Genomic DNA, 57,671 nt, shown 5'->3' with positions numbered 1-57,671 from the left:
AACGGATGTAGTCGTCGTTGGGTTTGATGCAACAGAAGATGCTGTAAAAGCGGTTAAAGATGGGCATATGGCTGCAACAGTTGCTCAAAAACCGGAATTAATCGGGGAGAAGGCGATGCAAACAGCAAAAGAGATCACGCAAGGTAAAAAAGTGGACAAATCTATTCCGATTGAATTAGAGCTTATTAAGAAAAACAAATAAATATAAAATGAAAATCAGGAAGGAAGAATAACAAATGAAATTCTTTATTGATACAGCAAACATTAACGAAATTAAAGAGGCAAATGCATTAGGCGTAGTAGCTGGAGTAACGACAAACCCATCACTTGTAGCAAAAGAAGGCGTAGATTTCCATGAGCGTATTCGTGAAATTTGCAGCTTTATAGAAGGACCTGTAAGCGCAGAAGTAATTAGCTTAGAAGCTGATAAAATGATTGAAGAAGGAAAAGAATTAGCGAAGATTGCTCCAAACGTTGTTGTAAAAGTACCAATGACAACAGAAGGTTTAAAAGCAGTAAAAGCATTCTCTGATTTAGGAATTCGTACAAACGTTACATTAGTATTCTCAGCAGTTCAAGCATTACTTGCAGCTCGTGCTGGTGCAACATATGTATCACCATTCTTAGGTCGTTTAGACGATATCGGTCATAACGGTATGGACTTAATCCGCCAAATCGCAGAAATCTTTGCAATTCACGGCATTGAAACAGAAATCATTGCAGCATCTGTACGTCACAGTGTTCACGTAACAGAAGCAGCATTAAACGGTTCACATATTGCAACAATCCCAGCAAACGTAATTGCTTCATTAGTGAAGCACCCATTAACAGATCAAGGAATTGAGAAATTCTTAGCTGATTGGGAAAAAACACAAGAGAAATAATAGAAAATCAAGAATCCTAGTTTAATTGACTAGGATTCTTTTTTTTATTTAAAAGAATTTTCATGCAATTTTGCATATTGTCTTTTAAATTTGTTATATAAACTATTTAATATATACAAATCACTCTTTATTTTTCATATTTTGATATAAGAAGATAGAGGGTCTGACCAGAAAACTGGAGGGCATGATTCTATAACAGAAAGTTTAACGTTTATAGAATTATGCCTTTTTGTCCCGCATTAACGGTCAGTAAGATTCCCACCTCAAAATTCAGCTAGAGCAAAGAAGTTAGGTGGAAAATCAACTGCCCGTAAATGCCCGATTGGTGTGGGCTAATAATCAGTGGGGATGGACAAACTCCCCACTGATTAAAGTTTCACTGTATATAGGGAGGGCAGAAAGGAGAGCTTTTGATTTAAATGCACTTATTTATCTGAATTTTAAGTTTTATAAAAGGAGAGAAATAAAATGAGAAGAAAAGCGCCATTTAAAGTGTTATCATCATTAGCAATTGCGGCAATTATCGGATGCACATCTGTAATGAGTGCTCCGCTAGCATACGCAGAAACGCCAGCAAAAGAGAAAGACAATGTATCTACAACACCAATTGATTACAATTTAATTCAAGAAGATCGTTTAGCGGAAGCACTGAAGGAAAGAGGAACAATAAATCCAGCATCTTCTAAAGAAGAAACGAAAAAAGCTGTAGAAAAGTATATTGAAAAGAAACAAGGCGATCAGGCAAATAAAGAAATTCTTCCAGCGGATACTGCTAAAGAGGCATCTGATTTCGTGAAAAAAGTAAAAGAGAAGAAAATGGAGGAAAAGGAGAATGTAAAGAAACCTGAAAAAAATGTTAGCCCTGAGCAAAAGCCTGAACCAAATAAGAAACAATTGAATGGGCAAGTTCCAACATCTAAAGCAAAGCAAGCGCCGTATAAGGGATCTGTTCGAAATGATAAAGTATTAGTATTACTCGTTGAATTTAGTGATTATAAACATAATAATATTGATCAAACGCCAGGGTATATGTATTCGAATGACTTTAGTAGAGAGCATTATCAAAAAATGTTATTTGGTAATGAGCCGTACACATTATTTGATGGTTCAAAAGTAAAGACGTTTAAACAATATTATGAAGAGCAGTCTGGCGGTAGTTATACGACTGATGGATATGTAACAGAATGGCTAACTGTCCCAGGAAAAGCGTCTGACTACGGTGCTGATGGTAGCAGTGGTCATGATAATAAAGGACCAAAAGGTGCACGTGATTTAGTGAAAGAAGCTTTACATGCAGCTGCTGAGAAAGGATTAGATTTATCTCAATTTGATCAATTCGATAGATATGATACAAATGGTGACGGAAATCAAAATGAACCTGATGGTGTAATTGATCATTTAATGGTAATCCATGCTGGCGTTGGTCAAGAAGCTGGTGGTGGTAAATTAGGTGATGATGCAATTTGGTCACATCGTTCAAAATTAGCAATAGATCCAGTAGCGGTTGAAGGTACAAAATCAAAGGTAGATTACTTTGGTGGAAAAGTAGCGGCGCATGATTATACAATTGAACCAGAAGATGGAGCAGTAGGTGTATTTGCGCATGAATTTGGACATGATCTTGGCTTACCAGATGAATATGACACGAAATATACTGGAACTGGTTCACCTGTCGAAGCGTGGTCATTAATGAGTGGAGGTAGTTGGACAGGGAAAATTGCAGGAACAGAGCCAACTAGTTTCTCACCACAAAATAAAGATTTCTTACAAAAGAATATGGGTGGCAACTGGGCAAAAATTTTAGAAGTGGATTACGATAAAATTAAGCGCGGTGTAGGAGTTCCTACATATATTGATCAAAGTGTTACGAAATCTAATCGTCCAGGCGTTGTACGTGTTAACTTACCAGGTAAAAGTGTTGAAACGATTAAACCAGAGTTTGGAAAGCATGCATATTATAGTACAAGAGGAGATGATATGCATACAACACTAGAGACACCATTCTTTGATTTAACAAAAGGAACAAATGCAAAATTCGATTATAAAGCAAATTATGAGTTAGAAGCAGAGTGCGATTTTGTCGAAGTGCATGCAGTAACAGAAGATGGAACGAAAACATTAATTGATAGACTTGGAGAAAAAGTAGTCCAAGAAGATAAAGATACAACAGATGGAAAATGGATGGATAAATCATATGATTTAAGTCAATTTAAAGGGAAAAAAGTGAAACTGCAATTCGATTATATTACAGATCCAGCTGTAACATATAAAGGTTTCGCGATGGATAATGTAAATGTAACTGTTGATGGACAAGTTGTATTTTCTGATGATACAGAAGGACAGGCTAAAATGAATTTAAATGGTTTTGTTGTTTCTGATGGGACAGAAAAGAAAGCTCATTATTACTACTTAGAGTGGAGAAACTATGCGGGATCAGATAATGGATTAAAAGCAGGAAAAGGTCCAGTGTATAATACAGGTCTTGTCGTTTGGTATGCAGATGATAGCTTCAAAGATAACTGGGTTGGGGTGCATCCAGGTGAAGGATTCCTTGGTGTTGTGGATTCGCATCCAGAGGCATTTGTTGGCAATTTAAACGGAAGACCAACTTACGGTAATACAGGTATGCAAATTGCAGATGCTGCATTTTCATTTGATCAAACACCAGCATGGAGTGCAAATTCATTAACACGTGGACAGTTTAACTATTCTGGATTACAAGGTGTTACAACATTTGATGATTCAAAAGTATATAGTAACAAACAAATTGCAGATGCAGGAAGAAAAGTTCCAAACCTTGGACTTAAATTCCAAGTTGTTGGACAAGCGGATGATAAGTCTGCAGGTGCTGTTTGGATTAAGCGTTAATAAAATGGAACTTTAATCAGTCGGAGGTGTTCATCCCCAATGATTATTAGCACACACTTCCTCGTATTCGTCGAATTTCGAGGCGGGATTCTTACTTTCCGCAAATAGCGAGATAAAATAAAAGCACATTCTTCATTCGAAGGATGTGCTTTTTCTTTGTACATTAAGGTATTAATTTATCTATGTGTAGTGTATCAAATTATGTGGGGAAAAGAAGTATTTCCGAGGAAATTGTCGAAAGGATTTATTTGTTTTTTATGAGAATTGACTCGAAGAACTTTCAGTATATCAGATGAGAATTAATTATTTTAATATGGTAAATGTTCTAATTGAAAAAAAAGTAAATACATATTTTTCAAGGTTTTACTAATTTAAGGTGTCGAAATTTAATTATTTTTAAAAAATAAAATTATATATTGCTTTTAGTTTTTGTTTTAAGTAAAATTCATAGGGAATTAATAAGATAATAGTTTAGTAGTTTAATGTAATATTCTTTCGGAAAAAGAAAAGTAGCACGTAGTAAACTTTTAATTTGTAAGTAAAGGGAGAGTAAAGTAATTGAAAGCATGGAAAAATGTATCGTTTGTTATGAAAAGTAGTATCTTTTTATTATGTTTAACTTGTATGTTTTTTATTGTGCCAAGTACAAATGCGAGTGCAGAAACAGTTAAAATTTATCTAGATCCAGGGCATGGGGGAACAGATACAGGTGCTATTGGAAATGGTTTGAAAGAGAAGGATTTAACATTAGATATTGCTTTGCGAATTCGTAATATTTTAAATTCTGAGTATACAGGTCATGAGATTAGAATGAGCCGTACAAGTGATGTGTATCCTACATTAGCACAAAGAACGAATGATGCTAATCAGTGGGGAGCAAACTTCTTCTTATCTGTGCATATCAATAGTGGTGGAGGAACAGGCTATGAGGATTACAGTTATCCGAATGCAGGTGCTCCTACTACAACGTATCACCAATTGATTCATCAAGAAATTATGAAAACAACTGATTTTGTTGATCGAGGAATGAAAACAAGTAATTTTCATGTGTTAAGAGAGACAAATATGCCTGCAATATTGACTGAAAATGGATTTATTGATCGAGCTGAGGATGCTGCAAAGCTTGCCAATGCGGATTTCAGAGAGCAGCTTGCAAGAGGACATGTAAATGGATTAGTAAAATCATTTAATTTACAAAAGAAAACATTCTTACTTCGTGTAAAGGCACCTGAATTATACTATTATAACCAACCTGATTGGAATGCAAAAGCAGGGACTGTGAAACAGGGAGATGTGTTTACTGTTGTAGAAACATTAACTGTGAATGGTTCGAAAATGTATAAATTAAAATCTGGAAATTATATAACTGCGAATCCAGCATATGTTGAAATTATAAATTAAAAGGCTATACATAGAAAGACAATGATGGAATTAACCCATCATTGTCTTTTTTACTTTGCTTTTTTCTTTACTTTTTATTTTGCTTCTTACATAAATCATTCCAGCGAATGTTAATAAGAATGCTGTTCCGATAACGAAGCTGACGCTAGGGGATGCCCCGATTGCACCAACCGTAAAGGATCCAGCAACAACTCCTAATGAGAAGAAAGCATAAAACAATCCGAATGCTTTTCCGCGCTTATCATCTGTCGTATTCTCAACAAGTAATGCATTTATCGATGGGAAAAGGATAGCGAATCCAATGCCATAAATCATCATAACGATAAAGAGCATACCTTTTGTTGCGAATAATCCAAGTAAAGATAACGCGAATGCCATTACTGCAATACCAATTAGCATAAGTTTTGAACGATTAAATCGATCATAAATACGGTTTGTTGGCAGCAAGAAGAAGAGGATAGCGGTAATGCCGAATACACTTAACATCATGCCTGTTGTAGATGCTTTAAGTGCTAATGCCTCAACTTTCATTGGTAGCATATAAGTGACAATTCCTTGTGAAAACATTAGCGTGAAAGCACCAATATATGCTTGCAATAACGGTTCTGATTTTAATAGTTCAATCATATCCTCTTTGTTCATCATTTGTGTTCTTGAAGTATCTTTTCTTGATACGTTATTTGGTAAGAAGAATAGAGATACGATTGTACCAAGGACCATTAAAATAGAAATGGTAATGAACACCCACTCTATACCAGCAGTTGCTTTCATAATTCCACTGAAAGCCGGTCCTACAATTGCCGCTGTTCCAACAGCAGCACCAGATAGAGCCATTGCCTTACCTTGTCTTGCTGAATTTGTTTGTTTTGATAAAAACGTAAAGGCAGCAGGAATTAAAAATCCGTCACTAAAGCCGTGCATAAAGCGCACAACTAATAGTTGTTCACCACTTTGAACAACGGTGTATAACAAGACTATGAAACTCGTAAGTCCCATGCTTATATAAAGTATTTTTTTTGCACCAAATTTATCGACAGCAGCGCCAGCAATAATATTACCGATCATATTAGCGAATGAGTACATACCGACAACTAGCCCAATAATAAGAGGAGATCCTCCAAGACTTTGAGCGAACGTACTCATAATAGGTAATTGTGAAAATGTATCTAGAAACGCTACGATAACAATAAAGTAAATAAAATATTTCAAGCGATATTCACCTCTCCTCTGCTATTATGGCATAATGCTAATTTCAACCGCAATGAAATTAGCATTAACAGATGTGGAAAAAAGTACAAAGTGACAAAATATTGAACGTTATTTGTTAAAATTTAGTGGAAATGAGATTGTTTTTTTGAAATATATGGATAGAAGTATTATAATAGATTTGTAAACTTCACCAGGTTAAGTATATACGTAGAGAGGGATGTATAAAATGAAAGCATTACTTTGGCATAATCAACGCGATGTACGAGTAGAAGAAGTACCAGAACCAACTGTAAGACCAGGAGCAGTTAAGATTAAAGTGAAATGGTGTGGTATCTGCGGAACAGACTTGCATGAATATTTAGCAGGACCTATTTTTATTCCAACAGAAGAGCACCCATTAACACACGTAAAAGCACCGGTTATTTTAGGTCATGAGTTTAGTGGTGAGGTAGTTGAAATCGGTGAAGGCGTTACTTCTCATAAAGTGGGAGATCGCGTCGTTGTAGAACCAATTTATTCTTGTGGTAAATGTGAAGCTTGTAAACATGGACATTACAATGTTTGTGAACAACTTGTTTTCCACGGTCTTGGCGGAGACGGCGGCGGTTTCTCTGAATATACAGTAGTACCAGAAGATATGGTCCACCATATTCCTGATGAAATGACGTATGAACAAGGTGCACTTGTAGAACCAGCAGCGGTAGCAGTTCATGCAGTACGTCAAAGTAAATTAAAAGAAGGGGAAGCTGTAGCAGTGTTTGGTTGTGGTCCAATTGGACTTCTTGTCATTCAAGCAGCTAAAGCAGCAGGAGCAACTCCTGTGATTGCAGTAGAACTTTCTAAAGAACGTCAAGAGTTAGCAAAATTAGCAGGTGCGGATTATGTATTAAATCCAGCTACTCAAGATGTACTAGCAGAAATTCGTAACTTAACAAATGGTTTAGGTGTAAATGTGAGCTTTGAAGTAACAGGTGTCGAAGTAGTACTTCGTCAAGCGATTGAAAGTACAAGCTTTGAAGGACAAACTGTAATTGTTAGTGTGTGGGAAAAAGATGCGACAATTACGCCAAACAACCTTGTACTAAAAGAAAAAGAAGTTATCGGTATTCTTGGATACCGTCATATCTTCCCAGCTGTTATTAAATTAATTAGCTCTGGCCAAATTCAAGCAGAGAAATTAATTACGAAAAAAATCACAGTAGATCAAGTTGTTGAAGAAGGATTTGAAGCACTTGTAACAGATAAAACACAAGTGAAAATTCTTGTTTCACCTAAATAATAGAGAATAGTAAAAAGTAGCCCTTTTCTAGAAATAGAAGAGGGCTACTTTTTTTCTATACAGAAAGGTGATAGACTTTCCTTTAACTACAGGTATTTTGTTTGGAAGGGGAAGTCTAATGCTTTCATTTATGTTGACATTGAAACGAATGCTAAAAGCTTGTTTACGAGCGTGGAAAGATAAAGAATTTCAAGTATTATTCGTATTAACATTTTTAACATTAACATCTGGTACGATTTTTTATAGTACAGTTGAAGGATTACGTCCTCTTGACGCTTTATATTTTAGTGTGGTCACGTTGACGACTGTCGGTGATGGGAATTTTAGTCCGCAAACTGATTTCGGAAAGGTATTTACAATCTTATATATCTTTATTGGGATTGGATTAGTGTTTGGATTTATTCATAAGTTGGCCGTTAATGTACAACTGCCAAGTATATTATCGAATAGAAAAAAAGAGTAAAGCATGTGTATGCTTTACTCTTTTTTTACATTAGTTTAGACAATCATTTGTAGTAGCTTAACAATACTTTATTACAATATAAGTGCATTCATTCATTATATTCACTATGTATAAAGTTATAATGATATGAACATTTGCATATTTTAATTTATTGATAGAAATTTCATGAAAGGTGGGATATTCTAGTCATAGGTTAACCGGACGACATCATAGGATCCTAACAAAAAGTTTACAATAATTCAATTATAAAATGGAGGATTTCAGATGAAAAAGAAAGTACTTGCTTTAGCAGCAGCTATTACATTAGTAGCCCCTTTACAAAGCGTTGCATTTGCTCATGAAAATGATGGGGGAAGTAAAATAAAAATAGTTCACCGTTGGTCTGCTGAAGATAAACATAAAGAAGGTGTAAACTCTCATTTATGGATTGTAAACCGTGCGATTGATATTATGTCTCGCAATACAACACTTGTAAAACAAGATCGAGTTGCACAAGTAAACGAATGGCGTACGGAATTAGAAAATGGTATTTATGCTGCTGACTATGAAAATCCTTATTATGATAATAGCACATTTGCTTCACATTTCTATGATCCAGACAATGGAAAAACATATATTCCATTTGCAAAGCAAGCAAAAGAAACTGGCGCTAAATATTTTAAATTAGCTGGTGAATCATATAAAAATAAAGACATGAAACAAGCATTCTTCTATTTAGGATTATCTCTTCATTATTTAGGAGATGTAAACCAACCGATGCATGCGGCAAACTTTACAAATCTTTCGTACCCACAAGGATTCCATTCTAAATATGAAAACTTTGTAGATACGATAAAAGATAATTATAAAGTAACGGATGGAAATGGATATTGGAACTGGAAAGGTACAAATCCAGAAGAGTGGATTCACGGAGCGGCAGTAGCAGCGAAACAAGATTACGCTGGCATTGTAAATGATAATACGAAAGATTGGTTCGTAAAAGCAGCTGTATCACAAGAATATGCAGATAAATGGCGCGCTGAAGTTACACCAATGACAGGTAAGCGATTAATGGATGCACAACGTGTTACTGCCGGATACATTCAGCTTTGGTTTGATACGTACGGAGATCGTTAAGTATTAAAAAAGGTCAAATCTCACAATAGAGTATTTGGCCTTTTTATAACTAATACATGGAGGTATGAAACGTGAAAGGAAAATTGCTAAAAGGTGTACTTAGCTTTGGGATTGGTTTAGGAGTTTTATACGGAGGATCTTCAGCTCAAGCAGAAACGTCTACAAATCAAAATAATACTTTGAAAGTGATGACACATAATGTGTACATGCTATCAACAAATTTATATCCGAACTGGGGACAAAGTGAGCGTGCTGATTTAATTGGGGCGGCAGATTATATAAAGAATCAAGACGTTGTTATATTAAATGAAGTGTTTGATAATAGCGCATCAGATCGTTTGTTAGGGAATTTGAAGAAAGAATATCCAAATCAAACAGCGGTATTAGGTCGTAGTAACGGAAATGAATGGGATAAAACGTTAGGTAGCTATTCATCTTCAACTCCTGAAGATGGGGGCGTTGCAATCGTGAGTAAATGGCCGATTGTTGAAAAGATTCAATATGTATTTGCAAAAGGATGCGGGCCAGATAATTTATCGAATAAAGGATTTGTATACACGAAAATTAAGAAAAATGATCGTTTCGTTCATGTAATCGGGACACATTTGCAGGCTGAAGATAGTATGTGCGGAAAAACTTCACCTGCATCTGTACGTACAAATCAGTTAAAAGAAATTCAAGACTTTATTAAAAATAAGAATATACCAAATGACGAGTACGTCCTATTTGGTGGTGATATGAACGTGAATAAAATAAATGCAGAGAACAATAGTGACTCAGAGTACGCATCCATGTTCAAAACATTGCACGCTTCTATTCCATCTTATACAGGACATACAGCAACTTGGGATGCGACGACAAACAGTATAGCAAAATATAATTTCCCTGATAGCCCTGCCGAGTATTTAGATTATATTATCGCAAGTAAAGACCATGCGAATCCGTCATTTATAGAGAATAAAGTATTACAACCGAAATCTCCACAGTGGACTGTTACATCATGGCTTAAAAAATATACATATAATGATTACTCTGATCATTATCCAGTAGAGGCAACTATTTCTATGAAATAGTCCTAAAAAAGTTTCTTCTTAATAGGAAGAAACTTTTTTATTTTGTAGAGGAAATTTCAACTTTCTTTCCAATATGTATAAGACATATTGAAAAGAGGAGAGAAAAATGTGGATCGAGGAATTTTTAAAGAGGTTCCATTACCGTGTGCATTTTTGGATGAAGTGGCTTTAGATAGAAATATTCAATCGATTATAAAATTAAGTGGGAATAAGAAGATTCGTATAGCGAGTAAATCGTTACGTTCTGTTCCAGTTATGCAAAAGATTTTAGCTACAAATGATCGATTTCAAGGTATTATGTGTTTTTCACCTAGAGAGGCTTTGTTTTTAATTGAACAAGGATTCAATGATTTATTGCTTGGGTATCCTGCTTATGATAAAAGAGCTTTACATGAAATTAGTTTGCTAACAAAGCAAGGCCTCATTATAACTTGTATGGTGGATTGTGAAGACCATATTGTTTATCTAGAAAAAATTGCTGAGGAGTCTAAAGGGTGTTTTCGTGTTTGTTTGGATATTGATATGAGTAGTCATTTTTTTCAATTTCATTTTGGGGTAAACAGATCACCGGTAAAAGATGTGCAAGGTGCTTTGAAAATAGTAAAAAGGGTAAAAGAATCATCATTTTTAATACTAGATGGTGTAATGGGATATGAAGCTCAAATTGCTGGGGTAGGAGATCACATACCGAATCAAAGAGTGAAAAGTAAAGTAATTTCGTATTTAAAGAAGAAGTCAGTGTTAGAAGTTAAAGAAAGAAGAGGACATATCGTAAAAGAAATACAAAACCTAGGTATTGAACTAAGGTTTGTAAATGGGGGAGGTACAGGAAGTATAAAAACAACTGAGCAAGATAATTCAGTTTCAGAGATTACAATAGGTTCTGCTTTTTATGCCCCGAAGCTGTTCGATTATTATAAAGAGGTGCAATTTCATCCAGCTGTCGGATTTGCTTTACCAGTTGTGCGTAAACCAGCCCTGTTTATTTACACTTGTTTAGGTGGTGGATATATTGCCTCAGGTGCAATCGGGAAAGATAAAGAACCTGAGATTTGGAGACCAAATGGTGCAAAATTATTAGCTTTAGAAGGCGCTGGCGAAGTGCAAACACCGATTTTTTATAACGGTGAGGAACGAGTAGAGATAGGAGATTCTATCTTGTTTCGCCATAGTAAAGCTGGAGAGTTATGTGAGCGTTTTCCTTTTTTATATCGTGTGAAAGAAGGAGAGATTGTTGGGGAGTATTCAACATATCGGGGGGATGGCCAATGCTTTCTATAAAGGGACAAAAATGGAGAAATTGGACAGGGAATGTAGAAGGAACGCCGCATTATACGATGTATCCAGAAAGTATACAAGATGTAGTAGAAGTTGTAGGGCTTGCTCGAAAAAAAGGGAAGAAAATTCGTGTTGTCGGTTCAGGACACTCGTTTACACCTCTTGTGCAAACGGAAGAAATTTTAGTTTCTTTAGATGAATTGAAAGGTATTTTGGATATGGATGCAGAGAAGATGGTTGCCGAAGTATGGGCAGGAACAAAGTTACATGATTTAGGGAAGTTACTTGAAGAAAAAGGTTATGCACAAGAAAATTTAGGGGATATTGATTTGCAATCGATTGCAGGAGCGATTAGTACAGGGACTCATGGAACGGGTATTACCTTTGGAAGTTTATCAACACAAGTTATAGAGATTACCGCAGTTTTATCTACAGGCGAGAGTATAGTTTGTTCGGAAACTGAGAATGTGGAATATTGGAGAGCCTTTCAGTTGTCGCTTGGAATGTTAGGTATCATTGTAAAAATAAAATTGAAGGTTATTCCAGCCTATTCACTCGTCTATAAAAGTGAAAAACAGTCATTATCTACTGTAATGAACAAGCTAGAAGAATATAAGAAGAATCGCCATTTTGAATTTTTTGTTTTTCCTTATTCAGATGAAGTACAAGTGAAATTTACAAATGAAACAACGGGTAAAAAAAGTGACTTGAAATGGCATAAACTAAAGGTAGAGTTGCTGGAAAATAAGATGTTCTCTTTGTTATCTAAAGGATGTAAATGGTTTCCCTCTATAAGTAAAGGAGTAAGTCGATTATCGGCTAAAGCTGTACCGAATACAAAGATAGTTGGTCCGAGTTATGAAGTATTTGCTACGTCGCGTGCGGTTCCATTTTATGAAATGGAGTATAGTGTTCCTTCAAATTATATGCGGGCCGTTGTAGAAGAAATTTCAAACCTTATTGAAAAGAAAAAGTATAAAGTGCACTTCCCAATTGAATGTCGTTATGTGAAAAGTGATGATATATGGCTCAGTCCAGCGTACGGAAGGGATTCAGCGTATATTGCCGTTCATATGTATAAAGGTATGAAGTATGCTGCTTATTTTGGTGAGGTGGAGAAAATTTTTCTAAAGTATGAAGGGCGCCCGCATTGGGGGAAAATGCATACGTTAACGTACGAAAAATTACAAAATATATATCCAGAAATGCATTCGTTTCTAAAGGCGAGGAAGTTTCTAGATGAAGCAGAAATGTTTTCAAACCCTTACACAGAAAAATTATTTACGATTATGAAAAAAAGCTGACAAAGTATTACTTGTCAGCTTTTTTTAGTATGATCGCATTTCTTGTTTGACTAATACGCTCGTAAAATAGTAATTTATCACGACTAAATACATGCAATAAAACATGAATAATAAATAGACCGTTAATTACAAATTGGAATAATAGTATAACTAGTAATACTAAAGGCTCTGTATGATTTAAGATAGAGCTACTCGAAAGAATATAATTGATTCCGCCTAAAATGAAATAGAATATCCCGTAACGAATGAATAATTCTTTTAGTGTAATACGCTCAGCTTGTCCTTTAATATAAATTCGAAGCAACGCTTTTCCTATTGTTCTTCCATTCGTAAAGTATGGAATGATAATAAAGTAAATAAAGATCGAACACGTTATGAAAATGAGTTCGTATATGTTCGTGTAAGATTGAATATTAGAAACAAAGAAGGAATTTCCTTTGTTTTTAATGACAGGTACAACGATAGATAAGAAAATCCAATCAATTTGCATCGCGATAAAACGACGAACGAATCCGACTGGTTTTGTTTCTAAATCAATATGAATATCTAATTCACTTGTTTTCGGAAGGAAGTACGTAAATATTGGTGCAATGATAAAACCAATTACGCCGCCTAGCGTGTTTAAAAACAAATCGTCAATATCAAATAAGCGATAGGCACAATTATAAATACCATATAATCCAGTTACTTGTGTTAACTCAAAGAACAGTGAAAGGCAAAAAGAAATGCACACTGTTTGTAAGAAACTACGTCGGAAATAATAACGTAAGTAAATACCAAATGGAACGGTTAATAGAACGTTAAATGTTACTTGTAAAAACGCAGATTCTTTTAATAGGTAGAAATAAGTAGCTGGTTTCGTTAAAATTGCCGAGGTATGATTACTAATTTCTTGTATGAAATAAAATGGTGATAGTTGCATATGTTGCGTATTAGCCGGTTGTAGGCTACAAGTATCATATGTTTGTGGTAACGGCAAAATCACAAGAAAATAGGCATTTAATAAGTAAAGTAATAATGAGTATAAAATAAATGAACGCCATTTATTTAAATAACCATACTTTCGGTAGTTAAATATTAAAAAAGGTATTAAGAGAAACATTGCTAAAATAGGAAATAAAATAAATGCTGTTTTTACTGGAAATAAATATGCAGTCAAAATGAAGCTCCTTTCATTGAAAATTCGTTTATCATTATAACGTTAAAAGAGCCTGAAAACAAAATTAAAATATTTCGAAATAGAAAAAATTTCAAATTTAAACGGGATTAAGTTATACTAAATTTAATATAAGGATATTGTGATTATTATAAGTTGAGAGAGGGTACAAGATATGCGATATGAGCTTTTTTCTGTAAGTGGGGATCATATTACAACTTTTGAAAGTGCATGGCGTTTTCAGGAGGGAGAACAGATTTTTGTTCATGATGATCAAACAAAACGAAATTTTATTATTATCCGCCTAACGCATGATGTATTTCAACAAAATAAACATGTTATTCGTTTGTATTGTCAAGAAAAGAAAGTATACGCATAAAAGAGGGCCCCTCTTACTGTACAGAAAGATAAGAGGGATTTTATCATTATAAAGATATAAAAAAGCGAGTCATCCTAGTTTAATAGAATGACTCGTTTTTCGATTTGTAAGTTGAACTTTATAAGAAAATAAGAGTAAGTACACCTACGATAATGCAATAGAAAGAGAAATATTTTAAATTTCCTTTTGCCATAATGTTCATAAACCATTTTAAAGAAATATACGTCATGATAAATGTTGCGATAAATGCAACGACATATGGCACGAATAATGTGTCTAGATTTGGATCTTTTGCAATGTCTGTAATACTTAGTAATAAACCACCTAAGCTAACAGGGATATATAGTAAGAATGAGAAACGAAGAGCTGTTTCTTGCTTCATACCAAGTAACATCGCTGCGACGATTGTTGCACCTGATCGGCTTATTCCAGGAATTAGTGCGCAAGCTTGTGCTAATCCGACGATGATTGCATCTTTCATAGAAAGGTCGCCATCATTTTTACGCCCACGCAAGTTTCTAATAATCCAAAGGCCGACAGCAGTAATAAGGAGGGAAATCCCAACCATCTTCACACCTTTTAAGTACTGATCGATGTAATCTTTAAATAAAACACCAATAACACCTGCTGGAATGGTCGCAATAACAAGGTAAATAATAAAGAAGAAATCTGATTTTGCGCCTTCCGCTCTTGTAAATATATAAGATAGACCATTCTTCGTTAGACGAATTAAATCGTTTCTATAAATAAGTAATACAGCTAATAATGAAGCTGAATTAACAAGTAGTTCGAAGCTAAATCCTTCTATTTTTAGTCCTAGCAAATGTTGTGCTAAAACGAGGTGACCACTTGAAGAAATCGGAATGGGTTCTGTTAGTCCTTGGAACAGACCAAGAATTAAATATTTTAAAATGTAATGAAATTGTTCCATAATAACCTCCTTGTTTATTAGTCGAAAGAAACAACTTTTCCATTATAACAAAGATATGGATGAATATTGAAAAGAAATAAAAATTCGAAATATAATAAAACCCCCTTATAGCGCTAAAGGGGGTTTTATTATTAATGAGAAGCCGCTGTTTCTTGAAGACCTTTAGTCAATTGAACGTCGACTTTTTCGGCATCATGAATATGGTTCATAATAGTAGTATTTAATTTTTGGAACATTTGTTGTGTATTAGAGAATTCACGTAATATATCATCATTACAAGATTTTTGGTTTTCGATAGCTTTAATAACATTTGTAGCACCGCTTTGTAACGTTTGAATCATAATTAAAATATTTTCAATTCTAGCGTTTGTATCAGCACTCATTTCGACACCTTCATCAACTAAATGCAAATTATCTTTTGTGTTATCGTATGCTTTTTCAATTTCTTCTTGAATTTTTTTCGTTAAGTTACCGATGTTTTTTGTACTTTCGGCTGTACTTTCCGCTAGTTTTCTTACTTCATTGGCAACGACAGCGAATCCTTTACCGTGCTCTCCAGCACGCGCAGCTTCAATACTCGCATTTAAAGCAAGTAAATTTGTTTGTGCTGCAATGTTTTGGATGACTTCTACAATTTGCTCGATTTCTTTTGAGCGCTCACTTAAATGATTCATACTATTAGACGTGCGCTGAGATTGTTCACCTAATTTATTAATTACAATAAGTAAACGATGAACAGATTCTTTTCCTTCATTAGAACAGTCAATAATTTCTTCAATTGACTGAATTAAGCTTTGTTCTTTTTGTAACATTTCATTATTCAATTCATTGGAATGTGTTGTACGCGTTGAAACATTTTCGAAACATGAGCTTAATTGTTGAACTAAATTTTGAAGTGTATGGTGTTGATTATTTACAAGTTGGTGCTCTTGAACGACGCTTTGCACACGGTCGTGAATAGAAGAAATGATTTCTTGTTTTTCAATATCTTTTTGTTTTAATTCTGCTTCTAATTCCTGTATACGATTTGCTAATTGATCAATTTTATGTTGGAGTGATTTCTTTTGAGTAAACATATATTTATTTCAACCGCCTTTAGAAGTTATATTTTCTCTATATTTGGATTTTAGCATCTTTTATAATTTTTAAATATAGGAATTGTTAAATATTTAAGAATCTATTACATTTTATGCATAATTCCCTTTTTTTCGTCATGAAAAATAAACTGTATTTAATGGTATTGTAAACAAACTGTAAAATAAATCATGTATAACTGTATAAGAAGGGAGTCGGATTATGAACTATTTTAAGCGAATCAGTAGTCTAGTATTAGCAGGCATTATCGGTCTTTCTAGTACAGTCGCTGTAAAAGCAGAGTCAAACGACGAGAAACTTAACAACATGCAACAGCAATTGCAGCAAAACGATGCAGATATGCAAAAGAAAGAGCAAGAGAAGCAAGCTGTTAGTAAAGAAATTCAAGGTATCGAAAACGAACTACATAATTTAAATAATACAATTGCAAAAAATAAAGAGGATCAAGCTGCTATTCAACGTAAAATCGATGAAACACATAAGCAGATTGAGCAAAAAAAGAATGAAATTGTCGTTTTAGAGGATAAAGTCCTTGCTCGTAAGGATATTATGAGAAAACGTATGGTTTCTGTTCAAAACAGTTCAAATACAAGTTTAGTAGTAGAAGTTGTAGTAGAGTCAAAAAACTTTGCAGATTTCTTACAACGTATGAACGCAGTTTCTACTATTCTAGAAGCAGATAAAGAAATTTTACGTCTACAAGAACAAGATCTTCGTCAAATTGAAGAAGATAAGAAAACAATTGATGAAAAAGAAGCATCTTTAGTAGTAGACAAACAAAAATTAGCAAAAGCACAAGCTGAGTTGCAAGATAACTTGAAAAAGCGTCAAGATAACTTACAAACAGTTCAAGCTAAATATAATGCAGTTGCAAGCCAACTTAATTTAGCAGCAGACGAAAAAGCTAAAATCGAATCAAATATGAAAGCAGTTCAAGAAACAATTGCTCGTGAGCAAGAAGCAGCAAGAATTGCTGCAGAAGAGCGTGCAAAAGCAGAAGCAGCTGCAAAGGCTGAGCAAGAAGCTTTAGCTAAGGCACAGGCTGAAATTGCTGAAAAACAAAAGCAAGAAAAAGCTAGTAAACCAGCTGAACCTGTAGCGAAAAATACAGTAACAGAGTCTAAACCTGATACGAAACCAGCTCAAGGTGGAAAAGAATTTTACGTAACAGCAACTGCTTATACAGCTGATCCATCTGAAAACGGCTATAAACCGGGTGAAACTGTAAAATCTAGGTTAGGACATAATTTAACTGCAAATCCAAACATGAAATTAATTGCTGTAGATCCATCTGTTATCCCGCTAGGTTCTACTGTATATGTAGAAGGATATGGAACAGCAATTGCTGGAGATACTGGTAGTGCAATAAAAGGGCATATCATTGATCTATTAATGCCAAACTCAGCTCAAGCTAATGAGTGGGGTAGAAGAACAGTTAAAGTTAAAATTTTAAATTAATATGTAATCCAACTTTACAATACGTAAAGTTGGATTTTTTTATAAAAATAATGTTAAGTTAAGTTTACATTTTGTTAAGGAAAGCATACAATAAAATTGAGAGGTGGTAAAATTGACCATTTTAAATAGAGTGAAGGAGTTAAGAGCTCGCTTTAATTTTTCCCAAAGTGTATTAGCAGAAAAGGTTGGAGTGACAAGGCAAACAATCGCGGCAATTGAAAAAGGGGATTATGTCCCTTCACTGTTATTAGCACTTACGATTTGCGATGTATTTCAGTTAAAGATGGAAGATGTGTTTGTTTTAAATAAGGAGGGGAAAGAGGATGAGTAGGGTTGTCGCTTCGTATATCATAAATTTATTTTACAGTGTATTGGCATGCTGGGCATTTGTAGAGTTTTATGATTTTTGGATACAGTTTGCTGATATTATTAAAAATGAGAGTTTGCCATCCAAAATAACAATGAGTTTGACACCTGTTGTATTACTGTTTATTGTAGCTATCATACTAGCGTTCTTTAAAAGATTGCATAAGAAGAAATATAAAAGATCATCATTGCAATTGTATCCGTTATTATTTCCCCAAGAAGATGAACGCGAGAAGGATATTACAGATAGAGCATGTCGAACAACATTTGTATCATTGTGGTTTGTATTACCTTGTGCACTAGGATTATTAATATTTACACCTGTAGCAAATTTATATATTTCGGCATACCCTTTATATGTTGTGTATTTAATTTATTTAATTCAAATGACGGTCTTTCACGTATCACTATACAGAAATAAATTAGCTTAAAAAGAAACCTTCTTGCACGTGCGAGAAGGTTTCTTTCTAGCTTACACTTGTACATATAGCAATATTATCTTATCATTTTATATAGAGTAAGATTTTGTAAGGGAAAGGAATTGTATATGAATAAGCAAAGAATTTATAGTATAGTAGCAATCCTTCTATTTGTTGTAGGTGGTGTGTTAATCGGAAAGCCATTTTACGATGGATATCAGGCTGAAAAGAAACAGACTGAAAATGTGCAGGCTGTTCAAAAGATGGATTATGAAAAACATGAGACGGAATTTGTAGATGCTTCGAAAATTGATCAACCAGACTTGGCAGAAGTAGCGAGTGCATCATTAGATAAGAAACAAGTAATTGGTCGTATTTCGATCCCGAGTGTTTCATTAGAACTTCCTGTTTTAAAATCTTCTACTGAGAAAAACCTATTATCAGGTGCAGCAACAGTAAAAGAAAATCAAGTCATGGGAAAAGGGAATTATGCATTAGCAGGACATAACATGTCTAAAAAAGGTGTTTTATTTAGTGATATAGCCTCTTTAAAAAAAGGTGATAAAATTTATTTGTATGATAATGAAAATGAATATGAATATGCGGTTACTGGTGTATCTGAAGTAACTCCTGATAAATGGGAGGTTGTCGAGGATCATGGGAAAGATGAGATAACGCTTATTACATGTGTATCTGTGAAAGATAATTCTAAACGTTACGTTGTTGCTGGTGATTTAGTAGGAACGAAGGCGAAGAAGTAAAAAAGAAGGTCAACTCTTTAAAGAGTTGACCTTCTTTTTTACTAATGTTGAGAAATAATAGAATATTTTAGTTAGTATTTAAGTATTTTTCTATTTATGTATAATAAAGTTAGAATTCAAGATTTTGGGAGGAACAAGAGTGAAACAACAGGTGAAGAAACTTCTTTTAGCAACAAGTGTAGCGTTATTGGTAGCTCCAATTTCAGCCTATGCGCATCCAGGGCGTACAGATGCTAATGGAGGACATACGTGTCGGACAAATTGTGAAAAATGGGGATTACAGTACGGGGAATATCATTATCACAATAAGCCAGCTTCTAGTAGTGGTGCAACGAGTCCAGCTCCTAGCCCAAATGATAATGGTGCTGTAGAAGCCGAAAGACAAGTAGAAGCGCAGCGCAATGCTGAGGCTGAAAAACAACGTGCCGCAGAGGAGCAGCGTAAAGCTGAAGAAGAGAGACAACGTGTAGCGGAGGAACAAAGAAAAGCAGAGGAAGAGAGACAACGTGTAGCTGAAGAGCAAAGAAAAGCAGAAGAGGCACGTAAGCGAGAGGAAGTACAGCGTCAAGCTGATATGGAAAAAGGGCAGCTTGAGGGACAAAAAAGTGGAGAGACTGATTTTAAAGCAGGGAAAAATGATGCGGAATCACATTTAGCTGAAAAATCAGATACATATAAAGAAGCATTCAAAACTGCATATGTTGCATCTTGGTCTTTAGAAGAGCAGAAGAAAACGCATTTTGAAAAAGGAAAAGAGCAAGGTTTAGCACAAGAGACGATGGAAGATAGTCAAATTGCTCCGGAGTTTAAGCCGAACTTTGCAGAAGGTTTCCAAGTAGGGAATAAAGAAAGAACAGAAAACATTGAAAAAGAGCAAGCTGAACTAGGGGAAAAGGCAGGTAAGGAACTAGCCGGAAAGAACCCTGGAAATAGAGAGAAAGATGTGTACGTGAAGGTGTATGAAACAGCTTATGAAAAGGGCTATAAGTCTACAAAAAAAGCAGTAGAAAAGGCTGGCTATAAGTATGCATTTGAAAACTATGATTTGAAAGTTCCTGCTAAGTATGAAAAAAATGAATCGTTAAAGAAATGGTTTATTGAAGGATTTAAATCAAATAAAAAAGCAGCAGAAATTAGAGAAGAAGGATATAAAAAAGGAGACAGTTGGCTTGCATTCTTCTATAAGAATTTTGTGCCAAGTGAATATAAAGAACATAAAGAGCTGTACGAACAAGCGATAGAAAAAGGTAAGAATGCATAAAAAAGATGAGGGATTTCCCCTCATCTTTTTTTAATCCATCCATTTCACTAATTTCTTAGAAATTAGTAATAAAACACAACCTAATACAATTGCTACAGCTCCGATTACGGTAAATACTTCAGCATATCCAAGTGAAGTTGTGAAGCTTGCAAGTTGTCCGCCTAAAATGTTGGCGATTCCTGAGCTTGCTAACCATACTCCCATTAATAAAGAAGCAAGTTTTACTGGGGCAAGAGCACTAACCATTGAAAGTCCAACAGGTGATAGGAATAGCTCACCTAACGTATGGAAAAGATACGTAAAGACGATAAATAGTAAGTTTGCTTTTTCTGTAATGTTATGTTCATCACTACCAGTTTTTAATGTAGCGATAACGAGAATGATATAACCGATACCGAGCAAGATCATACCAAGTCCCATTTTAGTTGGGATTTTTAAATCCCCGCGCTTGCGAGTTGCAAGTTTTGCCCATAATGCTGAAATGACTGGAGCAAGTAAAATAATAAATAATGGATTGACCGATTGGAACCAAGATGTTGGAACTTCCCATCCGAACACAGAGCGGTCTACAAATTTGTTTGTATATAATGTTAATGAGCTACCAGCTTGTTCAAAGCCAGCCCAGAAGAAGACAACGAAGCATGTTAAAATGACGATAACTGCGGTACGTTGTTTTTCTTTTTTTGTTAACGGTGTATCTCCTACTGATGGTTGTCCATCTGTTGTTTGCAAATCACGAGTTGGTTTTTTACCGATATCACCAAGGAAGCGATTTGATAATGTTGTAAATAAAATTTGTCCAATGATCATTCCGATTGAAGCGGCTAAGAAACCGTAACGGAATCCAAAGTGAACAACGCCATCCACTGTTGTTTTGAATAAATTTTCTGATAAAAATCCGCAAACGAGTGGAGCTAAAAATGAACCGACGTTAATACCCATATAGAAAATTGTAAATGCACTATCACGTTTTGGATCGTTCTCTTCGTATAATTCCCCAACCAGTGTAGAGATGTTCGGTTTGAAGAATCCGTTACCGATAATAATAAGCGCTAATCCGAGGTATAGGCCGACTTGGTTTTGCATGGCAAATAGTGTAAGGTTACCGATTGCCATTGTTATACCACCAATTGTGATCGCTTTTCGTCTACCTAGGAACCGGTCTGTTAAGTATCCACCAATCATTGGTGTGAAATAACAGGCTCCAGTGTAAAATCCGTAAATGGATAGTGCCCACGCAGGACTAAACCCAAGACCACCGCTTACTAAAGCTGTCGTTAAATATAATGTTAATAATCCTCGTAATCCATAGTAACTAAATCTTTCCCACATTTCTGTAAAGAAGAGTAAGTATAAACCTGGAGGATGTTTCTTTTTTCTTTGTTGTTCTCTTTCTAGTTGTATCGCTGATTCCATGTTATTTTCCTCCTGACACAAACAAAAACAAAGTTAATAATTTTGTACATTTAATATTTTACCTTATTAACTATTATAAGTCAATAAAGGTTGATTTTTCAGAAGAAATTGGAAAAGAGATATAGCTATAGAATGGGTGTTTCTTTTATGTTAGACTATGGACTATGTTTTCTTTGTTAGGAAGCGGATTATTGCACTTTTTTATATGTGAAATTGATTTCATGAAAGATGAAATTAAAGAAGGAGAAACAAATGAAATTGTTACAGAAAAAAGAAATTTTACTGATTAGCCTTATGTTATTCTCGATGTTCTTTGGAGCGGGGAATCTTATATTCCCACCTTTCCTTGGGTATGAAGCAGGAGAACATGTGTGGATTTCATTAATAGGATTTATTATATCAGCAACAGGTCTTCCTATATTGGGTGTTATCGCTATTGCGAAAGCGGGAAGCTTTCAAACGTTAGCGGGGAGGGTTCATTCTTCATTCGCCATTATTTTCCCATGTATCGTGTATTTATTTATTGGACCAGGTCTTGGTATACCACGTGCAGGAAGTTTAGCTTTTGAAATGGGACCAGGTCAGTTCTTCACAGAATCGGGAAGTGTAGTTTTATTATGTTACACGGTTATTTTCTTTAGTATTGTGTACTGGTTAAGTTTATCACCGTCTAAATTAATGGGGTTGTTCGGAAAAGTTTTAACACCGTTATTATTAGGTATGATTGCCCTTATTTTTATAAAGAGTATGTTTACATCAGTAGGCAGTGTGAAAGAGGCTACTGGAAACTATGAACAAGCTCCTATGTTCCAAGGCTTTTTAGATGGATATTTAACAATGGATGCGCTAGCCGCTTTAATTTTTGGGATTGTTATTGCAAATGCTCTTCGTGCAAAAGGTGTTGAAGATGATAAAGGTTTAGCGAAATATATGAGTATTGCTGGAATTGGTGCAGGACTATTATTATCTATTATTTATGTCATACTTGGATATGTTGGTTCAATTAGCGGTTCGTTAGGTACATTTGATAATGGGGCGAACGTGTTAGCGCAAGTGATGACTACATTATTTGGACAAGGCGGAGTCGTTTTATTAGGTCTTATTTTTACGATCGCGTGTTTATGTGTGTCAATCGGACTTGTTACGTCTTGTAGTCAATTTTTCGCAAGTGTATTTCCGAAAGTAGCGTATAAAGTTTGGGCATTTATATTGAGTTTTGTTAGTATGATTTTAGCTAATTTAGGATTAACACAAATTTTAAAAGTATCAGTACCGATTCTTGGGTTTATTTATCCAGTTGCATTAACACTTATTATTTTAGGGTTATTCCATAAATATATTGGAAAGTATGCATACGTATATGCAGTAACTGTTGGGATTGTAGCGGTATTTAGTGCAATCGATATTTTCAATAAAAATGTGATGATGAATCAGTGGACGCCAATATTGAAATACATTCCGTTTTATACAGAAGGTGTTGGGTGGATTGTTCCAGCTATTATAGGTGTTTGTATTGGTGTCATCGTTAGTGTTGTTCTAAATAAGAATAAATGAGTAAAAAGGTGTTTTCCTATTTTGGAAGACACCTTTCTTTTTTTAGGAAAAATAGTATTGAAAATGAATAGACTAAGAGTATGATAAAGATAATTGGTAATATATAGATTTTGAATAGATGATGAGGGGGGAGCGTATGAAGGAGGATTTAAATAAGAAAATAGAAGCGCTCGAAACGGCAATTGAAACGATTCAAGAAGCGCTTTTTGAATTGAAAGCAAAACAAAGAGAAATAGAAGTAGAAAATGCTCAGCAACATGTTAGTAAGGAAAAGGAAGAATATATTGAAACGGTAACGGAGGAAAAACAAAAAGAAGAAGTAGTTACAATAAAAGAGCCTGTGCAAGAACGTGAGGTAAAACAAGTAGATATATCTGCTTTTAAACCAGAACCATTTAATATTGTTAAGTTTTGCCAAACGTGGTTACCACGCATATTTGTCGGTATTATGTTACTTGGAGTAATCTGGTTGTTTAAAGCAGGGGTAGATGCTGGATTATTAACGCCAGCAATACGAATTGTGTTTGGTATTGTCCTATCAATCGGTTTTTATTATATAGGGGATATTCAAATTAAACGAGAGCGGCAAGCGTTAGGGTTAGTATTAGCAGGAGGAAGTATAACGGGTATAGTTTTAACGACATTTGCGGCACATTATTTATATGGCTTTATTCCGGCGAGTGTCGCGTTTGTATGTAATATTGCATGGGTCATTTTAGGTATTTATGTAGCGAAGAGGTATCAATCGGAATATCTTACTATATTCGTAGCCGTAGGAGCTTTCTTCGTGCCATTCTTATTAAATAGTACGACTCCTAATCCTTATATTTTCTTTGGATATGAGACGATACTAACACTTAGCTTATTATGGTATGCGTTGAAAAATCGTTATCAGTATTTATATATGATTTCTTATGCTGTTGCTGCTATTGTCCTTTTTGTTTTCTTTGCTATTATGTCAATGTTAGTAGAGGATTTGCAAGTACAGTTAACAGTTGTTTATGGTTTGATTCACTTACTATTATTTTGGCATATGTTTACGGAGAGAAGCTTTATATTAGAGCCACGCTTGGCGATATTTAGTGCGAATGCAGTTTTCTTTATATTAGCCATTTCAAAAATACCTGAATTTACAACATGGGGATTAATGATTAGTGCACTCGTTCACGCTACGATGTTCGTGTTTGAATATAGAAAAAATAGGCATTCTTCATTTACAAATCTTTTATTTGGTTTCGCAATGGGTGCATTTAGTTTAGCGATTTTATATGAGTATAGTTTAGTGAATGCAGCGATTGTATTATTATTACAAGGTTTCCTCGGTATGGTGACTTCTATTAAAGTAAAACAACAAATAAAATTATATGTTAGCGCGACGATTTACGCGATTGGAATGATACAGACCATTTTTAGCCCGTTCGATCATTTTGTTTCAGCTGGGTTTGTTGCTCATATTATTTTAATAGGTACATTTTATTACTGCATGAAACGAGCGAAAGATGTATTAACGAGCTTCGGAAAATATGTTTATTCTATAGCACTCTATTGGTTTATGGTTATCGTATTTATTGCAATTACTAGAGTCGGTGAAGTGCTGTCTACAGATGGAAGTATAATAAGCGTATCTGTATCGTTATTATGGATGGTATATGCATTATTTGCCGTTTGGCTTGGAAGGAATAAAAATATGAATGAAATATTGTATGCCGGCTTAGTCGTGTTAGTCGTAACGATAGGGAAGCTATTCCTTCTGGACTTACCAGAAGTATCGATGATGATCAGGGCTGTGTTATTCTTAATTGTAGGTAGTATAGGTATCGTTATTTCAAGAATGTTTTTCTCGAAAGAAGAGAAGTGAGAAGAAGGCAATCCGCATGCGGATTGCCTTCTTCATCATTTCTTATTAATCGTTACAGCCTCACTATATTTCGCTGTTGTATTTTGGCGTAGACGAAGTGTTGCTTGTCCAGTTGTATTTGAATCAAGTTGTACGTTCACAATTTTTTCAGCAGAACCAAAGCTGTTTGTTGTGAATGAGAAGGCGCTACTATATCCGAAAGTAGATGGCCAAGTGCCGTTTGTATTTTGGACTTTTGCTACTTGTGTTCCACCAGTCGAGAAGATACCTAAAGAATAGTTATTATAAGTTGTATTAGGTAATAAGTTGTTTACTTGAATCTTTATTTGGAACACTTCATTGTTTGGTAGAATGCTAGGGCGTGTAATCACATAATCATTTGCTGTTACGGCGCCGTTATATCCGTATGAACCAGATTTAAATGTATTTGTATTAAACCATTGGTAACCCGCGTTTGGTGCACTCCAAGGTTCTGGTTGTGGCTCTGTTGATAAGCTTGGTTGTTCAAATGTTTGTAAAGCAGTAGGTGAATCAAGTTGTAAACCGTTTACTTGATCTAAGCTTGTAAATGTTTCTTTATTCGATAGCCAATTTACGATATTTTCTAGTAAGATAGCATCGTTTTCTTCTTTATATCCATCGTAAGTTTTCTTTGTTTGGCCAGAATCTTCACGAACGTATTTTGGCGATGCATCTTCAACTGGAGAAGAATCACCGATAAAGGCAGCTTTTCCAAGTCCTACTTTTGCGATTGCGGCATATGGACCCTCTGCAACGCCACCGCCGTTATAAACACCACTATCAACAGCGTTATTCCATTTTGACGGATTTTCTGGAAGATAAACAAGTCCTTTTGCTAGTTTTGGGTTTGTAATTGCTAGAGTAGAACCAGCGTGCATTGCTACAGATGAAACACCTTTTGTAATTCCAAATGATTGTTCAGGCGACACAATATTTTTAGCTGCAACATCACCGATTGCATTGTAGCGGAAGCGAATACCGAAGTTGTCAGATAGCCAATCAGAGCTTTCTACTCCTTGCATAGCTTGTGAATTTACTTCCTCACTAGACATTCCTTTTGCAGGATTATCCCAAGCACCGCGTCTGTATCCATTAAATACTTCAGAAGAGTCCCAGCGATTTTTATTACGATCTGCATTATAATGATCAGCAATGAAGAAGATACTACCGCCATTTTTCACGTATTGTAACATAGCATCTTGTTCAGATTTTTTGTAAGGAATATTTGCCTCTGGAACGATAAACACGTTGTAATTTTTTAAGTCGTCGTATGTAATAGGTGTTGATTTACGAAGTTCTTTTACATGATATCCATTTTGGGCAATGCCGTTTCCGAAATCAGAAAAGCCACCATCAATAACCCAGTCAGCAGTCCCGGCCGTTTGACCGTGTGTATTATCGAATAATACTTTCTTCCCGCTATTTTGATTTACAACCTTTGCAGCAATTTCAGGAGCTGGGTCTACAGAGCTTTCTGCATAAGTAGACGGTATGAACGAACTCCCCATACTAAGTGTAATTGCTGTTGCTAAAGAAAATGTAATCCACTTTTTATTCTTCATAGAAGAATCCCCCTAATAATAAATATATGTGCTTTAATAATGTAATTTATTTTTCTGAAAAAAAAAAGACGGAAAACGTAAAAAATATTAAAAAATTGTAAAAATACCGTGAATTTTGTTGAGAAATATTTATATAGACAATAAAAAATCCCTTCCAATTAATAAGGAAGGGATAGCTTGTTTAACTAATCTTTGAATTAGGTGTTTCATCAATCTTATGAAATCCTTTCATATAATACACGATAGCTAAGCCAATAAGCCAAATTGGGCCAACGATTAATGCAATTCGTGTATCTTCTGAATACGCCATTATACATAGTACAAGTGCAAGGAAGCCAAGTGAGAAGTAAGAGCTTAATGGATGTAAAGGCATTTTATACGTTAGCTTGTCTTTTTTCTCAGTTGATAATCCTTTACGGAATTTAATTTGAGCGACTAATATAATCCCCCAAGTCCAAATTGCCCCGAAAGTTGAAATACTAGTCAGCCATGTAAACACTTTTGCGGGCACAAGATAGTTTAATATAACACCAACGAGTAAAACGATAGCTGTTGCTACAATTCCTTGACTCGGAATACCGTTTTTATTTAAACGACCAAATCTTTCAGGTGCTTTCTTTTGCTGAGCTAAGGTAAATAGCATACGGCCTGTACTAAATAAACCACCATTACAAGAAGAAAGAGCTGCTGTTAATACGACAAAGTTAATAATACCTGCTGCTTTTGCAATGCCGATTTGTTGGAATGTTAATACGAATGGACTTCCTTTCTCGCCAAGTTCGTTCCATGGATAAATTGCCATCATAACGAATAATGCCCCGACGTAAAAGATTAGGATTCTCCAAAATACGTTATCGATAGCTTTTGCGAGTGTTTTCTTCGGGTTTTGAGCTTCACCAGCTGTAACACCGATTAATTCAACGCCTAAATAAGCGAATAACACCATTTGCATGGAGAGTAGTAACCCAGAAAAACCATTTGGGAACCAGCCACCATGTGACCAAAGGTTTGAAATACCAGTAGCGATACCACCGTTTCCGAATCCGAATAAAATAATACCAGCTCCAACAATTATCATACAGATAATTGTGACAATTTTGATGAGAGCAAACCAAAACTCAAGTTCTCCAAATACTTTTACTGATAAGAAGTTGAAAGCGCTCATTAATAATAGAGCGAGTAGTGCCCAAGTCCAGCGCGGGATATCTGGGAACCAGTACTGCATGTAAATGCCAGCCGCCGTAATTTCAGCCATGCAAGTAACAACCCATAAAAACCAGTAGTTCCAACCAGTAATATAGCCAGCAAGTGGGCCGATATAATCATTAGCGTATTTACTAAAAGAACCGGCAACCGGTTGTTCAATTGCCATTTCTCCGAGTGCTCGCATAATGAAAAAAATAACGAGTCCAGCGATCATATAACCTAGTAAGATGGAAGGACCGGCTAGTTTAATAGCAGAAGCGGATCCTAAAAATAGTCCAACGCCAATAGCTGAACCGAGTGACATTAAAGTAATATGTCGTTCTTTTAAACCTCGATTTAAAGTTTCAGATTTGTTTGTGTGCTGCATAAGAAGAATCCTCCTTGTAGAGTGAACGATATTTGAATGCGTTTGCTAAATATTTAACTATTTCAAATTATAAAACATTTCTATCTGTTATGCTACAAAAATAATCATGATGAACTGTACTACATCTAAACTTGTCAGACTTAAACTTAAAATTCGAACTATTAGCTAATATATTGACTCTTCTTTTTATTGATTGTTAAGATTAAGTATTATATTTTCTCACATACTAGTAAGAAAAGAATATGTGATAATAATTCAGATGTAGGAAGGGTACATAACCATGTTTCAATTACAAAAATATAACACTTCTGTGAAGCAAGAGCTTTTAGCTGGCATCACAACTTTTTTTACATTTGCGTATATTCTTGTCATCAATCCGAAAATATTATCTGATGCAGGTGTACCATTTGATCAAGCTTTTACAGCAACTATTATTGCGACTGTTATAGGGACGCTATGTATGGCGTTTTTAGCTAACTATCCAATTGTTATTGCTCCAGCTATGGGAATGAATGCGTATTTTGCTTATTCTGTTGTTCAACAGGCAGAGGGGATTACATATGTCATTGCGTTTTCAGCAGTATTTGTAACAGGTATCATTTTTCTTTTATTATCTTTCACTTCATTTAGGCAAAAGCTAATTGTCGCAATTCCTGATAGTTTAAAACATGCAATTGCAGGTGGAATTGGACTATTTATTGCTTTTATTGGATTACGCCTTTCTGGAATTATCGTTGATCATCCATCTAATTTAGTTACGATTGGTGATTTTCATTCTCCAGCCGTTATTTTAACTTTAATTGGTTTAATATTAGCGGCGGTATTAATGGCATTACGTGTGAGCGGTGCATTATTTATTAGTATGATTGTGACAGGAGTTATCGCCTTCTCTACAGGTCAATTGAAGTTTACGGATAAAATTGTTGCGATGCCTCATTTACCAGAGGGAATTATCGTTTCAAACCCAATCAATGCTTTTTCAGATGTAATTGAATATGGATTATACGGTGTTGTATTTTCATTTTTACTTGTACTGTTATTTGATACAACAGGTGCATTACTCGGTTTAATTAAACAAGCAGGTTTAATTACAGATAATACAGAGAAGCGTTTTGGTAAAGCATTTATTGCGGATGCAATTGGCGGGACTACAGGTTCTATCTTTGGAACAAGCCCAACAGCAGCGACGATTGAATCATCAGCTGGTATTGCTGCAGGTGGTAAAACAGGATTAACAGGTATTGTAGTTGTCGGTCTAACGATTATAACGGCATTCTTCAGCCCTGTGATTGCTTCTTTATCAAGTGTAGCCGCTATTACAGCTCCTTCATTAATTATTGTAGGTAGTTTAATGGCGCAAAGTCTTCGTGATATTAATTGGAATGAATTTGAAGATGCATTACCAGCATTTTTAATTTTCGTTGGTATTCCGTTAACGTCTAGCATTGCGAATGGAATTGCAATTGGATTTTTAGTGTATCCAGTCTTAAAAATTGTGAAAGGGAAAGCGATGGAAGTACATCCGTTACTATACTTATTTACAATTTTATTTGGATGTCATTTATTCTTATAATATAGATATAGGAAAGGGGCTTCTTATGAGAGGCTCCTTTTTTGTGTATAATAAGGTGAAAATCAAATTAATGGAGTAAAATATAAATTACTTAATGGAATATATATGTTACAATATAGGTGAAGGAGGAACATGAATGGCTGTAAGTAAAATAAAAGTCGCGCGTGTTCAGTTAGATTTAACGCAGCAACAATTAGCAGAAAAAGTAGGCGTTACAAGGCAAACGATTAGTTTAATTGAGAAGGGGAAATACAACCCGTCTTTAGATTTATGTTTGAAAATTTGTTATGCGGTAGACAAAACATTGAATGATTTATTTTGGGAGGAAGAGGAGTGAGGGGATGAGAATGGTGAAAGATGAACGTTTAATGATTGAGGGGCTAAAACATATTAGACTCGTTTTCATCTTACAAAATATCGTCATACTAGGTATTGTTTTTTATCGCTACGTTTTGCAAGATGCAGGATATGAAAGTGTTTCAGATTTATTAATGGTATTTATGTGCGGGATCGTAGTCATTAACTTCTTAAATTTAAAACATTCTGTAGAGGCATATGAGCATACAGGTGGAGTATCACGGAGCTATTTTATGAAATTATTATTTATTCCAGTAGGTATTGTTATTGGAATTTTAGCTATTTGTATCATTGTAACACCAGATATTTCTATAAAGGAAATTAGTATGACAGGACTTATTATGTTTGCTTGTTTTTTAGTTCCTAGTTTGTTTATATACATATATATGAGAAAAATAAAAAGTGAAGATTGAAATATAAGAAGAGCTTTCCCATATTGCGGAAAGCTTTTCTTATATTCTTTTATATAGTACTTTATGAAGGCCGATCGGTTCAATTTCAAAGATTTCACCATATTCTTGGAAGCCTAAGCGCTTGTAATAGTCAGCTACAGTAATTCGGCCATTACACCATAATATATTTGCTTGGCGTTCTTGCAAGATTTGTTCCGCCTTCTGAATTAAGGAGCTTCCAGCACGGTTGTTTCGAAATTCAGGTAATGTTGCCATTCCTCGTAGACGATAATGAACACCTGCTAGTAAGTCAGGGTATATTTCTTTTGAGAAGGAAGCGATACTAATTAGTTCATCGTTTATAAATGCACCTAAGTGAAAGGTGTCTGTTTCATAGTCAGAAGAGTATTTACAATCTGCTAATGTTTGATTCGGGCGTAAAATTTTTTGACGTAATACGTAAGTTTCAGATCCCTCAATATTTTTCACGGTAATCATATTAACATCCTTTCTTATAAGGCGTTTTCTGTTAGTTGTATAAAGAAATAGGCAGGTGCGGCGAAAAGTCCGAGTATGCTAGCAGTTCCGAGAAGGAGTGAAAGTAAGAGGCAAGAGTATTTTATTCCATTCGATTTTTTCCATCCGTAACTACAAATTTCAATGCTAACACCGATGAGAATAATGGCAACGAGTATTTCCGCCAATAATAAAAGAGCTAAAGTTACAATAGACATAATGTGATCCATCCTCATAATATGTGATAGTAACATTTTACCATATAAAATGGAAAAAAATGCCCCTCAATTATGTGAGGGGCATTTTTCTATTCTAATATGCTTTTTAGTGTATCGATATGTTCTTTTGAGCCAGTTACAAGTAATGTATCGCCGTGTTGTAGGCTTGTATCACCATGTGGGATTAATGCTTTATTTCCACGATAAATTTGAATGACGAGTACATCGCCTAAAAATGGAAGGCGACGAAGTGCAACGCCGTTGTATGTATTGCTGCGTAGTTCCACTTCACGGACTGTTTCGTTTGCTGTTGTAATTAAGCGAACGAGACTCGGTTTATCAATTAGTGCACGTAATAGAATACGTGTAGAGTTAATTGTTGAGAATACGGCGATATGTTCTTGCGTTGCTTTTTCTTGTAGAAGTGGATCTTCTACACTTGCAATAACATGTTCAACCCCTAGCTCTTTTGCATGTTCTGCTAATAATAAGTTTTGTTCATCATCGCTTGTTGCAACAACAACGCGGTCTGCATGAAATGCTGTTTGTTCAGTTAATGAAGCGATTGTGATGTCATCTAATTTTACGATAGGGAAGTCATGTGATTTCGCTTCCTCATCATTTATTTTATTTTGACGCATCATATATAGTGTTACGTCATAATCTTCTCGTTTTAAATCAAGTGATAACGGAAGGGTAATTCTGCTTGCGCCAATAATAGAAACTTTTGGTTTTGGTGTTTCTACTTTTGGGAACATTTTTTTAAATAATATAGGTGCAAAAATACAAGTAATAACTGCGCTTAAAATAAGGGAAGCAGATAAACTTGGACTGATGATTCCTAGTTTTTCACCAATTTGTGCAGCTGCAATAACTAAAGAAAGTGTCGATGTTAATAAGATGGCACTTCCTAGTACGATATTACGTGGATACCATTTTCGTAAGACGAGTGATGGTAACAGTTTTGAGATAAAGAGTCCTATAATTAAAATTGGGATCATTAGCATGCTAGAAGGTTCTTTAAAAATAGACCAAACTTCTAGATTCACACCAACCATTACGAAGAAAATAGGGATGAAGAAACCGTAGCCGATGGAATCCAGTTTTTCAACCATATCTTCATTTGGTGATAATAACGATACGAGTACCCCTGCTAAGAAGGCACCTAAAATATTTTCAGCTCCAACAGATTCAGATAACCCAACTAATATTAAGATGAGTGCAAAAACAGCTCGTGTATCAATTTGTACACTACCAGCTTTTAAGCTATCTAAGTATGGAATGTTTTTAAAGCGTTTTGCAACGAAGTAAATAACAATACCAGCGCCGAATAGAAGAAGAAGGAGCCACATGCTTTGACCGCTTTCGGAATTTAATCCGACGAATACAGCGAGTAAAATCATTGTAACTAAATCTGCAATAACAGCGACTAATAAAATGATTTGTCCGATTGCCGTTTTTCCTAAGTTATTCTCTTTTAATGTTGGTACAACAACACCTAAAGAAATAGTTGAAATAATTAAAGTCATAAACATTGCATTATCCACGAATCCTAGCCATACGAACAGTAATGATAGGGCATAAGATAAGATGAAAATAAATAAGAAGATAATGCTTGCTGCTTGGAATGTGTTTGGTTCGTTTGTCGTATTCTTTTTCCCTTTTTGTTTAAAGATAGAAAAATCAATTTCTAAACCGCTTAAGAACATTAAGAAGATAAATCCTAGTGTCGATAAGACTTGAAGCCACATATCTGGCTGAATAATATTAAACCCACTTTTACCTACAAAGATTCCTGCGATGATTTCTGCAACAACGACAGGAAGTGCTTTTAATTTAAAGCGTTGTAACAAAAGGGGAACGAAAAACGCGATTGCAACGACAACCATAAGTGATAGAACAGAAGTATGATGTTCCATTGCGTTCTCTCCCTTCAAATAAATATAGTACCTATTTAGCCATATAATAGGTAGAAAAGCAACGCATATGGATTCGATTTCATAAAGAAAGAGTTTTCTTAACATTTGTCATAATAAGTATATTTTTCATGATTCTGTTGTTAATTCCGTAATGTGGATGTAATAGGTGAGGGGATAAAGTGAAACTTTAATCAGTGGGGGTCTTACTGCTCGTTAATGCGGGATAAAAAAAGACTGCTGAGGAATCTCAGCAGTCTTTTTCATGTACATTACATTGAGAAGAAGATCCATACAGTTAAACCAACTGTTGCAGTTGCAACGAAGAAACTGTATATCATAGTAAGAATTTGAACTCTTCCTTCTCCTTCTTTTAAATGCATGAACATAATTAATTGTAACAACGCTTGCGCAACAGCCATTACGATAATAGTTGTTAAGATTGTTGAAAGTGGCAGGTTTGTATAAAGTGCCACGTATAACGCTAGAAACGTTAGTGCAAGCGATAAAATAAATCCGAAAACGTGTGACCAAGGGAATCCGCTATGCGCATGTCCGTTTGCCTGGTTGTTATTTTGACCCATTTACGCCACCATCCCGTTCAAGTAAACTAGTGTGTAAATAAAGACCCAAACAAGATCAAGGAAATGCCAGTATAAGCTGATAATAAATACTTTACGAGCTGTAACTGGTGTTAAACCTCGTTTTAAAATTTGGATAATAACACAAATTGCCCAAATGATACCGCCTGTTACGTGGGCTCCGTGCGTTCCAAGAAGAACGAAGAATGCAGATAGGAAAGCACTTGTTTGAATTGTTGCGCCTTCACCGATGTACATAATGAACTCTTCGATTTCAAAGAATAGGAAACCTGCACCTAAAAGTAATGTAAGGATGAACCATCCAAGCATTGCTTTTTGGTTGTGCTTACGCATTTCGTGAATTACGATACCACATGTGAAACTACTTGTTAAAAGTAGTAATGTTTGAATTAAAAGCGTTTTAAGTTCAAACAGTTGCGCTGGGGTTGGGCCATCTGCCGTACGACCAGCAAGTACTAGATAAGAGGCGAAAAGTGTTGCGAACAGCATAATTTCAGCCCCAAGAAAAATCCAGAATCCTAGGATATTCAATCTGCTTTGCTCGGATTGATATTCCAAAGGTAAGCTTTTATCTAAAGCCGCCATATCATTTCACCTCTCATGCTATATGTTCTGTTTCTTTAATTTCATCAACACTTACGTAGTAGCCATCATCATAATCGAATGAACGATAGATTAAGCAAGCTAAAATACCAACGCCGCCGATTGCTGCAAGCCAGAACCAGCTAAATACTAATGCGAAACCTGCAAGACCGAAGAATAAAGACGCAATAATAGGCACACCAGAGTTACTTGGCATGTGAATTGGTTTGATATCTTCTGCTGCTGGTGTAACTGTTTCTCCGCGTTTTTTCATGTACCAGAAAGCATCAGCTTCTTTGATTTCAGGAAGTTTCGCGAAGTTGTAATGTTGTACAGGAGATTGAGTTGCCCATTCAAGTGTACGGCCATCCCATGGATCTCCAGTTGTGTCACGTTCACCGTGACGAGCACTCCAAATTACGTTGTAACAAAGAATTAGGAAACCAATACCCATCATTACCGCACCAACAGATGCGATTTGGTTTAGCCATCCCCATCCAAGACTTTCAGAGTAAGTGTACATACGACGAGTCATACCGTCTAAACCTAAGAAGTACATTGGGAAGAAACAGATATTGAATCCGCTCATAAAGATCCAGAATGTCCATTTACCTAGGCGTTCGTTTAACATATGACCAGTCATTTTTGGATACCAGAATGTGAATCCAGCAAGCATAGCGAATACTGTACCTGCGATTAATACGTAGTGGAAGTGAGCAATTAGGAAGTAGCTGTTATGGTACTGATAATCAGCTGCTGCCATACCAAGCATAACCCCTGTAACCCCACCGACTACGAAGTTTGGAATAAATGCCAATGACCAAAGCATTGGAACTGTAAAACGAATACGTCCTTTATACAGTGTAAACAACCAGTTAAAGATCTTAACCCCGGTTGGAATCGAAATCGCCATTGTCGAAATCGAGAAGAATGAGTTAACCGCTGGACCTGCACCCATCGTGAAGAAGTGATGAAGCCATACGACGAAACTTAGTAAAGAAATTGCAACCATTGAGTATACCATCGCACTGTAACCGAATAGACGTTTACGTGAGAATGTACTAATGATTTCAGAGAAAATACCGAATGCCGGTAAAATAACGATATATACTTCAGGGTGACCCCATACCCAGAATAGGTTGGCCCATAACATTGGCATACCGCCGCTCGCCATCGTAAAGAAGTGAGCATCGAATAGACGGTCAAATGTCATTAATGCAAGAGCAACTGTTAATACTGGGAAAGCGAAAATAATGATAACTGTTGTAATTAAGATTGACCAAGTAAACATTGGCATTCTCATTAAAGTCATACCAGGTGTACGCATTTTTAAGATAGTAACAAGGAAGTTAATACCGGTCATTAGCGTACCGAGACCTGAAATCTGTAATGCAATTGCGTAGTAGTTATTTCCTACACCAGAAGTAAACTCTGTACCTGCCATTGGGAAGTAAGAAGTCCACCCAGCGTCTGGAGAACCACCGATTACGAAAGCGATGTTGAATAACATTGCTCCGACAAAGAATAACCAGAAACTTAAAGCATTTAAGAACGGATATGCAACGTCACGAGCACCAATTTGTAATGGTACTACAAGGTTCATTAATCCCATAACGAATGGCATCGCCATGAAAAGAATCATAACTGTACCGTGTGTTGTGAAGATTCCGTTATAGTGTTCAGCATTTAAATAAGTTGTTTCTGGGAATGTTAACTGTGCACGGATCATTAAACCGTCCATACCACCACGGAATAACATGATAACCGCAGAAATAATATACATGGCCCCAATTTTTTTATGGTCAACAGTTGTTAACCATTCGTCCCAAAGCCATTTCCATTTTTTATACTTTGTTAGTACGAAAATGATTGCTAATGTCACAAGAACGATAGAAGCGTCTGCACCGTAAATAATCGGGTCACCTGTGACAAAGAATTCATCAAGCTTCACTGTGTTCACTCCAATCTGTTGGAATAATAGCTATTATTTTTTGTTTTTGTAGTAGTTGTAATCACAATATTCAAGTGATTTTGGATCTACATAACTTAAGTGGTGACTAGAGAATGTCATACGACCAACTACACCAGGTTTAACAATTTCGTTGTACTTATCTTCTGTTAGTTTAGGAGCAGTTTGTTGTACTTCTTTAACCCACTTGTCATATTTCTCTTTAGTTTTTGCTTCAACTTCGAACTCCATATGTGTGAATCCTTCACCAGAGAAGTTCGCACTACGGCCTAGGTAAGAACCAGGCTTATCAGCTTGTAAATAAAGATCCATAATCATGCCATCCATAGTGTACTTCATACCACCAAGTTCTGGTACCCAGAAAGCATTCATTGGACCGACAGAAGTCAGTTTGAATTGAATTGGTACACCAGCTGGGATGTTTAAATAGTTAACGGTTTCAATTTTTTCCTCTGGGTAACTGAATAACCATTTCCAGTTTGCAGATGTAACATAAATCTCAACTGGTTTAATATGTTTGGACTCTTCCGGAACCTCTTCCGAAGCATACGTTGCTTTTACTGTTGGAATCGATAATGCGATAACGATAATAACAGGAACAAGCGTCCAAATAATTTCTAATAATGTGTTACCGTGTTGTTCAGGTGGCTCGTAGTCCATATTCTCTGGTTTTTCACGATAACGAATCAAGATGACTGTAAACAAGATGAATACAATTGCGATAATTAATGACATAAGCAAGAATGACCAAACAATTAAATCATACTGTGCTTTTGCAACAGGTCCTTGCGGATTTAATACTGCGAGTTTCTTATCACAGCCGCCGAGGAACAGAAGTAATGATAACGGAAGAAGCGAAGCCAGCTTCCAAAACGTTTTCTTTAGTTGCACGATTGAAAATCTCCTTTCTCCTTGGATTGAAACTATGCCAATAAAACAATATAAACCTATTAATTTATAGATGGCAATAGTTTTTGTGATATTGTTAAAAAATAGACACAAATGCACACTTTTTAAGGTGAATATCATTTGTAACTTGATAACATTGTAAACTATTTTCCAGTGAAAAACGTGATTGTGGAAATTTTAAGATAAATAAAGTTATACCAAGATATCCAAGAAATAGAAAAAAGCTATCTTATGATAAGGAAGATAGCTGAATATTTTGTATATTTAGTTTACTTCTTTTTTTAGATTTATTTGTTGTTCAAATGTGTCAACTTTTTTATATTTTAATTGGTATAAAATGTAACAAAAAATCATAAATGGAATACCACAATAAAGAGCAATTCTCTGATCTGGAATGAAAGCTAAACTAACAAATGTAATGAAATTGAGTGAGAATGCTACGATTGGAACGATTGGATAAAGCGGTGTGCGATATTTTAAATCATTAATGTCCCCGCCGTTTTTCAAGAAATTTCTACGGAAGAAAAACTGTGAAGCTGCGATTGACATCCAAACTACGACAGCGGCCATAGCTGCAATAGATGTTAAGACTAAAAAGACAGTATCTGCCGCAAATATACTTGTTAATAGAGACAAACTTGCAAAAATTAGACTGAAAATTAATGCGTTTAGTGGCACTCCTTTTTTAGTTAACTTTGTAAAAGCTGGACTTGCCATTTCTTGTTTTGCCATCGCCCAAAGCATACGAGAATTTGCGTATAGACCAGAGTTGGCTACGGATAATACTGCTGTAATAATAACAAAGTTCATAATGTCAGCTGCATATGGAACACCAGCCACATCAAATACAAGTACAAATGGACTTTCGACTAGATTAGCCTCTTGCCATGGGAGTAAACCTACAACAACTGATATTGCTAGGACGAAGAAGAAGAGAGTTCGCCAAATGGTATTTTTAATCGCTTTTGGAATTGTTTTTTCAGGGTTTTCACTTTCTCCTGAAGCAATTCCGATTAATTCTGTTCCTTGGAAGGAGTAATTTACTGTAATCATCGTAAGAAGAACAGCTAATGCACCGTTTGGAAATAATCCGCCATTTTCAGTGAAATTGTGAAGCATTGGCGCTGGTTTTCCATTAAAGTCTAGTAGACCGAACATAACTGCACCACCGAGTACGACGAAAATAACAATGGTTGCGACTTTTACACTTGCGAACCAAAATTCTGCTTCTGCATATGCCTTTGCTGATAATGCGTTTACAAGAAAGAGTGCTGCTGCAAATGTAACACACCAAATCCACGAAGAAACGTCTGGAAACCAACGTTTCATTAAAATACTTACAGTTGTTAACTCTACCCCAACTGTAACAGCCCAATTTAACCAATACATCCAACCGACAACAAATCCAAAACCAGGTGAAATAAATTTGCTTGCATAGCTTTGGAATGAACCTGCTTCTGGCATAGCAACTGATAATTCACCAAGACATAACATCGTTAAATACATAACAAATCCACCGACTAAAAATGCAAGAATAGCACCACCAGGACCGGCGTTATGGACGATTTGACCAGATCCCATAAATAGGCCAGTTCCGATAACACCACCAAGTGCAATCATAAATAGGTGTCTACTTTTCATTGTTCGTTTTAAATCTGTGTGTTCTACTTGTTGATTCATATGCCCCTCACCCCGTTATTTTCTTGTATGTATGAATTGATTTTCATTCCGAGTTTTTAATCATTAGTGGGGGATGTGACACATACTCGGCTTATTTATTATGAAATGAATGGAGTATGTAAAAATGCGAACTATGATTAAATACTCTAAGAATGTTTTTATTAACAAGGTGATATCTTCACTATGTTAATTATTTTGATTTTAGCAAAAATATTCAAAAAAGTATATTGTTTTTTCTTTTTATTAAAAATAATTAGAATCTTATAACGATTAAAGTGTAAACAATAATTCACAGAATCTTTCTAGCAAACTAGTAAGAAGAAAGGTACAATGATAAGAGGTATGTCTGTAAAATAATAATTAATGGAGTTTTGTTTAAAATGAAAAAGTTAAAATATCTTTTTGTTTTTGGAATTATATTTGCTGCCGCGTTTTTTATAGGGAAAGATAAAATTATACAAAAGGCGCAAGTGTTCCGTTTAGAGTTTCTATCTGAAATGAAAGAAGCGACTATGATTGAAAATGTTCCGTTTATAAAGCAGTTACCAGAATTACCTCGTGGATGTGAAGTTACAAGTTTGGCTATGTTGCTACAATACAAAGGTATACAAGTAGATAAGATGCAACTTGCTAGCGAAATTCATCGTGTTCCATTTGAACAAAATGGTTTACGTGGAAATCCTTATGAGGGGTTCGTTGGAAATATTTATACGAAGGCTGAGCCAGGATATGGTGTATATAATCAACCCATTTTTAATTTAGCAGAAAAATATGCTCCTGAAAAAGTAGTTAATTTAACAGGTAGAGACGTGCAAGATATGTATAAAGTAGTTAGTTCCGGTTCGCCAGTATGGGTCATTATTAATACAACGTTTAAGCCACTAGCCGAGAGTAGTTTTGAAACATGGAATACAAGCTCTGGCGAAGTGAAAATTACATATTATGAACATAGTGTAGTAATAGTTGGGTATGATCAAAACTTTGTATATGTAAATGATCCACTTAAAAATAATCCGCGTTTTGCTGTTCCGCGAGCAGAGTTTGAGAAAGCTTGGGAGCAAATGGGGAAACAAGCGATTACTATTTTATAATACTGAAAAAGTCATCTTTTTGATGGCTTTTTATTTTTGGATCATTATAACGGAAAATTCAGAAGATTCTTTTAAAAGTTGACAATTCACGCTATAATAACATTTAACTTGGTGAAGAAGGGGCGAAGAGAAATGGATGTTGCAAAGGAACTGATTTTATCGAAAAATCAATTAATTGAGTGGAGAAGGCATTTTCATAAGTATCCAGAGTTATCTTTTCAAGAAGAAAAAACATCACAGTTTGTATTCGATATACTTCGAAAAATCCCATATTTAGAAGTGTCAAGACCTACTAAATATAGTGTAATGGCAAGGTTGATTGGTAAGCAACCTGGTAAAACCATCGCGGTTCGTGCTGACATGGACGCTCTTCCTATTCATGAAGAAAATGAGTTTGATTTTATTTCTACATATCCAGGTGTTATGCATGCATGTGGCCATGATGGACATATAGCGATATTACTTGGGGTCGTACATAAGTTAGTAGAAAAAAGAGAGAAGATTAAAGGGGAGATTCGTTTTCTCTTCCAACATGCAGAAGAAAACTTTCCTGGCGGTGCAGAGGAAATGGTTGCAGCGGGTGTAATGGAAGGTGTGGATTATATTATTGGTGCTCACCTTTGGGCATCGTTAGAGGTTGGTAAAATAGGTGTAATTTATGGTCCTGCAATGGCTGCCCCAGATGTTTTTAAAATTACGATAGAAGGAAAAGGTGGACATGCTGGAATCCCTCATGAAACGGTTGATAGTATTGCAATCGGTACACAAGTCGTTTCGCAACTTCAGCACATTGTATCTCGCCTCACGAATCCGTTAGATTCTCTTGTAGTATCTGTTACGCAATTTCATGCTGGGACAACCCATAATGTGATTCCAGAACAAGCGGAGATTGAAGGGACAGTGCGGAATTTAAGACATGAGTTGCGAGAAGAAACAGAGAAAAGGATTGAACGGATTGTGAAGCATGTGACGGAATCTTACGGAGCGAAATATACATTTTCTTATGAATATGGATATCGACCAGTAGTAAATGATTATGAAGTTACAGAGATTATTGAGCAAACTGCATTACAGCTTTATGGAAGGGAACGAGTTACTCGTTTACAACCGACGATGGCTGGGGAAGATTTTTCAGCGTTTTTACAAAAGGCACCAGGGACATTCTTTTTTATTGGAGCGGGAAATAAAGAGAAGGGAATTATATATCCGCATCATCATCCTCGTTTTACGATTGATGAAGATGCATTACCGATTGGAGTGGAAGTCTTTGTATCATCTATTATGAATTTTATAAGTAAAGGAGAATGAGATGAAGAAAATACACGTATTAGCGCTTATTCCAGTTTTTTGTTTAGTTGTTGGACCTGTATTTGCTAATTCAGTTACTCCTTACGTATTAGGGATGCCATTTTTATTATTTTGGGTATTATTATCGGTGCTCATTACGTCTCTTTGTATGGGGCTTGTGTACGTATTTGATCCTGCTAATAAGGGGGATGTAAAATGATCGCCTTACTTATCATTATTTTATTTTTGTTTCTCGCACTATTTTTAGGAATTCGGGCACAACATGGAAAAGATATGAATTTAGAGCAATGGTCAGTTGGAGGAAGAGGCTTTGGCACTATTTTTGTTTTTCTTCTTATGGCAGGTGAAATTTATACGACGTTCACATTTTTAGGCGGAAGTGGATGGGCGTATAGTAAAGGAGCACCTACTTTCTATATTTTAGGTTATGGTGCACTAGCTTATATTTTATCTTACTTTTTATTGCCGCCAGTTTGGAAGTATGCGAAAGAGCATAATCTTGTTTCACAGCCAGATTTTTTTGTGAAGAAATATAAGAGTCAGACGCTTGGCATTATCGTTTCTGTCATTGGGGTTATTTCAATTATCCCATACCTTGTTTTACAGTTAAAAGGATTAGGTATTATCGTTTCGGAAGCATCTTACGGCAGGGTATCACCAGTTATTGCAGTGTGGATTGGTGCGATTGTTATAACGATATATGTAATGGTTTCAGGCATACACGGCTCTGCTTGGACAGCCGCTTTGAAGGATATTATGATACTGTTTATCGTTATGTTTTTAGGTATATATTTACCATATCATTATTACGGAGGTTTTCAGCCGATGTTTGAAGCTGTAGAAGCAGCAAAACCAGGATTTCTATCTTTACCTGATGAAGGAATGAGCATTTCTTGGTTTGTTTCTACTATTGTATTAACAGCTCTCGGTTTCTATATGTGGCCCCATACATTCGCTTCTGCTTTCTCTGCAAAAAATGAAAAAGTATTTCGTAAAAATGCGGCAATTATGCCATTGTATTCTTTAGTTTTACTTTTCGTGTTCTTTGCAGGATTTGCAGCTATACTGCAAGTTCCAGGGTTAAAGGGAGGGGATGTAGACCTTTCGTTATTCCGTCTCGCTCTTCAAACATTTGATCCATGGTTTATTGGTATTATTGGTAGTGCAGGAGTATTAACAGCATTAGTTCCGGGTTCTATGCTTGTTATGGCGGCGTCTACTTTATTAGCAAAAAACATTTACCGAACAATGGTCCCATCTGCTTCAGATAGACAAGTTGCTAAAGTGGCAAAATTATTTGTGCCTGTAGTAACGCTTGTAGCTGTTTTGTTCACTTTTAAAGGTGGAGAAACAATAGGGGCACTTCTTTTAATGGGATATAGTATAGTGACACAACTTTTCCCTGCACTTGTATGTAGTTTGTTTCCACGTCAAGTTATTACGAAGCAAGGGGCAATTGCAGGGATGGGGATTGGGTTGTTAGTGGTCGCATATATTACTTTATCTGGTTCAACTATAGCTACGATGTTTCCAGCTTTCCCTCAATATATAAAAGATTTAAATGTAGGTATAGTCGCATTGTTAATGAATATGATTGTGATGTTTATCGTTAGCGGGTTCACGAGAAATGTGTCTATAAAGACAGACAGTATAATAGTAGAAAAGTAATCCGTGTGCTAGAGCTATCTTTGAAAAGAGATAGCTCTTTTTTGTATATATTTTCTTCTATTAGCGGAATCTAACTAAAAACTTGTTGAAAAGGAAGTTAGGTGGGGGAATTGTTAGAGTTAAAAGGTAACTTATTTGAAGTTATGAAAGAAATTAGGGATGAATTAGGTTCGCCTAATGATTTAACAATTAGGGAAGTTGCCCTTGCGGGTAGTTTTACACGCTGTGCGGTTATTTTTTTATGTGGGTTAACAGATAAGGATAATGTTTATAAATATGTAGTTCGTACACTTCAATATGAAGAAGTACAAAAAGAAGAAGCTGTTGTTCAAACATTATTGGATCGTTTTATTTCTATTGCAGAAGTCGGTATGAAGACAACGTTTCCAGACATTATAAATGCGATTTTAGCAGGAGACACAGTTATATTAATTGATAATATTCAAACCGCTATTGTCATTAATAGCCGAGCATGGGAAAAAAGAAGTCTAGAATCTCCAGTAACAGAAGATTTAATACGTGGACCAAGAATTGGATTGAATGAAGATATTAACGTAAATAAGATGTTAATTCGCCGCAGCTTACGTGATCCGAAGTTACGGTTTCGATCCTATATTATGGGGAAGCGATCGCAAAAAGAAGTAACTTTAGTCTATATAGAGGATATTATTAACCCTTATATTGTAGACGAATTAGATCGAAGGCTTCAATCAATAGTGGCAGACGTTATTCTTGAGACAGGAACGATTGAGCAATTAATTCAAGACAATAATTTATCACCATTCCCGCAATTTTTGAATACAGAAAGACCTGATAATATAGTGGCTGCGCTAGCGAAAGGAAAAGCGGCCATTTTAGTGGACGGATCACCATTTGCTCTTATCGCTCCACTAGTGTTTGTTGATATTTTTCAATCTGTAGAAGATCATTATGAGCGCTGGGTAATTGGTACGTTATTAAGAATTTTACGTATGGGATCAGGTATTGCTGCTGTTTTACTACCTGCCACGTACGTAGCGCTTGTTTCGTATCATCAAGGGCTTATTCCCTCTAAATTAGCTTATTCTATTGCGGGAGCGAGAGAAGGGGTACCATTTCCGGCATATATAGAAACGTTAATGATGGCATTAACGATGGAGTTAATACGAGAAGCGGGAATTAGGTTGCCAAAACCGATGGGGCAAACAATTGGGATTGTAGGTGGTCTTGTAATTGGAGAAGCTGCGGTGAACGCAGGGATTGTAAATCCGTTTTTAGTAATTATTATTGCAGTTACTGCAATTGCTACATTTTCACTGCCTGTATATAGCATTACGATTACGTTTCGGATTTTACTTTTTGTCTTTGTTTTAGCGGCGACTGCTTTTGGACTATATGGAATTATTTTAGCTCTTATTGCACTTGCGATTCATATTACGAATTTAAAGAGTGTTGGGGTGCCATATACAACGCCTATTGCTCCTGCATTTTATAAAGATTGGGAAGAAGAAATGATCCGCTTGCCAAAATCAATGTTGAAAGAAAGACCAGAGTACTTACAAACGAAAGATTCTACAATACGTCCAAAGGAGCGAGAGTAATTGAAGCCATTTGAATATGGGGATGAAGAGATTGGATCTCGGGAAATTGGTTTTGCGGTATCGTCAACAATTATCGGTATAGGTGCATTATCTATGCCGCGAGATATTGCTACGCAAACCTTATTTTCGGACGGTTGGATTATTTTGCTTTTGGGTGGATTAGTCTGTGCGGTTTTAGGGTGGTTTGTAACGAGGGTAGCTATTTTATTCCCAAAACAAAACTTTGTTCAATATACGAGTGCACATTTGACGAAGCCTGTTGCATACACAATTAGTAGCATTTTAGTATTAACGTTTGCTGCTTTGACAGCATATGAATCGCGAATGATTGCAATTATTTCACAAACGTATTTATTTAGTGATACACCAGTGCAACTATTGTCTTTCTTTTTCCTATTAGTTGTTATTTATGGAGTAGCAGGATCGAGAGCGGCTTTATTAAGGCTAAACGTTTTGTTTTTACCTATAGTTTTAATTGCGATAGTGCTGCTTTCTTTATTGAATATAAATTTAATGGAAATAAATAATTTACTACCAGCTTTTCAAACGGACGTCAGTCAATATGCTGTAGGAGTTAAAAACTCTATTTTCACATTTATCGGATTTGAGGTAGCTCTGTTTTATGCTGTGATGTTGAACGATAAGTCAGTGAAAAAGGCACCGATGGCAGTTGCAAAAGCGGTGATGGTAAACGTGTTGTCATACATTTTAATTTATGTAACTTGTATTAGTGTTTTTACATATATGACAACACGTGGATTGACATATCCAACAATTGAACTCGGGAAAGAAATTGAAATTGGTGGGGGGTTTTTAGAAAGGTTTGATGCGATTTTTTTTACTACTTGGATTATTACTATTTATAACACTACAGCAATGTATTATGACGTCGCATCTTTATTGTTTTGTGCTATGTTTCCGAAAGTGAAGAAACATATTTTTATTTTCGTAAGTGCCCCGATTATTTTTATGCTGAATATGATACCTAGTAGTTTGAATGACTTGTCAAATTACGGAACTTATTTAGCTTGGATAGATATGGGCTTTGTCGTGTTAGCACCTTTGTTAGTTTTTATTGTATATAAAATAAAAAGAAGGAATGGTAGAAATGAAACACCTTCTTAAAATTATAATGCTTCTAGTGTTAGCGGGATCGATAAGTGGATGCTCTGAGTTAGAAGAAATAGAAGAAAGAGGATTTGTAGTAGGTGCAGCCTATGATATTGTGAAAAAAAAGAAAGCGAATCCAATTATGAAAGGGACGTATCAGATGGTACTCCCCAGTAAATTGTCGCAACAAGGTGGACAAGGTGGTGGAGATAGCGAAAATTATATTAATGTGAGTGCGAAGGCAGATAGTGTCTTTGAGCAAATACGAATTATTGCCAAAAAAATTAGTCGCTCACTATTCTTTCCGCACATACAAGTGATAATTTTTTCTAAAGACTTATTATCGAATCCATATGTTTTACAAAATACGTTAGATGTATATATTCGTGATCATGAGATGAGAAGAAATATACGTTTGTTCGTTTCTAAGAAAAATGCAGAAGCTATTTTGAAGCAGAGCGCTAAGCCTGAAAATTTACCGGCGCAGTATATTGATATGTTAGCTGAACATCCTCCGAAAAATGCTCAAATGATTGAGGCTGCAAGAATTGGTGAAGTTCAGGAAAAGATGATTTCCAACCGAAGCTTCGTATTACCTATTCTTGAATTAACAAGGCAAGGGGTACAAATGAACGGTGCAGCGTTGTTTCGCGGGAAGGATAATAAGTGTGTAGGTAGTTTGAATGGAGAAGAAACATTTGGAATAAATTATATAATAGGTAAGAAAATTGGAGGATTCTTTACCATTCGTAAAAAAGACCAGCTTATTACATATGAAATTCATAAAATGCGTCGAAAGATTAAAGTATCTACAGAAAATGCTACAAAACCGAAGTTCGATATTCACTTGTTTTTGGAAGGAACATTGGCTGAGTTGCATTTTAGTGATCATAAACAAATTATGAACGAAAAGCGATTAAAGAAAAACATCACGGAGGAAATGGAGAAGCGCATTCAAAAATCGATTAAGCTTGTTCAAAAAAAATATAAGGTAGATGTATTAGAGTTAGGGGACGTATATAAGCGGCATAATTATAAAGAATGGAAGAAGATAGATAAGAATTGGGATCAAGGTGAAAATTACTTTAGTAATGCTGAGATTACTGTTCATGTTCATCCGACAATTGAGCATTCAGGTTCAGCTTTACCAAAAAGAGTAAAGTAAGGTGATGGAAGGTGTTTACTGGATTAGGAATTAGTTGCACGATATTAATGGCAGTTCTTCCGGGAGCCATATACTTTATTCATAAGAAACTCACAACGTATGGAGCACAGCCTTGGAATACTGATGCACAAAAAAAGAAACCTGAATGATTTCAGGTTTCTTTCGCGCAAAGCAAATGTGAAGGGGGATACCTTCTATGTATGCTTTGCTTATAAAAGCCCTAACCAATGTACCAATTGTGTAGAGAGGAATGTCACAACAATGGCGATAACGGTAGGGATTGCAAACGATAAGAATGTCCACTTTGCACTTTTTGTTTCTTTATATATGTTAACCAGTGTTGTTCCACATGGGAAGTGAAGAAGTGAGAACAACATTGTGTTTAACGCTGTTAACCAAGTCCAACCATTTTCTAAGAATAGATTTTTAATTTGATTAAAATCGTCTATTTCAGTTAAAGCTCCAGTTGATAAATAAGACATTAATAAAATAGGGATAACAATTTCATTCGCTGGTAGTCCAAGAATGAATGCAGCTAAAATAAATCCATCAAGTCCTAACATTTTAGCGAACGGATCTAGGAAGTTTACAAAATACATAAGTAAGCTTGTGTCACCGATGAAAATATTAGCTAGTAACCAAGTTAATGCAGCCGCAGGGGCAGCTACAACGATAGCTCGTTTTAAAACATAAATTGATTTATCGAGTGTTGCACGTACAATTGTATTCCAAACTTTTGGTTTACGGTACGGTGGTAACTCAAGAGTGTAGTGAGTTGGCACACCTTTTAAAGCTGTTTTTGATAGTACCCAAGAAACAGTTAATGTCATAATAACACCAATTACAACCATTCCAACTACAACGCCAGCAGTAACTAATGTTTGCATACTACCTGTATAACCAGCGGCCATAAATAATGAAGCCATTAAAATTAACATAGGCCAGCGACCGTTACAAGGAACGAAGTTGTTTGTTAAGATTGCAAGCATACGTTCACGTGGTGATTCAATAATACGCGTTGACATAATAGCGGCTGCATTACAACCAAATCCCATTGCCATTGTTAAAGATTGTTTGCCATGTGCACCGGAGCGTTTGAATAAGCGATCCATATTAAAAGCGACACGTGGTAAGTATCCGTAGTTTTCTAATAGTGCGAACATAGGGAAAAAGATGGCCATAGGTGGTAACATAACGCTAATAACAGCACCGATACCACGGAATAAGCCGAGTATTAAAATGCCATGTAACCATTCGGGTGCATGTGCTGCCTGGAACCAAGATGTTAAATACCCTTCGGCCCATCCGAAGAACTCAGCAATCATATCAGAGGGTACGTTAGCACCTGCAATTGTAAGATAAAAAATGATAGATAAAATACCGAGCATAATTGGAAATCCCCAGATTGGAGATGTGAAAATTTTATCTAGTTTTTCAGAACGATACAATTTATCAGTATTTGTATATTGAACAGATTCTTTACATATGCTTGCAGATGTTCGATAAATATCCCCGACAATATCATCTCGTATATCTTCTTTTGAGAGTGCTTGTGCATGTTGAATAATATAGTCTAATGGAAGAGCTTTACTGGCTGAGTGAGATTCCATTCATTACGACCTCCCTTACAAGTGGTTCATTATGGTGTTTTTGAAGTGTAGTTAAGAAATTTTTATCTCCATCTAATATACGTAACGCAATCCAACGTGCTGGATACGTATCACCGAACACTTTATAAATTTGTGGTTCTAATTCCTGAATCATATTTTCGATTTTTTCACTGTAAGAAATTTTAATTGGTGTTGGAATTAATTTTTTATTTGCTACTTTAGCGATAACGCTTAGCAAATGCCCAATACCTACTCGGTTACGAGCAGAAATCTTAACTACAGGTACACCGAGCGATTTTGCTAATTTCTTTTCATCAATAACGATGCCTTTTTTCTCCGCTTCATCAATTAAATTAATACAAATGACTACATTGCTTGTCATTTCCATCACTTGGAGAGCTAAATTTAAATTTCTTTCCATTGCAGTTGCATCTATAACAACTACAGTTACTTCTGGTTTTTCAAATATAATATAATCTCTTGCTACTTCTTCATCCGCAGAATTTGAATATAGTGAGTAAGTTCCAGGTAAATCTATTAATGTATATTTACTTCCGTTATGTTGATATTCCCCTTCAGCTTTTAAAACAGTTTTTCCCGTCCAGTTTCCAGTGTGTTGTTTTAAGCCTGTTAAAGTATTAAATAATGTACTTTTCCCGGTGTTCGGGTTGCCAGCTAAAGCAATACGATGTTTGCTCATCTGAAATCATCTCCTATTAATACCCCGAAAATAAGGGAACTTTCTTCCTTACGTAGTGCGATAGTTGTATTGCTTACTTGATAAGCGACCGGATCTCCAAGCGGACTGCGCTGTAATACTTTAATTGTTGCCCCAGGGATAAATCCTAAGTCTAATAAACGTCGTTTCATAGTTCCTTCTAATTGTATCTTCTCAATTTGTACAAACTCTCCTGTCTTAAACTCGGAAAGTGGTTTTGTATTAGCCGATACCATAAAAGTTACCTCATCTCTATATTGTTTGTTTAAGTTTAAAAAGTTTCCTTAGGTAAACTTTTTGTTAATAATATAGTAGACTACATTGGATGATGCTGTCAATTGGTACTTTAAAAATATTCATTTATTTTTAGAATTGTTCCAATTTATTTAGTTGTACTAAAAAATATTACTGAAATTTTGTTGAATGTAAATAAAGTAAGAGTGTAAAAGTTAAAAGATACAATGTATTTGTAAATGTATTTTTAATTAAAAGGGGAAAAGAGCGAAAAACATTTACATTGAATTTACATTTTTAAGAATAAATTTACATTACAGCTTAATTCGTGTGGATTTTGTTGGGTTCTTTAACTATAAATGTTGGGATTCCTAGCTTTTAAGGGTTATTATCGTCATTTACTTAAAATTAAAAATTGCTTAACACTCACATAATATTGTTGTCCTACAATGAATTTGTGTTCGAAAGAAAATGAATTCGAAAAGTGATAATCCAAATGGGGGTACAAGACATGGTTATGAAAAAAGGTATTAAATTTTCTTTAGCGGCTTTAGTGGTGGCAGGAGCGTTAGTTGGATGTGGGAAAGCAGATGATACAGCTAGTAAAGAACCTGCTAAAGGAAGCGATAATACAAAACAAGAATTATCAGGTACGATTGCAGCAGCTGGTTCTACAGCTCTTCTACCTCTTGCGGAGGAAGCTGGAAAGAAATTCATGGAGAAAAATTCAAAAGTTTCTATTCAAGTGCAAGGCGGCGGTAGTGGAACTGGGATTAACCAAGTAGCATCGGGTGCAGTACAAATTGGTAATTCAGATGTTCCATCAGGGGATAAAATAAAAGATGCTGAAAAAGCGAAAGAATTAGTAGATAACAAGGTTGCGGGTATTGCATTCGCGCTTGTCGTAAATAAAGATGTAAAAGTTGATAACTTAACAGTGCAACAAGTACAAGATATCTTCACTGGGAAAGTAACAAACTGGAAAGAGGTAGGCGGGAAAGATGAAAAAATCAACGTAATTAACCGTCCAGCTTCATCTGGTACACGTGCTACATTTGAAAAGACAGTTATGAAAGAAGCGAAAATTAATGATGGAACTGGTACAACACAAGATTCTAACGGTGCAGTAGAGCAAGCGATCAATTCTACTCCAGGTTCAGTAAGTTATTTAGCAATGTCTTACATGGTTGGCGATAAAAAAGGTGCGCTACAAACAGTGAAAATTGATGGTTCTGAACCAAAAGTTGAAAACATTTCGTCTGGTAAATATCCATTCTGGTCTTACGAGTACATGGTAACAAAAGGTGAAGCGAAAGAAGCAACGAAAGCTTACATTGATTATGTAAAAGGAAAAGACTTTGAAAAGCAAGTAGAAGATATGGGTTACATCCCAATGTCTAAATTAAATAAGTAATAAATTTTTATGGGGCTGGCTGCAAGGCCAGTCCTGTTCATTTCAATCTATGAAGTGGGGTCTGACCTGTGATGAAGGGGAAAAAACAAATTAATTACGTAAAAAGTGAATATATAGGAAGATCGCTTGTTACGTTTTGTGGTATTTTTATTGTTTTAATTACATTAGCTATTATTGCGTTTATTTGCGGTAAAGGTATTCAATCTTTTACACAAAGTGGTATCTCATTTACTGAGATGTTAACATCGACAAAATGGAATCCAAATACTGACGAAGGAACCTTCGGGGCTTTGATTTTTATTGTAGGTTCAACGGTGGTTTCGTTAGGTGCGGTTATTATTAGTGCGCCAATTGCTATAGCTCTTGCTATATTCATGAATTTAATTTCGCCAAAGTTTGGAAATAAAGTATTGAAGCCCGTTTTAGAATTATTAGTTGGTATTCCTTCGGTTGTATACGGATTATTAGGGGTTACGATTTTAGTGCCACTATTACGTGATTCGTTCGGGGGAGTGGGATTTAGTCTAATTGCGGGTATTGTTGTATTAAGTATTATGATTTTACCTACTATTGCTAGTATCGCTTCTGATGCAATACGCTCTGTTCCATTTGATTATTTAGAAGCTTCTTATGGTCTAGGATCAACGAAATGGCAAGCGGTTAGCCGAGTGATTGTTCCTGCTGCGAAAAAAGGGATTTTAACAGGTGTTGTTTTAGGTTTAGCGCGTGCTTTTGGTGAAGCATTAGCGGTTCAAATGGTAATCGGGAACACAATTAAATTACCAGAAGGAATATATAGTCCGACAGCGACGTTAACTGGTATTTTGACAATGGACATGACAAATACATTAAACGGAACTGCTTGGAATAATGCGCTATGGACTTTAGCGATGATTTTACTTGTTATTTCATTCCTGTTTATTTTAGTGATTCGAGCGATTGGGCAAAGAGGTGAGCGATAATAATGAATGCAAGAATGGTAAATAAAATTTGGACAGGTATCTTTTATGCAGTTGCGGCTTTAGTTGTAGCTCTGCTAGTATTCTTAGTATTTGAAATTCTGCAAAAGGGATGGGGATTTTGGGATCCTGATTTTTTGTTTGGAGAACCAAGTAATACAAGAGCTGGTGGTGGGATTGGTCCACAGTTATTCAATTCTTTCTACATGCTTGTTATAACGCTTGTTATATCTATTCCTCTTGGATTAGGGGCTGGAATATATTTAGCAGAGTATGCAAAACAAGGGCGCTTTTTAAATTTTGTTCGCTTATGTATTGAGACAATGGCGTCGTTACCTTCGATTGTTGTTGGTTTATTCGGTTTGTTAGTGTTCGTTACCATGACAGGTTGGGGATACACAGTAATGGGTGGTGCTCTTGCTTTAACTATTTTAAACTTACCAGGTTTAACACGTGTTTGTGAAAATGCGATTTCAGAAGTGCCTCATAATGTAAAAGAGGCAAGTCTTGGATTAGGTGCAACGAAATGGCAAACAATTGCTCGTATCATTATTCCGTCGTCATTACCGCAAATTATTACAGGTATTATTTTAGCGGCGGGTCGTATATTTGGTGAAGCGGCAGCGTTAATTTATACAGCGGGTTTAACATCCCCGATTTTAAATTCAGCAGCGGACTTCTCAAGTCCTGCGCATCCTTTAAATCCATTTAGACCAGCTGAAACGTTAGCGGTTCACATTTGGAAGTTAAATTCTGAAGGAGTTATTCCGGATGCAAAGTTGATTGCGACAAAATCTGCAGCTGTATTAATTATTATGGTATTACTATTCAATGTTATTTCACGCTTGGTAGCATCTGTATTGCACAAACGTTTTACAGGAACGAAAAGAAAAAGTAAAACGACGAAGAAGATAAAAGCAGCATAAAATACAAAAAGAACTCTCTACTTATAAGTAGAGAGTTCTTTTTGTATTTTAATATAGAAGGAATGGATGTAATGATTGTTGAATTTGGAATTGATTATATAGATGAATAGGTTCGGACGAGAGGGGGGAGTTAATTTGTTTCTTCTGCAAATGTCAGGTTTTCCTGGATCGGGAAAATCGACAGTTTCTAAGTATATAGCGAAGTTAACAGGTGCTGTAATTGTAAATCATGACGTTTTGAAATCGGCATTGTTACAATCATTAGAAATGAAAGGGATTGAATCGACGATTGTTGGAGGAGTATCATACGATGTTGAATGGGCATTGCTTGATTCTTATTTAGGACAAGGGCATAGTGTTATATTGGATAGTCCATGTCTATATGAAGGTATGGTTGAAAAAAGAATTAAGCTGTCTAATGAACATGGTGTGAAATATAAATATATTGAATGCTATCTTAATGATATGGAAGAGATTAATAATAGGTTACAAACACGTAAACGTATGTTCAGTCAGATTGGAAAAGTGGATTCGGAAGTAGCTTTTAAAAAGTGGTTAGATGGTAGTAAGAGACCTTCGAATACTGAATATCTTATTGTAGATTCTGGTAAACCTCTAGAGCGATATGCTCAAAAAATGATGGATTATATCGGTAAGTAGAGAAAAAGGCGTTATCTTCGTTCTTGAAGAAAACGCCTTTTTCTTTAAATATCAGGTGTTTCTGTAGAAGTGCTTATTTTTCTGCGAGAGCGTCTTTTTCTTCCGATTTTATCTAATAGTTCATACATAACTGGAACGACTACTAATGTAAGAACGGTTGAGACTGCTAAACCACCGATGACAACGACGGCAAGACTTTTTGATACCATGCTTCCTGCTTGCGATTGACCAAATAGGAGAGGGAGCATAGCGACGATTGTCGTTATAGCTGTCATAATGATTGGACGTAACCTAGTGGATCCCGCTTCTAGTAAGGCATCTCTTGTTTCCATTCCGTGTTCCCGATTTTGTTGCACTCTTTCTATTAATACAATAGCGTTTGTAACAACAATCCCGATTAACATTAATGCGCCGATCAAGGAATTTACATCAACGGGTGTTCCTGAAATGATTAATCCTAAAATACCGCCAACAGCAGCTAATGGCAAGGAGAACAAAATTGCAAAAGGAGCGCGCGCCTGTCCGAAGGTGATAACCATAATTAAATATACAATCCCGATTGCAATCCCCATAATTTTGAATAAATCAGTGAAGTTCTCTTGCATAGATTCAGTTGCACCTGCAATAGTTACTTTTGCGCCGCTAGGTAAATCTAAGTTAGCTATCGTTTTGTTTACTTCTGCGCTTACTTTACTTAAATCTTCATTTGAGGCCTCGGCAGTAATTTGAATCGTTTCTTTTCTATCTTTATGGAAGACTTCTGTTTGAAGTTGCTTTTCTGAAATAGTTGCAATGTCTTTTAAAGGAATTGGTCCATTGATAGGTGATAGTATGTTTGTGTTTAAAATGTCTTCTTGTTTAGTGATGTTTTCTTTTTTGTGTTCTATTATAATAGTTGTTTTTTCATTATTGATTGAAACTTCACCAATAGGTGATTTCTTTATAAGGAATGCTACTTGTTGTGCTGCTAATTCTGGTGTTAAGCCTAGTTGTTCGGCCTTTGTTTGATCAACATGGATTTGCCATTCTTTCTTAGAGTCTTCTAAATTTGTTTTTACTTTAGAGAGAGCAGCCATATCTTTTAGTTTTGTTTCGACGATAGTAGCAGCCTCTTTTAAATTCGTTTCGTTAGTTGCTGTTACGTTAAATTGCAAATTGTTGCCACCACCAGAGCTTGAATAACTCGTTTTTATATAATCTAGTTCAGCAGGCTCAAAAGCTTTATGTTCTTTCTTTAACTCTTTAATATATTGATCAACATCAGAGCCTTTCTTGAAGACTACAAATATACTGGCAAGATTATTTTTTGTCGTTTGCCCCCATTGTGCATCTTCTGCGCTAGATCCCATTCGCAAAATAACATCTGTTACATCCGAATTAGAAAGTAATTTCTTTTCGAAATCGAAGGCTTTTTGTTTTTGTGTTTCAGGAGCGTAATCAGCTGGGAAAGTCATATTAATAGATAACATTGTGTCGTCTTCAGATTTTATGTTCGCTTTCGGTAGTAATACATAGGCTGCAATCGATCCTGCGAATAATAAAAAAGCAGTAAGTAGAATAATGAATTTATGCGAAAGAGCCCACTTTAATGTAGCGACATATCGTGGTGAAGAACTTGGCTTTTTGTGCTTTGTTTTTTTTAGTAGTAAAAAAGCCATAAGTGGAACAACTGTTAGTGCAACGATTAAGGATGATAGTATAGAATATACAACTGCTAATACCATAGGTAACATTAATTTTCCGATTACTCCTGATACGAGGCCGATAGGTAAGAAAACAGCGACTGTTGTTAAAGTAGAAGAAGTAATTGCGACGGCGACCTCTTTCGTTGCATCGAGAATAATATCTTTAGAGAAAGATTCTTTTTGTAAACGACGGAAAATATTCTCGATGACAACGATACTATCATCAACGAGACGTCCAACTGCAACTGCTAAACCACCAAGCGTTAAGGTGTTAAGTGTGATGTTAGATTGGTGTAGTAAAAAGAGTGTTAATAAAATAGATAATGGAATACTGACAACGGCGATGAGTGTCGTTCGGAAGTTACGCAAAAAGATTAAGATAATTAGAGTTGCAGCAATTGCTCCAAGAATTACTTCTTTGCCCATACTAGTAACAGCATTTTCAACTTGCTCATGAGTTGAGGCTAAAAGTTTAATAGAAAACTGATCTTTATATTGTTTACTTATATCTTTGATTTTCTTATCGATTTCCTTTCCGATTGCAACTGCATTTTTACTTGGCTCTTTCATGATGATTAATCCGGTTCCTTCTTCTCCGTTTATATGCGAGATTGTATCGTAGTGTTGTTTAAGTTCGATTTGAGCAACATCTTGCAATTTTACTTGAGGTGCAACGGTTATGTTTTTAATATCATCTACATTTTTTATATCCCCAATGACACGAAGGTTATATTCTTCTTTATTAACGGTAATTGCTCCGGCTGGAGTAGAAGTTTCTTTTCCTTGTAAAACTTTTAATATTTGTTCTGTTGTTACGTTTTTATCTTTTAATTGGTTTGGGTCTAGTATGATAGATAATTCAGAGGCTGATTTTCCGAAAAACATAACGTTGGCAACACCATCAATGCTTTCGAGTTGTGGTACGATTTCTTTTTCGATTTGTTTTTCATCTGCTTTTGAAAATCCGTTTTGCTTCTGGATCGCAATTTGAGCGAGTGGAATCATAGAAGTATTTAATTGGCTAACTATGGGTTTAGTTGCATCTTTAGGTAATTTAATTGTGTTAATGGCCTTTTCAACCTCGCGTGCTGCGTCTTTCATGTTTGCTTTGGATGTATACGCGATATCGATACGTGATAACCCCTCGTGCGTAGAAGAGGTGATGCTGTCGATGTGTTCTAAATTGCGAAATTGTTTTTCGAGGGGATCAGTTACTTCTTTCGTCATCGCTTCAGCGTCGAGTCCTTGGGATAAGGTTGTGACAGTGACTGCTGGATTATCGATGCTTGGTAAAAATTCCATAGGTAATTTAGATCCAGAATAAACGCCAAGTACGGAAATGAGAAAAACCATGATGATAACAGCGGCGCGGTTTTTTAATGAAAACTTTGTTAACCTATCCATAAAGTAATTCCTCCATTGGTTTATTTATAGTTGAGTACGTCCTTTCTTACTATATAACAAAAAATGGATATTTTTAATTAATTAAATGTAAAAAAATTCTAACAATAATCTTAAGTTAATGTTTTTGTTGGAATTTCGTTATTTATTCCGCTATTCGCCGAGCGATAAGACTATTACCTAATCGAGCTGTCTGTAAACAACCGATTCGTTCAATTAATAGTTTGTGTGGAGGAACAAAACTAAAAATCGGCATATTTGCTTTATGTAGGAAGTGGTGAATCTATTTTTTTAGTTTGGAGTGATTTGTTTTTTATATTGTTAGTCTATAGAGAAGTAAATGATCAGGGCTTTAATATAGAAGAGAATGAAAATCTAGGAAGGGGTTATGAAATACAGTTTGGTTAACTAGAGTGTATTGGTATACAATTTAAATAGCTGTTTTCCATAGATGGGATGAGGTGTCTCTATATAGAAGAAAGTAGGATGGATATTTTTTTGTGTTTTTTTTTAAAAAACACTTGTTATTTAAAAATCATGATGGTATATTAATAAACGTCGCTGATGCGGAAACGCAGAAAACGACAAAAAATAAATTTTGAAACGTAGTTGACATCGAAAAATGAAGATGTTAATATGATGAAGTCGCTTCTGAAGCGGCAGACAAGTTCTTTGAAAACTGAACGAAACAAACAACGTGAAACGTCAATTTTTATTTTTAGATGCTAGACAAACTAACTTTA

General features: G+C 35.5%; 51 protein-coding genes and 1 pseudogene (1 of these 52 running past the window's edge). 33 read left to right on the top strand and 19 right to left on the bottom strand.

Annotation, left to right across the window (positions count from 1 at the left end; all coding sequences use genetic code 11):
- From rbsB to AC1Q8N_RS24025, 4 genes are all read left to right on the top strand, one after another.
- Positions 1–202, top strand: the 3' end of a protein-coding gene (gene rbsB, locus AC1Q8N_RS24040) for a ribose ABC transporter substrate-binding protein RbsB (protein WP_493521404.1). 725 nt of this gene lie to the left of the window's left edge; only the last 202 of its 927 coding nucleotides appear in the window; its start codon lies off the left edge, out of view; the stop codon is at positions 200–202.
- 34 nt (positions 203–236) lie between these two features.
- The gene (gene fsa / locus AC1Q8N_RS24035) at positions 237–884 is read left to right on the top strand and encodes a fructose-6-phosphate aldolase (RefSeq protein ID WP_000667669.1); all 648 of its coding nucleotides are present in this window, start codon (positions 237–239) and stop codon (positions 882–884) included.
- Between the two features lie 468 nt (positions 885–1,352).
- Complete coding sequence (inhA2, locus tag AC1Q8N_RS24030; RefSeq protein WP_048541762.1) at positions 1,353–3,752, top strand: M6 family metalloprotease immune inhibitor InhA2; 2,400 nt, start codon at positions 1,353–1,355, stop codon at positions 3,750–3,752.
- A gap of 624 nt (positions 3,753–4,376) precedes the next feature.
- A complete protein-coding gene (locus AC1Q8N_RS24025) occupies positions 4,377–5,153 on the top strand; it encodes an N-acetylmuramoyl-L-alanine amidase (RefSeq protein WP_046957382.1) in 777 nt (258 codons plus the stop codon).
- Between the two features lie 30 nt (positions 5,154–5,183).
- On the opposite strand, the gene AC1Q8N_RS24020 is transcribed toward AC1Q8N_RS24025, so the two are convergent.
- A complete protein-coding gene (locus tag AC1Q8N_RS24020; RefSeq protein ID WP_098847542.1) occupies positions 5,184–6,362 on the bottom strand; it encodes an MFS transporter in 1,179 nt (392 codons plus the stop codon).
- 226 nt (positions 6,363–6,588) lie between these two features.
- Here AC1Q8N_RS24020 and bdhA point away from each other — a divergent pair, with 226 nt between their 5' ends.
- The 6 genes from bdhA to AC1Q8N_RS23990 all read left to right on the top strand — a co-directional run bounded on the left by bdhA (position 6,589) and on the right by AC1Q8N_RS23990 (position 12,875).
- Positions 6,589–7,641 carry a (R,R)-butanediol dehydrogenase gene (gene bdhA, locus AC1Q8N_RS24015; RefSeq protein WP_098831006.1) on the top strand — a complete coding sequence of 351 codons (1,053 nt, stop codon included), beginning with the start codon at positions 6,589–6,591 and terminating at the stop codon, positions 7,639–7,641.
- A gap of 118 nt (positions 7,642–7,759) precedes the next feature.
- On the top strand, positions 7,760–8,104 hold the full coding sequence (locus tag AC1Q8N_RS24010; RefSeq protein WP_000948239.1) for a potassium channel family protein: 345 nt from the start codon (positions 7,760–7,762) through the stop codon (positions 8,102–8,104).
- A gap of 264 nt (positions 8,105–8,368) precedes the next feature.
- Positions 8,369–9,220, top strand: a complete 852-nt coding sequence (cerA, locus tag AC1Q8N_RS24005) for a phospholipase CerA (RefSeq protein ID WP_000731011.1) — start codon at positions 8,369–8,371, stop codon at positions 9,218–9,220.
- A gap of 71 nt (positions 9,221–9,291) precedes the next feature.
- On the top strand, positions 9,292–10,293 hold the full coding sequence (gene sph / locus AC1Q8N_RS24000; protein WP_000676775.1) for a sphingomyelinase C: 1,002 nt from the start codon (positions 9,292–9,294) through the stop codon (positions 10,291–10,293).
- Positions 10,294–10,401: 108 nt separating this feature from the next.
- Positions 10,402–11,574: an amino acid deaminase/aldolase gene (locus AC1Q8N_RS23995; RefSeq protein WP_493521403.1), complete on the top strand. Its 1,173-nt coding sequence runs from the start codon at positions 10,402–10,404 to the stop codon at positions 11,572–11,574.
- The gene (locus tag AC1Q8N_RS23990) at positions 11,562–12,875 is read left to right on the top strand and encodes a D-arabinono-1,4-lactone oxidase (RefSeq protein WP_098048178.1); all 1,314 of its coding nucleotides are present in this window, start codon (positions 11,562–11,564) and stop codon (positions 12,873–12,875) included. Before AC1Q8N_RS23995 ends, AC1Q8N_RS23990 begins: the two co-directional genes overlap by 13 nt.
- Before the next feature lie 7 nt (positions 12,876–12,882).
- Here the strand turns inward: AC1Q8N_RS23990 and AC1Q8N_RS23985 are convergent, their stop codons facing one another.
- Positions 12,883–14,034, bottom strand: a complete 1,152-nt coding sequence (locus tag AC1Q8N_RS23985; RefSeq protein WP_048541767.1) for a VanZ family protein — start codon at positions 14,032–14,034, stop codon at positions 12,883–12,885.
- Between the two features lie 172 nt (positions 14,035–14,206).
- On the opposite strand from AC1Q8N_RS23985, the gene AC1Q8N_RS23980 reads away from it, so the two are divergent.
- Positions 14,207–14,410 carry a hypothetical protein gene (locus tag AC1Q8N_RS23980; RefSeq protein ID WP_001268332.1) on the top strand — a complete coding sequence of 68 codons (204 nt, stop codon included), beginning with the start codon at positions 14,207–14,209 and terminating at the stop codon, positions 14,408–14,410.
- Positions 14,411–14,528: 118 nt separating this feature from the next.
- Here AC1Q8N_RS23980 and AC1Q8N_RS23975 read toward each other — a convergent pair whose 3' ends face one another.
- Together AC1Q8N_RS23975 and AC1Q8N_RS23970 are read right to left on the bottom strand one after the other, a co-directional pair.
- Positions 14,529–15,341, bottom strand: coding sequence for an undecaprenyl-diphosphate phosphatase (locus AC1Q8N_RS23975; protein WP_048541769.1), 813 nt, complete (start codon positions 15,339–15,341; stop codon positions 14,529–14,531).
- A 131-nt stretch (positions 15,342–15,472) separates the two neighbouring features.
- A pseudogene (locus AC1Q8N_RS23970) lies at positions 15,473–15,991 on the bottom strand (methyl-accepting chemotaxis protein); the annotation flags it as partial.
- A gap of 646 nt (positions 15,992–16,637) precedes the next feature.
- Between AC1Q8N_RS23970 and AC1Q8N_RS23965 the strand changes: the two are divergent.
- From AC1Q8N_RS23965 to AC1Q8N_RS23945, 5 genes are all read left to right on the top strand, one after another.
- Complete coding sequence (locus AC1Q8N_RS23965) at positions 16,638–17,894, top strand: 3D domain-containing protein (RefSeq protein WP_060486975.1); 1,257 nt, start codon at positions 16,638–16,640, stop codon at positions 17,892–17,894.
- Between the two features lie 112 nt (positions 17,895–18,006).
- On the top strand, positions 18,007–18,225 hold the full coding sequence (locus AC1Q8N_RS23960; protein ID WP_000154014.1) for a helix-turn-helix transcriptional regulator: 219 nt from the start codon (positions 18,007–18,009) through the stop codon (positions 18,223–18,225).
- Positions 18,218–18,691 (top strand): DUF2178 domain-containing protein, encoded by a 474-nt coding sequence (locus tag AC1Q8N_RS23955; protein WP_098076816.1) that lies wholly within the window; start codon positions 18,218–18,220, stop codon positions 18,689–18,691. Before AC1Q8N_RS23960 ends, AC1Q8N_RS23955 begins: the two co-directional genes overlap by 8 nt.
- A 116-nt stretch (positions 18,692–18,807) precedes the next feature.
- On the top strand, positions 18,808–19,440 hold the full coding sequence (locus AC1Q8N_RS23950; protein ID WP_048541777.1) for a class A sortase: 633 nt from the start codon (positions 18,808–18,810) through the stop codon (positions 19,438–19,440).
- A 139-nt stretch (positions 19,441–19,579) separates the two neighbouring features.
- The gene (locus AC1Q8N_RS23945) at positions 19,580–20,701 is read left to right on the top strand and encodes a YHYH domain-containing protein (protein ID WP_098642925.1); all 1,122 of its coding nucleotides are present in this window, start codon (positions 19,580–19,582) and stop codon (positions 20,699–20,701) included.
- A 30-nt stretch (positions 20,702–20,731) separates the two neighbouring features.
- On the opposite strand, the gene AC1Q8N_RS23940 is transcribed toward AC1Q8N_RS23945, so the two are convergent.
- The gene (locus AC1Q8N_RS23940; RefSeq protein ID WP_048541781.1) at positions 20,732–22,117 is read right to left on the bottom strand and encodes a peptide MFS transporter; all 1,386 of its coding nucleotides are present in this window, start codon (positions 22,115–22,117) and stop codon (positions 20,732–20,734) included.
- A gap of 252 nt (positions 22,118–22,369) precedes the next feature.
- Here AC1Q8N_RS23940 and brnQ1 point away from each other — a divergent pair, with 252 nt between their 5' ends.
- Positions 22,370–23,671, top strand: a complete 1,302-nt coding sequence (brnQ1, locus tag AC1Q8N_RS23935) for a branched-chain amino acid transport system II carrier protein BrnQ1 (RefSeq protein ID WP_098076807.1) — start codon at positions 22,370–22,372, stop codon at positions 23,669–23,671.
- 136 nt (positions 23,672–23,807) lie between these two features.
- The gene (locus AC1Q8N_RS23930; RefSeq protein WP_098076804.1) at positions 23,808–25,529 is read left to right on the top strand and encodes a DUF2339 domain-containing protein; all 1,722 of its coding nucleotides are present in this window, start codon (positions 23,808–23,810) and stop codon (positions 25,527–25,529) included.
- Between the two features lie 35 nt (positions 25,530–25,564).
- On the opposite strand, the gene AC1Q8N_RS23925 is transcribed toward AC1Q8N_RS23930, so the two are convergent.
- Together AC1Q8N_RS23925 and AC1Q8N_RS23920 are read right to left on the bottom strand one after the other, a co-directional pair.
- Positions 25,565–27,112, bottom strand: coding sequence for a DNA-binding protein (locus AC1Q8N_RS23925; RefSeq protein WP_046957300.1), 1,548 nt, complete (start codon positions 27,110–27,112; stop codon positions 25,565–25,567).
- 181 nt (positions 27,113–27,293) lie between these two features.
- Positions 27,294–28,685, bottom strand: a complete 1,392-nt coding sequence (locus tag AC1Q8N_RS23920; protein WP_048541791.1) for an amino acid permease — start codon at positions 28,683–28,685, stop codon at positions 27,294–27,296.
- Positions 28,686–28,965: 280 nt separating this feature from the next.
- On the opposite strand from AC1Q8N_RS23920, the gene AC1Q8N_RS23915 reads away from it, so the two are divergent.
- From AC1Q8N_RS23915 to AC1Q8N_RS23905, 3 genes are all read left to right on the top strand, one after another.
- The gene (locus AC1Q8N_RS23915; RefSeq protein ID WP_098076801.1) at positions 28,966–30,258 is read left to right on the top strand and encodes an NCS2 family permease; all 1,293 of its coding nucleotides are present in this window, start codon (positions 28,966–28,968) and stop codon (positions 30,256–30,258) included.
- Positions 30,259–30,394: 136 nt separating this feature from the next.
- A complete protein-coding gene (locus AC1Q8N_RS23910) occupies positions 30,395–30,595 on the top strand; it encodes a helix-turn-helix transcriptional regulator (RefSeq protein WP_000301181.1) in 201 nt (66 codons plus the stop codon).
- A 4-nt stretch (positions 30,596–30,599) separates the two neighbouring features.
- The gene (locus AC1Q8N_RS23905; RefSeq protein ID WP_048562931.1) at positions 30,600–31,028 is read left to right on the top strand and encodes a hypothetical protein; all 429 of its coding nucleotides are present in this window, start codon (positions 30,600–30,602) and stop codon (positions 31,026–31,028) included.
- A 39-nt stretch (positions 31,029–31,067) separates the two neighbouring features.
- On the opposite strand, the gene AC1Q8N_RS23900 is transcribed toward AC1Q8N_RS23905, so the two are convergent.
- From AC1Q8N_RS23900 to AC1Q8N_RS23865, 8 genes are all read right to left on the bottom strand, one after another.
- Complete coding sequence (locus AC1Q8N_RS23900; RefSeq protein ID WP_098076798.1) at positions 31,068–31,505, bottom strand: GNAT family N-acetyltransferase; 438 nt, start codon at positions 31,503–31,505, stop codon at positions 31,068–31,070.
- A 14-nt stretch (positions 31,506–31,519) separates the two neighbouring features.
- A complete protein-coding gene (locus AC1Q8N_RS23895; protein WP_000926994.1) occupies positions 31,520–31,777 on the bottom strand; it encodes a DUF4022 family protein in 258 nt (85 codons plus the stop codon).
- Positions 31,778–31,830: 53 nt separating this feature from the next.
- Entirely contained in the window at positions 31,831–33,660 is a 1,830-nt protein-coding gene (locus AC1Q8N_RS23890) for a monovalent cation:proton antiporter family protein (RefSeq protein ID WP_098076795.1), read from the bottom strand.
- A gap of 269 nt (positions 33,661–33,929) precedes the next feature.
- Complete coding sequence (gene qoxD, locus AC1Q8N_RS23885; protein ID WP_000531382.1) at positions 33,930–34,241, bottom strand: cytochrome aa3 quinol oxidase subunit IV; 312 nt, start codon at positions 34,239–34,241, stop codon at positions 33,930–33,932.
- On the bottom strand, positions 34,242–34,844 hold the full coding sequence (gene qoxC / locus AC1Q8N_RS23880; RefSeq protein WP_000729313.1) for a cytochrome aa3 quinol oxidase subunit III: 603 nt from the start codon (positions 34,842–34,844) through the stop codon (positions 34,242–34,244).
- 13 nt (positions 34,845–34,857) lie between these two features.
- Entirely contained in the window at positions 34,858–36,792 is a 1,935-nt protein-coding gene (gene qoxB / locus AC1Q8N_RS23875; RefSeq protein ID WP_000762383.1) for a cytochrome aa3 quinol oxidase subunit I, read from the bottom strand.
- Between the two features lie 33 nt (positions 36,793–36,825).
- On the bottom strand, positions 36,826–37,701 hold the full coding sequence (locus AC1Q8N_RS23870; protein ID WP_001176181.1) for a cytochrome aa3 quinol oxidase subunit II: 876 nt from the start codon (positions 37,699–37,701) through the stop codon (positions 36,826–36,828).
- 282 nt (positions 37,702–37,983) lie between these two features.
- On the bottom strand, positions 37,984–39,399 hold the full coding sequence (locus tag AC1Q8N_RS23865; RefSeq protein ID WP_098076790.1) for an amino acid permease: 1,416 nt from the start codon (positions 39,397–39,399) through the stop codon (positions 37,984–37,986).
- Between the two features lie 380 nt (positions 39,400–39,779).
- Here AC1Q8N_RS23865 and AC1Q8N_RS23860 point away from each other — a divergent pair, with 380 nt between their 5' ends.
- From AC1Q8N_RS23860 to AC1Q8N_RS23825, 8 genes are all read left to right on the top strand, one after another.
- Positions 39,780–40,490, top strand: a complete 711-nt coding sequence (locus AC1Q8N_RS23860; protein ID WP_046957293.1) for a C39 family peptidase — start codon at positions 39,780–39,782, stop codon at positions 40,488–40,490.
- 132 nt (positions 40,491–40,622) lie between these two features.
- Positions 40,623–41,798: an amidohydrolase gene (locus AC1Q8N_RS23855; RefSeq protein ID WP_098076784.1), complete on the top strand. Its 1,176-nt coding sequence runs from the start codon at positions 40,623–40,625 to the stop codon at positions 41,796–41,798.
- Between the two features lies 1 nt (position 41,799).
- Positions 41,800–41,997, top strand: coding sequence for a DUF3311 domain-containing protein (locus AC1Q8N_RS23850; protein WP_000719861.1), 198 nt, complete (start codon positions 41,800–41,802; stop codon positions 41,995–41,997).
- Positions 41,994–43,466: a sodium:solute symporter family protein gene (locus AC1Q8N_RS23845; protein WP_048541807.1), complete on the top strand. Its 1,473-nt coding sequence runs from the start codon at positions 41,994–41,996 to the stop codon at positions 43,464–43,466. Before AC1Q8N_RS23850 ends, AC1Q8N_RS23845 begins: the two co-directional genes overlap by 4 nt.
- A 101-nt stretch (positions 43,467–43,567) precedes the next feature.
- Positions 43,568–45,046 carry a spore germination protein GerLA gene (gerLA, locus tag AC1Q8N_RS23840; protein WP_095205680.1) on the top strand — a complete coding sequence of 493 codons (1,479 nt, stop codon included), beginning with the start codon at positions 43,568–43,570 and terminating at the stop codon, positions 45,044–45,046.
- Positions 45,047–46,171 (top strand): spore germination protein GerLB, encoded by a 1,125-nt coding sequence (gene gerLB, locus AC1Q8N_RS23835; protein ID WP_048541809.1) that lies wholly within the window; start codon positions 45,047–45,049, stop codon positions 46,169–46,171. It begins immediately after the preceding gene.
- On the top strand, positions 46,155–47,321 hold the full coding sequence (locus tag AC1Q8N_RS23830) for a Ger(x)C family spore germination protein (RefSeq protein WP_048541812.1): 1,167 nt from the start codon (positions 46,155–46,157) through the stop codon (positions 47,319–47,321). Before gerLB ends, AC1Q8N_RS23830 begins: the two co-directional genes overlap by 17 nt.
- 11 nt (positions 47,322–47,332) lie before the next feature.
- Positions 47,333–47,470 carry a hypothetical protein gene (locus AC1Q8N_RS23825; RefSeq protein WP_000493989.1) on the top strand — a complete coding sequence of 46 codons (138 nt, stop codon included), beginning with the start codon at positions 47,333–47,335 and terminating at the stop codon, positions 47,468–47,470.
- Positions 47,471–47,530: 60 nt separating this feature from the next.
- On the opposite strand, the gene AC1Q8N_RS23820 is transcribed toward AC1Q8N_RS23825, so the two are convergent.
- The 3 genes from AC1Q8N_RS23820 to AC1Q8N_RS23810 are packed head-to-tail and all read right to left on the bottom strand — an operon-like array spanning position 47,531 to position 49,885.
- On the bottom strand, positions 47,531–48,931 hold the full coding sequence (locus AC1Q8N_RS23820; RefSeq protein ID WP_088061939.1) for a nucleoside recognition domain-containing protein: 1,401 nt from the start codon (positions 48,929–48,931) through the stop codon (positions 47,531–47,533).
- On the bottom strand, positions 48,909–49,631 hold the full coding sequence (locus AC1Q8N_RS23815) for a FeoB small GTPase domain-containing protein (protein WP_098076781.1): 723 nt from the start codon (positions 49,629–49,631) through the stop codon (positions 48,909–48,911). The genes AC1Q8N_RS23820 and AC1Q8N_RS23815 overlap by 23 nt, the downstream gene beginning before the upstream one ends.
- Positions 49,628–49,885, bottom strand: coding sequence for a FeoA family protein (locus AC1Q8N_RS23810; protein WP_000252989.1), 258 nt, complete (start codon positions 49,883–49,885; stop codon positions 49,628–49,630). The genes AC1Q8N_RS23815 and AC1Q8N_RS23810 overlap by 4 nt, the downstream gene beginning before the upstream one ends.
- Positions 49,886–50,394: 509 nt before the next feature.
- Here AC1Q8N_RS23810 and AC1Q8N_RS23805 point away from each other — a divergent pair.
- From AC1Q8N_RS23805 to AC1Q8N_RS23790, 4 genes are all read left to right on the top strand, one after another.
- Positions 50,395–51,297 carry a phosphate ABC transporter substrate-binding protein PstS family protein gene (locus AC1Q8N_RS23805; RefSeq protein WP_048541819.1) on the top strand — a complete coding sequence of 301 codons (903 nt, stop codon included), beginning with the start codon at positions 50,395–50,397 and terminating at the stop codon, positions 51,295–51,297.
- Between the two features lie 71 nt (positions 51,298–51,368).
- A complete protein-coding gene (pstC, locus tag AC1Q8N_RS23800) occupies positions 51,369–52,259 on the top strand; it encodes a phosphate ABC transporter permease subunit PstC (RefSeq protein ID WP_141519962.1) in 891 nt (296 codons plus the stop codon).
- Positions 52,260–52,261: 2 nt separating this feature from the next.
- Entirely contained in the window at positions 52,262–53,182 is a 921-nt protein-coding gene (gene pstA / locus AC1Q8N_RS23795) for a phosphate ABC transporter permease PstA (RefSeq protein ID WP_098076776.1), read from the top strand.
- Between the two features lie 135 nt (positions 53,183–53,317).
- Positions 53,318–53,842, top strand: coding sequence for a P-loop nucleotide/nucleoside kinase family protein (locus AC1Q8N_RS23790; protein ID WP_098076773.1), 525 nt, complete (start codon positions 53,318–53,320; stop codon positions 53,840–53,842).
- Positions 53,843–53,886: 44 nt separating this feature from the next.
- On the opposite strand, the gene AC1Q8N_RS23785 is transcribed toward AC1Q8N_RS23790, so the two are convergent.
- Positions 53,887–56,931 (bottom strand): efflux RND transporter permease subunit, encoded by a 3,045-nt coding sequence (locus tag AC1Q8N_RS23785; RefSeq protein ID WP_098076771.1) that lies wholly within the window; start codon positions 56,929–56,931, stop codon positions 53,887–53,889.
- Between the last annotated feature and the right edge of the window lie 740 nt (positions 56,932–57,671).

It is taken from the genome of Bacillus sp. GW823-FHT06B01, from assembly GCF_058952315.1.
Note: the sequence above shows the minus strand (reverse complement) of the source record. Positions and strands in the feature narration are given on the sequence as shown.

Excerpts from the sequence above, each read along its gene's own strand:
- fsa (WP_000667669.1), top strand. The coding sequence starts at position 237 with ATGAAATTCTTTATTGATACAGCAAACATTAACGAAATTAAAGAGGCA.
- inhA2 (WP_048541762.1), top strand. The coding sequence starts at position 1,353 with ATGAGAAGAAAAGCGCCATTTAAAGTGTTATCATCATTAGCAATTGCG.
- AC1Q8N_RS24025 (WP_046957382.1), top strand. The coding sequence starts at position 4,377 with ATGTTTTTTATTGTGCCAAGTACAAATGCGAGTGCAGAAACAGTTAAA.
- bdhA (WP_098831006.1), top strand. The coding sequence starts at position 6,589 with ATGAAAGCATTACTTTGGCATAATCAACGCGATGTACGAGTAGAAGAA.
- AC1Q8N_RS24010 (WP_000948239.1), top strand. The coding sequence starts at position 7,760 with ATGCTTTCATTTATGTTGACATTGAAACGAATGCTAAAAGCTTGTTTA.
- cerA (WP_000731011.1), top strand. The coding sequence starts at position 8,369 with ATGAAAAAGAAAGTACTTGCTTTAGCAGCAGCTATTACATTAGTAGCC.
- AC1Q8N_RS23990 (WP_098048178.1), top strand. The coding sequence starts at position 11,562 with ATGCTTTCTATAAAGGGACAAAAATGGAGAAATTGGACAGGGAATGTA.
- AC1Q8N_RS23980 (WP_001268332.1), top strand. The coding sequence starts at position 14,207 with ATGCGATATGAGCTTTTTTCTGTAAGTGGGGATCATATTACAACTTTT.
- AC1Q8N_RS23975 (WP_048541769.1), bottom strand. The coding sequence starts at position 15,341 with ATGGAACAATTTCATTACATTTTAAAATATTTAATTCTTGGTCTGTTC.
- AC1Q8N_RS23965 (WP_060486975.1), top strand. The coding sequence starts at position 16,638 with ATGAACTATTTTAAGCGAATCAGTAGTCTAGTATTAGCAGGCATTATC.
- AC1Q8N_RS23955 (WP_098076816.1), top strand. The coding sequence starts at position 18,218 with ATGAGTAGGGTTGTCGCTTCGTATATCATAAATTTATTTTACAGTGTA.
- AC1Q8N_RS23950 (WP_048541777.1), top strand. The coding sequence starts at position 18,808 with ATGAATAAGCAAAGAATTTATAGTATAGTAGCAATCCTTCTATTTGTT.
- AC1Q8N_RS23940 (WP_048541781.1), bottom strand. The coding sequence starts at position 22,117 with ATGGAATCAGCGATACAACTAGAAAGAGAACAACAAAGAAAAAAGAAA.
- brnQ1 (WP_098076807.1), top strand. The coding sequence starts at position 22,370 with ATGAAATTGTTACAGAAAAAAGAAATTTTACTGATTAGCCTTATGTTA.
- AC1Q8N_RS23930 (WP_098076804.1), top strand. The coding sequence starts at position 23,808 with ATGAAGGAGGATTTAAATAAGAAAATAGAAGCGCTCGAAACGGCAATT.
- AC1Q8N_RS23925 (WP_046957300.1), bottom strand. The coding sequence starts at position 27,112 with ATGAAGAATAAAAAGTGGATTACATTTTCTTTAGCAACAGCAATTACA.
- AC1Q8N_RS23920 (WP_048541791.1), bottom strand. The coding sequence starts at position 28,685 with ATGCAGCACACAAACAAATCTGAAACTTTAAATCGAGGTTTAAAAGAA.
- AC1Q8N_RS23915 (WP_098076801.1), top strand. The coding sequence starts at position 28,966 with ATGTTTCAATTACAAAAATATAACACTTCTGTGAAGCAAGAGCTTTTA.
- AC1Q8N_RS23910 (WP_000301181.1), top strand. The coding sequence starts at position 30,395 with ATGGCTGTAAGTAAAATAAAAGTCGCGCGTGTTCAGTTAGATTTAACG.
- AC1Q8N_RS23905 (WP_048562931.1), top strand. The coding sequence starts at position 30,600 with ATGAGAATGGTGAAAGATGAACGTTTAATGATTGAGGGGCTAAAACAT.
- AC1Q8N_RS23900 (WP_098076798.1), bottom strand. The coding sequence starts at position 31,505 with ATGATTACCGTGAAAAATATTGAGGGATCTGAAACTTACGTATTACGT.
- AC1Q8N_RS23895 (WP_000926994.1), bottom strand. The coding sequence starts at position 31,777 with ATGTTACTATCACATATTATGAGGATGGATCACATTATGTCTATTGTA.
- AC1Q8N_RS23890 (WP_098076795.1), bottom strand. The coding sequence starts at position 33,660 with ATGGAACATCATACTTCTGTTCTATCACTTATGGTTGTCGTTGCAATC.
- qoxD (WP_000531382.1), bottom strand. The coding sequence starts at position 34,241 with ATGGGTCAAAATAACAACCAGGCAAACGGACATGCGCATAGCGGATTC.
- qoxC (WP_000729313.1), bottom strand. The coding sequence starts at position 34,844 with ATGGCGGCTTTAGATAAAAGCTTACCTTTGGAATATCAATCCGAGCAA.
- AC1Q8N_RS23865 (WP_098076790.1), bottom strand. The coding sequence starts at position 39,399 with ATGAATCAACAAGTAGAACACACAGATTTAAAACGAACAATGAAAAGT.
- AC1Q8N_RS23860 (WP_046957293.1), top strand. The coding sequence starts at position 39,780 with ATGAAAAAGTTAAAATATCTTTTTGTTTTTGGAATTATATTTGCTGCC.
- AC1Q8N_RS23855 (WP_098076784.1), top strand. The coding sequence starts at position 40,623 with ATGGATGTTGCAAAGGAACTGATTTTATCGAAAAATCAATTAATTGAG.
- AC1Q8N_RS23850 (WP_000719861.1), top strand. The coding sequence starts at position 41,800 with ATGAAGAAAATACACGTATTAGCGCTTATTCCAGTTTTTTGTTTAGTT.
- AC1Q8N_RS23845 (WP_048541807.1), top strand. The coding sequence starts at position 41,994 with ATGATCGCCTTACTTATCATTATTTTATTTTTGTTTCTCGCACTATTT.
- AC1Q8N_RS23830 (WP_048541812.1), top strand. The coding sequence starts at position 46,155 with ATGAAACACCTTCTTAAAATTATAATGCTTCTAGTGTTAGCGGGATCG.
- AC1Q8N_RS23820 (WP_088061939.1), bottom strand. The coding sequence starts at position 48,931 with ATGGAATCTCACTCAGCCAGTAAAGCTCTTCCATTAGACTATATTATT.
- AC1Q8N_RS23815 (WP_098076781.1), bottom strand. The coding sequence starts at position 49,631 with ATGAGCAAACATCGTATTGCTTTAGCTGGCAACCCGAACACCGGGAAA.
- AC1Q8N_RS23810 (WP_000252989.1), bottom strand. The coding sequence starts at position 49,885 with ATGGTATCGGCTAATACAAAACCACTTTCCGAGTTTAAGACAGGAGAG.
- AC1Q8N_RS23805 (WP_048541819.1), top strand. The coding sequence starts at position 50,395 with ATGGTTATGAAAAAAGGTATTAAATTTTCTTTAGCGGCTTTAGTGGTG.
- pstC (WP_141519962.1), top strand. The coding sequence starts at position 51,369 with ATGAAGGGGAAAAAACAAATTAATTACGTAAAAAGTGAATATATAGGA.
- pstA (WP_098076776.1), top strand. The coding sequence starts at position 52,262 with ATGAATGCAAGAATGGTAAATAAAATTTGGACAGGTATCTTTTATGCA.
- AC1Q8N_RS23785 (WP_098076771.1), bottom strand. The coding sequence starts at position 56,931 with ATGGATAGGTTAACAAAGTTTTCATTAAAAAACCGCGCCGCTGTTATC.